Genomic DNA, 57,671 nt, shown 5'->3' on the forward strand with positions numbered 1-57,671 from the left:
TAAGCTTCCAACTTCTCCATAAAGTCAGGAAAGAAATTGTAATAGGCAATCATCCATCCAATGACGTATAAGGTTGAAGCAATAAGGGCCATATATAACGCCATCAAAAAGGCGCTACCAAAGCTAATGATGCCCCCATTGTGTTCGTCCCGATAGTTTTTAACGCCGACAAAGATGAGTGACAACGAAAGCAGCATCGTCGTATAGCCCAATAGCATACTACCCTCAAAAGAGTTTTTAGAATAGCAATAGGCGATGGAGAACGACATAAAGGTGGCTACACATACACCTGACATCAAGCCGTAGCGAAGTATATTCTTTTTCATACTAAGTTTGTTTCAAGTTTCAGTTACAAAATTGAGTTGTAGCCACCGAATTAGGCTCACACTTTAGGGTGATTTTTTTACAATCATCCATATTAACACTAAAGCATTAGGATATCAAGTTCAGTCTCCTTGCCATTTCAACAGCCTGTGTACGTCGCTGCACTTCGAGCTTCTCAAAAATTCTCGATGAATGCGTTTTTATGGTATTTAGTGACAGGAACAGCCGCTCGGCAATTTGCAGGTTACTCAGCCCATCGGCCATTAGCTGCAAAACTTCCAACTCGCGCTTGCTCAGGCGAAGGCGGGCAACTTCAGCTTCATTCAACACGAAATGGTCGGTCTTGACAAAAACCTGTTTCTCTACAATCATAGCATTAGTCTTTTGACGAAACAACTTTTTTGCCAGCCAAATGCCTAATCCAGTAAAAACTATTGCCACTGCCGCAACATACAGCTCGATGGTATGATCAACAACCACTATGCGCCATTCTAGCAACTTCATTAACAACAATAAAATAGCCAGGCATATGCCGTAAAGGAGAAAAGAACGGTTGAGCAGCAGGCCTTTGAATGTCATTAAAATAATAAAATTGTTAATTGAAAATAGAAAAATTAAAGGTAGTTTCAAGAAAGAATCTATACGAGTTTACATTTCGCCCCTATTTCGTTTTCCCATTTCTGCCTGTATATCCGCTAATTTAAAGCTGAGCCTAATTTAACAAAGTGATAATACTACCTCGAAGTTGAACTCATTTTTAAGCTGTTTCTTCGCATAAACATTTTTTTTCTCGCAAACTAAGTCCGGCCTATGATAAGATAAAAACTAGAAGCATCTAAGACAATCCCTAACAAAACTTACAACATCCTTCAAGCTATTAACTTAGAATAAATATGAACCAACATTTTACTTACACTGCTCTTAAAAGTAGCTGTGTACTTGCGCTGGTGTTCCTGGCCTCACAAGCAGGACAAGTCAACGCAGCGGGGTACGGCCATAACACAAACACACCCATTGAAGCATCTGCGAGCATTTTGATGCAGCAGGTCATTACCGGAAAGGTCTTTGATGAACAGAACCAACCGTTACCGGGCGCTTCTGTAAGACAAGCCGGCACCAGCAACGTGGCCATGACGAATGAAAAAGGTGAATTCCGAATAAATGTTGCCTTAGGCAGCAAGCTGGAAATATCTTACATAGGGTATAAGAACAAAACGGTAACAGCCGGCAGCAACGTACTTACCATTACCATGGAAGCAGAAGCAAACAGCCTTGGTGAAGTAATGGTAGTAGGCTACGGCAAACAAGCGAAGAAAGACATCACAGGTGCGGTTACGCAGCTTGATGCCGGGAATTTCAGGGAAGGCGTGGTGGTTTCCGCAGACAATTTGCTGCAGGGCAAAGTTGCCGGTGTCCGGGTAGTAGCGGCCAGCGGCGAGCCCGGCGGTGGTGTAGATGTTACCATCAGGGGCGTTGGCTCGATCCGGAGTGGAAGCACACCACTGTTCGTTGTGGATGGTGTACCCTTGACCAATGACGATGTAAGTCCTACAGGGCAGAACGTAGGCTTTGGAGCATCCAGAGCAAAAAACCCGCTGAATTTCTTGAACACCAGTGACATCGAGTCAATGACCGTGTTAAAAGATGCTTCAGCAGCTGCCATCTACGGTGCGCGCGGATCAAACGGCGTAGTGATCGTAACCACAAAAAAAGGAAAGAGCGGTGAAGGCACTTTCACAGCCGATTCTTACATCGGACTTTCTACTGTAGCCCATAAGCTAGACCTGCTAAATGCAGATCAATACAGAACTGCACTTAAAGATCCGGCATTTGACCACGGTGGCAATACTGACTGGCAGGATGTAATGTTCAGAAGGGCAGTAACCCGAAACAATGCCATGTCCTTTTCCAAACAAACCAGCTCTGGTAACTACTATGCCTCGGCTTCCCAGATGGATCAGGAAGGGATCGTCAAAAACAGCAATTTCAGAAGGACCTCTGCGAGGTTAAATGCCTCAGAATCCTTTCTTGATAATCAGCGGCTGAAAATTGGCATCAACCTTACGGCCAGTGAAACGAAGGATGACGGTGTACCCACTAGTGATGATGGCGGTTCAAATGGGCAGTTGATCATACATACGCTGATGGCAAATCCAACACGAAATGTATTCGACTCTGTTGGCAATTACACCAACTTCAATATGAATGCCCATTACAACCCTGCATATCTGTTAAGTATCTACGAAGATAAGACCCGTACCACCAGGTTGCTGGGCAATACAGATGTTTCCTTCAGGATTCTAAAAGGTCTGGAGTACAAACTAAATCTGGGTATTGACCGGTCCGTAGCGGAACGAAACACCAGCATATACAAAAACCTTACAGACCTTAATCCAAACGGAAGGTATGTGCAGTACAACCTTGATTCTAAAAGCACCCTTTTGGAGCATTATCTCACTTATAACCTGCTGGCAAAAAAACACAAAGTGGAGGTTCTTGGCGGATTCTCTTACCAGAAGTTTGAACGTGGTGGAAACAGCTTTAGCATAGATGGCATTGACCGTGCTAATGGAATAGCACCACAAAATAACCCTGCTTTCTCTGGAACGCAAAGTGGTGTAACTGGCTTTGCACAAATCAATGAATTGCAGTCTTATTTTTCGAGAGTAAATTATTCCTTTGATAACAAATACCTATTAACGGCATCAATACGTGCAGATGGATCAACGAGGTTTGGAGCCAACAATAAATATGGCTACTTCCCCTCTTTCGCATTGGGCTGGAACATTGCCGCGGAAGACTTTCTGAAATCTATCCCTGCCATCAATGAACTTAAATTGAGGGCCAGTTGGGGGGAGACCGGAAACCAGGAAGTACAAAATAAGATTACCCAGGCGAGTTATTCATTATCAGGAGCAGATGGCTACTATCTTTATGACGACCTGGAACTCGTAAACGGTATCTCTGTGGCCAGAACACCGAATCCTGACCTGAAGTGGGAAGTTGTAACACAGTATAATGTTGGTCTGGACTTCGAATTTCTGCAAGGCAAATTATACGGTACTTTAGACTACTTCAATAAGACCACTACGGATGCAATCCTCAATATACCTTCACAAGTACTAAGCCCTACCAATACGGTTTGGGTGAATGTGGATGGTAAGATCATCAACAAGGGACTTGAATTTTTATTGGGTTATCGCTTAATGGATAAGGGGAACTTTAAATGGTCTGCCGATGTGAATGGCGCGACGCTGAAAAATGTCATTAAAGGATTGCCGGTATCGGAGATCCTGTCGGGTACAATCTCCGGACCGGGACAATCGGGTGTAAATGCTAATATCTATAAAAATGGCTATGCAGCAGGTTCATTCTATCTGCTGGAACATATCGGATTTGATGATGAAGGCGAAAATATTTTTAAGGACGTCAACAATGATGGCGTGGTGAACAGCAGTGACCGTCAGATTTTTCAGGGCGCCTTACCGAAATTTACCTTCGGATTGAATAACCAGATGAGTTATAAAGCGTTCGACTTTTCATTTTCCATTATTGGTCAGACTGGAGGCTATTTAGTCAACAATACCGGTCTCAATGCACTAAACATTAATAACCTGGCATCAGACAGAAACGTGGCGACAGGTTATTATGAGTCAGGCGCAAATCCAGCAAATTCACCGCAGCTGTCGACCTTATTCCTGGAGAAATCTGACTTTGTGAGGCTGAACTCTGCCCGGCTGGGGTACAACCTTAAGCTGCCGAGTTTGAAGTGGCTGCAGAACCTCAATCTCTATGTATCGGGTCAGAACTTATTGACCATTACCAATTACACAGGTTACGACCCACTGATCAACAGTCCGAAATCCAATGGCGGGAACCAGTCCCTTGGTATAGACTATTCCAGCTATCCTGCTGCAAAAACATTCATTTTTGGTGCCATCATAAAATTATAATCATGAGAACGAACATAATACATATTGTAAGGAACACCTTGGTCTTATTGGCTTTCCTATCTTTTACGACCAATTGTACGAAATTAGATGAGGTGCCATTGGACGAGGTTGTTGGTGAAAATGCAGCGAGCCCCGAGGGTGCGCTGGCGGCGGCATACGACAGGCTTGGCGACGGCATGTTTGTCGATAATGGTGGCATGCTGGCCATGCAGGAATACACGAGCGATATCGCACTTCTGCCCACCAGGGGGAGTGACTGGGGTGATGGCGGAAAATGGCGTGCAATGCATGAGTTTACCTGGGGCCCCGACAATGCGGTCATCGTAAGCAACTGGGACATGTTAACTAATGGAATCACCAGATCACTAACGGCAATCAAATCAATCGGCGCAAGCAACCTTCCCCAAAAAAGCATGTTCCTTGCAGAAGCAAAGGGCCTACTGGCATTCTACACCTACACTACCCTTGACTTATATGGCCAAGCCCCGTACCGTAACCCGGAAGTTGAAAATTCGCAGTTGGAGATCTTACAAGCTGCTGATGCCATCGATGCATTGATCAAACAGGTGGAAAGCCTCATCCCCGACTTGGCTGAACTTAAACAGCAAGCTACACATACCGGGCGGTTCACGAAAGAAGCAGCTTATGCCCTACTCGCACAGATGTATTTGAACCGTGCAGTTTACAAGGACCGCTACAATGCAACATCAAGCTTCAATTTCAATGAAGCAGCTGTGGACGGAAGCGGAACGGATATGGACAAAGTGATTGCTTATGCTGACCTGTTGATTAACAATGGTAAGTTCAAGTTGGAAAGCAATTACTTCAGGAACTTTTCCCTGGATAACTCAGGCGGCAGCGAGCACATCTTTGCAATCGTACAGAAAATAGACTATATCCGCAATGGCGACAATGACCTGGTTTATGTTACTATGGAGCGGAATCAACGCGCTTCACAGGCAAACCGGGGGACAAACGCATCATGTATTACTCCAGAATTCTATGCTAGTTGGGATGGCAACCATGATGATCCGAGGTTTCAGCGTCACTACCAGTATAGCGACGGTACCTGGTTCATGAATGACGGTACAGATGTAAGCGTACCTGCAAATAGCCTGGTACCAGGCACAAGCTTTCCATGGTTTCATTTCAACCGCGGAATTCAGGTCGGGCAGCAATATGGTCCTAAGCTGACGCCTGCAGGCACACTTGAAATGACAGCCGATAACCGGATCAAAGTATCGAAGCTGTTTATGGAGAAAAGTACGGCTACCCCAATGGACTTTACGCCCGAGCTCAACTTCGACAATCCGACACAATCCGTATTGGCGCAGAATCAGATTAACCGTGGCGCACGTTGCTTTAAGTTTGAGTTTGATCCGGAAGAAGGTAATGGGTCAAGCAGTGTAGATATCCCTTTGTTCCGACTAGGCGGTATTTACACCATGAGAGCGGAAGCTCATCTACGTAAAGGCAATGCTACCGCTGCACTAGCCGATATTAATGCATTACGCACGAGTAGAACCCGTGAAGCGCTATTTGGAAATCTACCTGGTAAAGCACTCAGTGACATAAATGAGACCGTACTGTATAAGGAGATAGGCTTCGAGTTATATTGGGAAATGTGGAGAAGACCGCAAATGATACGCTTCGGTAAATTTGACCTAGCATCACCAGCTTCAGCCAAACCGGCTTCCCAACCTTTTAGAAGAGTATTTCCAATTCCGCAGTCCACCATAGATGTAACTGCTGCCTTTAAGCAGAACGCTGGTTACTAGCACTAGCCTAAAAAGAACCTGATTTTCATCAGGTTCAGTAAAAGAGCCGAAACAAAAAAACCGCCAGTTTCCTGGCGGTTTCACTAATCAAATGGTGATTAGAATAAAGTAAATTCTACGCGTCTGTTTTTCTGACGGCCAGCTTCAGTTTTGTTAGAAGCAATCGGTTGGCTCTCACCGTAACCAGTAGCTTCAACTCTTGATGCATTTACACCTTGAGAAACCAAATATGCTTTAATCGATTCCGCTCTGTCTTTAGAAAGACCCATGTTGTAAGAAGCTGATCCTTTATCATCCGTATGTCCAGCCAGTTTTAGGCTAAAGTTTTTCGATTTTAACAGATCAGCAACGCGGTTAAGTGTTGGATATGATTTTTGACGTATTGTCGCCTTACCAAAATCAAACTCCAGATTGCGAATCGCATCAGCCACTACCTTACGGTCAGCCTCTGTGATAATGATTTTCTCACGTACAACCGGAGCTGGAGCCACCAATGGGCATCCTGCGCCATCAACTACAACACCTGAAGTGGTACCTGGACATTTGTCGAATTTATCAGCAACACCATCGCCATCTTCATCATTGATAACACCAGCAAGATCTGTTCTCAACTGTGCGTTCTCTGCTTTTTGAGCATCAAGATCACTCTTCAACTGATTTGCGGTTGCTTTTGCTGCCAACACTTCATCATAAGTTGCAGCTACTGGATTGTGCCAAGCCAATTGCTTGCCTTTTCCAAGCGCAAACTCCAGACCTGCGTAAGCATAAGAAAATTTATCATTGTTGTTGCTCAGGTAAGCACCATCAAGGTTATCGCCATCAACAAAACTAACGGTCCAGCCCAGGTCGAAATTGATCTTTTCAGATACTCTGAATTTCGCACCAACACCGACAGGAATCACTAACTCGCTAATGGTTTTGTCTGGAGCATAATCAGAAGTTGTTCCATTTCTGGTGATGGTAGGCTTGTAACCTGAAAGTCCCGCACCCGCTGAAACAAATAACTGTAGAGTATTCTCTTTTTGAAACATGTCAATGTTAAACATGTTTACCACCGCATTTAAGCTCGCTGAGTAGGATAAGTCAGTTTCAAAAGCACTTACCGCTCCTGAGTTGGTTACTCCACTATCGTATGGCTCAGAATTATCAGCTTTTAACTTACCCCTAACACCATCTAAACGAAGTGAGAAGTAATTTGTGAATTGTTTTTTCACGTAAACACCATATCCAAAGCTCGACTGCCAGTTTGAAAAGTCGTTCTTTCCACCAAAAGGTGCAATAGGGCTGAGTACTCCAGCATTAACACCGATAGACCAAGTGCTGAATGGTGCTGTAGGAGTTGTTGTTGCAGGCTCTTGAGCTTGTGTCGCTCCGGCCATAAAAATACCTGCAATTAATGCAGGTAAACTTTTTGATAACAGTTGTTTCATATTTTTAGTTCGTGGATAAACGATATTTCCCACTATTACACAATCATTGTACCACAAAGTAAATGCATGAAATAAAAGGAATAAAATCTAGTTCCCACAAGCAATCATTTCTACAGAGCGTTTATTGCAGGCGGAGAAAATAAAAATGAAAGAGCTTGCGAAACCAAAAGGTTGCGCGTATATTTGCAACCGAACAGTTTCGCAATTTACGAATGAGACGAGATATTTTTCAAGCAATAGCAGATCCCACGAGAAGGGCCATAATTGGATTAATTGCGTTACAAGCGATGACACCTAATGCCCTTGCAGACAACTTTAACATCAGCCGGCAAGCGGTCTCAAAACATTTACGCATCCTTACAGAATGCGAGCTAATAACTCAGGAGCATCAAGGCAGAGAGATATACTATTCCCTTGAAGTTGAAAAAATTAAAGAGATTGACGAGTGGCTGAGCCAGTTCAGAGCCATTTGGAAGGCCCAGTTCAACCAACTTGACTCCGTATTATCGACACTTAAACAAAATAAAAGATGAAAAACTTACTATTTGATTTTACCGTTGACAAAGCAACCAAAACGGCAGTGATAACCCGGGAATTCGATGCTGACCTATCATTGGTATGGGATGCCTTTACTAAACCAGAATTGCTCGATCAATGGGTGGCACCTAAACCCTGGTCATCCAGAACAAAGTCTATGGATTTCAGGGTTGGTGGAAGTAGATTTTATGCAATGGTAAGCCCAGAGGGACAAGAGCGCTGGTCTCTTCAGGAATACAGGTCCATTACGCCGAAGACCAATTTCAAGATGTACAACACCTTTGCCGACCAGGATGGAAATCCTGAAATGCAAGGCTCTGACTGGGATTACAATTTTAGCGAAGAAAACGGTATCACTAAAGTGATCATAACGATTTACAATGAATCACTTGCCCGTTTAGAGCGGATGATTGAAATGGGGTTCCAGGAAGGCTTCAAAATGAGCATTGATAACCTGGAAAAATTACTGGACACCTTGTCACAAAGATGATCTAATTGCATTAAAAACCAGCCTGATCACTCAAACCATCAGTTGCTTGATCGAGGATTAACTCTGTATTATCATTGGTGACTTATGGCTTTTGTAATAATATTAATAATAGAGCTTTTGTCATCCATGTACTTATTGCTTAAAAACAATCCTCCCAAGCCTGTCGAAGGGTTAAATACAAGAAATGAGCTAACGCCAGGATCATCACCATCGTGCCCAATGGTACCATTCGTATACAGATTCCATAATATACCCTTATTTCTTTTGGTCAAACTTATTTCTGCCGGTGGATTGCTATTGGAAAACTGCGCTGTAAACATAGTCCGAAAGGATCGTGGTTTCAACACAACTGATTTACCAGAGAGGCCATTGATTACATCCATTAAAAACTTGCTCAGATCCGATGCATTGGTTTTTAATCCACCATCCGGATAAGTCACTGAGTCATATAAAGGAAAATTTACATCAGCATTGTAGTAAAGCTGCGCTAGCCGGCTTAATCTCAGGTCAGCTGTAAACCAAGCTGAATGCTTCATGTGCAAGGGCCGAAATATATGGATTGACGTAAAGTCGTTGTAAGATATGCCTGACTTGAGTTCAATTAAATATGCAATTAATGCACTAGCTATGTTACTATAAGAGAACTTCCTGGCAGAAGCATTATTATGGAAATTCTCAGGGCTATAGTAGCGCCCGTTCTTCGCCAAATAGTTAAAGTAGAATTCACTGAGTGTAGAATCTCGTAGCGTTCGTTTGTAACCCAAGGCTTGCAAAGGCGGCAAATACGCCTGGCTATATGGTCTTAGTTTAAGATGAAACCGATAGGTATTCATATAGACTGAAGGATTATCTATAATCCCTGAAGTATGTGTAGCTAGCTCTCTAACTGTAATGACCTGGTTAGGTTCATATGGATTGATAACCTTAAATGGAAGTAGCTGGTTGATGTCTGTTTCAAGCGTGAAGTAGCCAAACTCAATCGCTTTCATAAGGGCAACGGCCAATACCATTTTACTGACAGACCCAATTTCCTGAGTCGTACGTAGCGTGTAATCTTTATTCTCAGTTATATCAGCCTTTCCGAAGGAATTCTTGTAAATTATACGTTTGGAGTTAACCATCACGACTGCCATTCCTGGCAAATTCTCTTTTGCCATTGCCTGATGCAGTTCTTGATCTATTTGGTTAGCATTGAACTGTGCTGACACCGGAACCGCGTACGATGCAAAACATACGATCAGAAATAAGCAGCGACTAATTGAAGTTTCCATTTTCTTTAAGAATAAAATTGAGCTCAAAACTAACATAGTGACATCTTAGCAAATTGTATAAATGCGAACAACTACGTTTTAGATGGAAGGATATAATGGGTTTGATCGAACTTTGAGGGCAGGCTGTTCATAACTGACCAAAAGGTTTTTGTAAAGTGAGATTGATCTGCATATCCGTACTTGTATGCTAATGTCGTTAACGACAGACGGTCTGTTGGTGCAATGAGCTCGTTTACCACTAATCGGATCTTAAGTATGGCGAATGTATGCTTTGGAGTTAAGCCCACATGCCTGTGGAACTTCTTTTCAATGCCTCGAATTGTGTAGCCTGTAAAGCTTGATAGGTCCCCTATTTTAAAAGGAATAGCAGTGGAATGGGTTTCAAACAGATGAAAACAACTAGCTATGAATTCCGAAGCGGCAGTAGGATACAAATAACATTCAAGTACTTTCAGAATGTGTTGCTTTGTTCCAGTATTGTCTAGATTATTAATATTTAGAAAGGACCGGGCTAATCCTTTATTAATATCCATAATTGTGGAAAACTGATTAGTAAGCTCATGAAATGAACAATCGCTAAGTAAGGAAGCTGCCCAAGGACTAAGCTGGACCATGAATGCCTTAGTGTATGGTAATACCGTGACACTAATCTTTGTTGTGAGCTCCCCAACCATATAGTTGCCAGCAGTCATATGGCTAGCTTTATCAGGAAAGTCTACTATTAAACCATTACCCCATATCAATGCAAGTGTGAAACATGTGTTTGGTAATGCATATTTGGTAGCACCTGGTACTTCGGAAGTTGAGTTATCAAGTATCCAGAACTTACGTACATAAGAACTGAGTCGGCCATCCGGACTCATTTCCACATAATTGAGCATGAGTCAAGATAGTACTTTTCTCGCTAAAATCGCTCTGTAAGCCTGGAATCGATATCCACAGGATAGGGGCAAAATATGGCAGCGGTGATGTCCTAATTGATTCCATAAAAGAGAATATTGAAAACTTCAAACCAGACTACATCATTGTAATTCTTTGGAGCAGCAATCGGCGATTATAAAATACGCCGATTATCATTGACGAAACAGACACAATCGCACGGGTCGCAAAACGGGGCAGAGCGAAATAGTTGGTATGTATTGATGTGCTGGAGCACTGTAGATAAACGGGAAATTTCAAGCCAAACGCTACATTAAACATTTAAAAAGCCAAGCACAACCCTAAGGATCCTTTTTAGGGTATCGTGTACCCAATCCATCATTTCAGCTTTGGAAAAGGTATCATAATCGTGGTCATACGGAGCTTCAAACTCTTCCTGCATCACGTGTTTGTAGTATTCTGAGCTTAATGAATTGATCCGCTTAGTTATTTGCTCAGCAAGAAAGTCGGCTTCTACATTTTCCACCATAGTATTTTGATTATTGTACATTTTGTCATCGTTAAGGTAGTTAGTCGCCGACTTAACAATTATTGAGACCAGGTTTGGCTGTCCACAAAGTGATGGTAAATTTCAATCGACGGATCAGTTCGTCATACGTCAGTATGTCTACGATGTTTTTATATTTTCTTTTAATGACTTCGAAATCTTTTAACTGGTCCTGGGTCAGTGTATCGTCCCGGCCCATGATCAAAAGCCCACCCGGGTTCGTGAGTTTTACTTCAAATCCTAATGGAAGCCCGGTCAATTTTCTTGACAGATATTGTTCTCCATCCGGCCCCCAGCGGTTCAAATAATAAATATATTTCTCAATCTGCATGATGGTACCGGAAAGTTCACGATACGGGATGTGATTGTCCCGGTATCTCCCATGAGTTACGATCATGCTGTCTGTCGGTTTCTTGATCTCGATAATATCGGCATAGCCACCGCTATCGATCAAAAGCAAGTCAACTTGTAAATCAGTATGCCCTTTACGCTTCACAGGGACGCTTTTATAAACATGAATGTATTTTGGATAGATCAAGGTGATCATGGTTAGTATTTCTTCCTGCCATTGATGCTCGGTATACGTTTTTTGATGGGCCAGCATCATTTCTAGTTTATCAAGAATCAGTTGAAATTTATGAACTTCCTGATTTTTGACTAAGGGTGCCAAATCAGAAGGTTTTACTGTCCGCTGCTTATTCAGGTAATTTTCATATTTGGCTCTGTAATCCGGGATGTTGTCGACATAGTCCCTGATAATACCGGAGATAATCGATCCTTCATACAAGTCTTTTTGACGGGTGTTGGGGAATTTGCGAATTAAGTCCCACATGACTGGCTCAGGAATTGCATCTTCGGCATTCCCGCCGATCAGAATGTCACGTTGCATGTACTTCTCCATTCTGGCAAATACAGAAATATTTCTTGCTGATATGAAAAGCTTCGGATCAAATTTGTTGTCCTTGTGCATGAAGACGCTATGGTCAGTTGTGACTTTGCCTGGCTTAATGTGGTAGTAGTCATCAGTCAGATGTCCAAGAACAAATGCGATACTATCCTGGTCAAGTGGCTCATCGTCTTCGTCCGTTTCCATCCATTCATCATTATTCTCAATTGCTTTTTCGATTTTATTTTGCTCAGCTTCATCCAGCAAATCTTTGACTTTGAATAAGAATGTTTTTTTAAGTGCGAATTCGCCATCATCCCGAAGCTTGTCCCTAACCCATCCAGAATTATTGTCGGGGGTATATTTTAGGATCAATAAATCGTCAAATGGATAAATACGGATGGTCATAACTTTTGCCAAATATTTTTTGGTGAACAAACCTAGATAAACGCATTATTAAATGCCGCCAAAGCAGCCGTCTTGTAATGCTTCCGCTCAGCAACTTCCGGACCTCAGGTAGGCTAAGCTATGGCTAGTCTCTGGTAACATAGATGTTAAAAATTTTCCGATCGAATGATATTTTTTTGCCGTCGACTCTTAAACAAGGCTTGATTATCTATGATCTTTGCCAAGGAAAATTTTACCTCAAAAGCAAGGTTGACCTGTGTGCAGTGGTTCATATGCATCTATTTTTCAAATGCACTTTCCAGCCATCCGTCACTAGTAAAGCTGTAAATAAATCTCCCAACTTCAATTGTATTTTCATTAATCTTGCTTAACCGCCCTTTGTTCATGAACAAAAAGTCATCTACGCTACAGTTTTCATTATAATGCGTAATCAACAAGTTATAGAAATTTACGTTTCCGTTCTTTTTAGTATGCAAAGGGATGAACTCATTTCCAATAGCTTTTGGAATACCCAAAATTGCTTTTGCTTGATTGTTTACTTCCTCCATAGTATCAATATCATTAGCGTGATATCGTTGTGCCTCCTCTTTCATTCGAGTTACCATTTTTGGATTAAGGTCATTCAACCATTTAGTTGCAGAATTATCCCATCCCGTAGAAGCAAATGCCTTTAACATTCCTTTGTTAAACTGGAAATACAATCCTAATTGATCAGATTTAAAAACATTTTCACCATCATCTTTTAGCTCAATGACCGATTTGAGAAAACTAAAATCCAGGTTTTGCAAATCAATTCCTTCTTGTAAAATATCTTCTATGGCTAGGCTTGAATATTCAAAATCCCAATCGATCCTTTTTATTTCGCTTCGGACATCTGAGTACGATATTTTCGTTTGAGGACTTTTTGTCAAGACCATGACTAGCTGTTTTGACAGCGATTTAAATCCTAGACAACTGATTTTATCAGAATCAAATGTGTGAACGATCTTTACGTGATTGGCAGCAAACCCTAGACTTTCTATGCAGCTATTTATAGAACCATTACCCGGGATGTCGTTTATATCAATGAGTGTTTCATTGTCACATTTAAAGAAACAAGTCTTACTAGCTTTTTTATTGCCAAGAATATTATTAAACATTGCAGTAGAGCGTTTTTATGAAATTTTTGTTTAGTTGTGCTTTGCTTTTAAAGCTACGACTTTAAATAAGTTTAATCAAGACATGAAGTAGTCATTTGACCCCGGCATTGTTCATTGCGAATGGAATTGCATGTTTACTTGGAGCATATCGATAAAGTAACTTTGCTTATCAGTCTGGCAGAAACTTTGGTTTTAAATACTTAGTCGATCGATTCTGCCTTCAACAGGGAAGAATTTGTCCCAAGAAAAACAATAAGATTAAAAGGAAGCTATCCAAATGGTCGATCATGGACGTACCATAATGTACCGGTAGGTTGGAGAATTCATTTTTGAAAACGAACAAAAAGCAAGAGATCGAGCAGATTACTGCAGCTACCTAAATAACTGTTAGTAATCAGTTACAAGGCAAGTATCATTACAAACACATTGCGTTCGTAAATTAAATTATTGCATCCGACCTTAGATCTATTATCGAATTTTCATCTACCTGTGGGTCTTGGAATAATAAACAAGTACCAGGAGAATCTGTCTCAAAAAAGGAAGGGTTCTCCTTTGGACTAATGATTGACATTGCTTATTGTCAATAGGGTTGGACAATTATTCGAAGTGCTTACCTAGGTAGATAATGAGTTCAATCTAAAGATATTATTAAACACCATGGAGATAACTACGGCTAGGCGCCCAGAACAGAAATTGTTCTTATTAACTATTTGCGGTTGCTGATTGCCATTTTTTAGAGTCCAAGGATGTTTGCTGCTACCTGAATGCTGCAATAAGAACCAATTGATCAATAGAAGAAGAATACCTAATAGTAGGTATTTTAAACCTTTAAGGACTACTGTAACTTCAGCTTCAATAAGTTGAATTCAAAATCAATCTGTCCTCTGATTAATAAACCTCAAACTTTATCCCATGAAAACATTTAGACTTACACAACTAGTGTTTCTTATTCTACTTACCTCCTTTGTAAAAGCTCAGGACCGCGAAAATAAAAGTTTGCCAGCAGTTTCCCCTAAAATATTGTGGTCATTGACAAAAGCCACAGGATGGATTAAAGGGTCCGATGGACAATGGCTGAAAGGATCTAACAAAATACAACGACTTCGATTAAGTTCAGCGGATGTTGCCCGCTTCGAAACGGGGGTCAATATTACAGGACATGACAATTTTAAAGTTATTGAAGCACGCGAAATAAACGTCGAAGGAACTAGCCTTCTATTGATAACTAAAAAATTCATACCCGGAAAATGGGAATACCCCACTACCCAAAATGGGTTCCTTGCTACGCCAGTAATTTCATATGTAGTTATTAAGAAAAATAATGCTGAGTTAAAAACGGGTGAATTTTCCGAACCTGGCTTTGATATTCCCTTGTATTATTGGGGCACAGTTGAAGATTCGCCCAAATATTTGAGCGAAATTGCCGTTGACATCAATAAACAATGTGTTAAATATGATTGGATAAGTTCTTCTAAAGGTACTGACCGCTCCTTAAGTTTTTCTTACAATGAACTTCCAGACAAAACTAACTGTAGATTTATGCTAACCAGCTCCCAAGATGGCTTTAGTGAATCAGAATTTTTATTAAATCCAGCTGGCAGAGGATTTGACTTCAACTATAAGAATCTGAAAGATATATATTTTGAAGTACCAGTTTCATCAATGGCAGTGCTTGTTTCTCTGTTAAAACCAGCTAACGATAAATAAACATTTAATACATGACATGGACGTCACCATTTCGACTTAGGCATTTCCTTGACACTTACAAAGTGAATGTTTTTATTTATATATCCCTCAATCTTATCTCCTTTTGGGGTTAAGTAAGTAGCTTTTGCAAGATTAGAAACCGGGTCAAAGTAAGAAAGTTTCTCGAACATGGCTGGAACAATGGTGTTTCCTTTCACATCTATTAAACCTTGCTTATTAGCTATTTCTATCAAAATATTATCATTAACTATATTCTGATAGTAGGAAAAAGCTTCAAGATTAACCGAATTATTAGATCTGCTGTTTTTAGTACTTTTTATAATCAAAGGGTGAAGGGCCCCGCTACGATCTAATAACATCATACGTCCAGAATTGCGAACAAAGGCTACATTTCCTTGAAAGTCTTTGAATTCATTTTTTTTAGAATCCTTTACAGTATAGAAAATGGAACCAGTTTTATCCATAAAGGCATACGAAAAGTCACTTTTTTCTGCAGGGAATACAACCGATAAACCATTGTGAAAATTACCTGGCTGATTTCTAAACATGAAATCAATCACTGTTTTTCCTTTCTCGTCAATAAAACCCCACTTTATTTCCCCAAAGCTATTCTTTTGCGCAACTGCTGCCAGACCTTCGGAAAATGGTTGTGCCTGGATATAAATATTGTCAATAATCTTTTTACCGAATCTATTGTAGTATCCAAACAAGTCCTTCTTTCCCACACATAACCCGTTAACGAATTCAGCATAAATAACTGGGCCTGTTTGCACTGAAGGCCGGGCTTCAAAAAGTGCTTCCAGTCCACCATTCTCTCCCCTTACATTAGGCATAGCAGGCATTAAATGTTTATCGTAGATGAATACTGGGTCAATTGGGATTTTCCGATTTTGTCTTGAAATGAAGTAATTCCTACTGTCTTGACCTATCACGACAGCATATCCATCATCATCGAACGGAGAAGCCCATCGATATTCGTAATTAATAACCAACTTACCTAGGGTATCTACAAACCCTAATTTATATGATTTTGGATCTTGGACAATGCAGTAATTATTATCAAATCCTTCCACACAACGATCATCTCCGAAGCCTAAATTTGTAAATTTGAATGTCCCATATGGAATAACTTCTCGTCCAAACCTATCAATCATAGTTGATTGTTGCCCTCGGGAAATGATCGCAAAACCACCTTGATAGTTTGATATTTGGTCGGCTTCTAAACGAATATAGTTCAATAGCAATTGAGTAGCATTTTCTTGAGCGATGCCCACCATGCTACTAATAAGGAATAGTATAAAAAGACATTTTACTTTAGTTTTCATAAGCTTACAAGTTGCTTTATTTAAACATTGGATTGGCACATTAGAATTCTTAAAACAAGATTGAGATTAATAAGGTAAATCTACCCCACGCATCTTGCAAAAGTAATAGCTACTTCTAGCTATTCTTAGTCTCTAAAAGAATCAGATAGATTTCGTTTCGTCTCAAAAAAGGAAGCTTAAGCGCTCTCCTGTCATAATTGAGCGGCGTTATATCAATAGCATTATAGTATCCGACCTAAATTGAATGTATTTTCTTTAGTGTTAAGTTACTGTGATATAAGGATATCATGATATGTTTATATCTATATATCCAGCACGATCGGTGCCTTATTCAAAATCAAGATCGAGTCTCATAAAAAGAAGTAATAAGTATTCAATTACAACTAGGAACATAGTATAGCTAAGCCTTTTAAGCGCCAAATTTGCAGATGTAAGATCTTAAGAGACAGATATTAACTCCGTACAATAAGGTTGCTGTACCTCTGCAATTCGCACTTATTCTTAATTAGGACTTCGTTAAAGCTTTATACGGTACAATGCAGAATTATTGGCATCTCCAAAGGCACCAAATATAATGACATTATTATTGTCCTGGCGAACAATGCCTGCAATATTCGTCCCATCCATACCAAGTTTGAACGTTGGGGAAATATTCCCGTTTTTATCAAGGAGCTCTAAATATCTTTCACCTTGAGAAGCTGCCAAGGATTGATTACGACCGACAAGTATTTGATCATTTGAAGTGCCAATCATGGCACTTAAACCACCTGTGTAATTGTTGTTGTCTTTGAAAGCGACATCAATTAATCCGTCTGGATTAAATCTGGCTACTTGATGGTAGGCAGTAACGTTGTCTCTTTCATTCGGTATGAGGAACTTATCAAACAATCCGCCGACTACAATCTTCCCGTCGACCTGTTCAACCATATAGTTAATCGAACCAGCTACATCAATGGCACCTGGTCCAGAAAATATGCATTCTTGAACTTGTGCAAAGCTTTCATCAATTGCCAAATCGGCTGGATTAAACCTAGCAATTGAATTGGTAATTCGTGTCCCAGTAGTTAATCTAAAAGCGCCGGCTAAGTAAATTTTTCCAGACTTCGATTCAATTAAATCGAACAGGGCTGTATGATCATCTTGAATGCGGAAACCATTGTTTCGGTCATATTCACCTGATTCATTTAGACTGAAGAAGTGTGCTTCTCCAAAACCATTAGCAAAAGTGTTTGTGCCGAGAACAGCAATTCTTCCACCAGTTAGTTTTACAAGCTTATTGATTGACGTGATACGGGTAGTTGGAACATAGGACCTGTCTAATGACCCATCTGCATTAAGACGAATAAGGAATTTACTAACTCCATTAACTTTGAACGAGCCAGATATTAAAATTTTCCCTTGGGGAAGAGCAATCATATTTGTATTTGCAGGCAAATTATCTGACCAGGTTTTATCTTTATCGATATCAAACGTTGGATCAATTTCACCGTTCGGTTTCAACTTGTATACCATGAATTTTGTTTCGAACTGCGGACCAAAGCTTCCTATAACAAATATATTTTTGTTGTCATCAACACACGCGGCGAAGGCACTTCCTGTTACGGCCTTAGAAAATGCCGGATCGACTATTCCATTGTTTGTTGGATTGGTAACAACAGAATCTGTACCAGGCGTGATCGGATCTGATGGCTCTGGCACATCTTTCTTACCACATGATGCTATAACAAGGAAACAAAGTCCTGCGATAAATAGGTGTAGGTATTTTCTCATAACATTTCAGAGTATATTGTTGCCAAAAAAAAGACAAGCATTTAGTTCTCAACAATTTAAATTGAATTTAACTTTAAATCTGGAGAGTAATGCAAATAAATGAATCATGGGTAAAATGAGAAATACTGTAAAGTCTATTTGAATAAGACCGCGAAATTTAACGATGTTATGTGGCGACGCGACTCCTAAAAAAGGACATCCAGAGGTGTTAAAGACAGATATCAAACCCTGACTTGCTTTACATTAGAGGAACTTGTTGGAAATAGTCCCATATACCTATAATTCTAATTAGCAGTAACCTTATAGTAAGTTTGTCTCAAAAAACGAAGAAAAACCATATAAGAGACGTTTAAGGAAGCTGGATTGTATATGCCCTGAATGAAGCTTAAATAAGCAGCTAGAAATCATATATTGACTGCTTATTAAGTAATTCAAATATTTTATGGAAAAGCTAATCGAAGTGGCGGAGGATTTAAAGAGCAAGGTCGAGGTATTTCACGAAATCTTGGAAACAAATAGTAATCCCCACTTTCGAGGAACTCAGATATTCTTCTCACCATTGATAAAGAGACCAACCTTCCTTTTTATCGGTATTAATCCTGGAGCGGGTTATTTCAATGATCGTGATCAGAATGTCAAACGATTCTCCCCGTTACAAAACTTTGAATATCTCCACTATAATTATCAACTGGCAACAGAAACAAGGAAAGTGATGAAGTTGGCCGGCTTAACTAAGGAGTTAAAAACAGCAATGAAAATTAATTATTTTTTCTTCGCAACTAAGGATGAAAGTTCGCTGTATAAACTTTTGAACTCACAAAAAGACAAAAAAGTCTATTACCACTCGAGAGTCTGGGTGGAGAGGTTGATTGAGGCTATAGATCCAAAAATCATTATTTGTGAGGGAACGAGCGCATTCCATAGACTTACTGGAGTAAGCGCCCCCACTTCTAACTTGCCAGATGGTGTCTACGCTTCCATACTAAACGGGAGAGACATCGTGGGATATAGTAGGCTTCGCAGTTTCATTCGCAATAAGGAAGGACTTTCAGAGGTATTAAAAGAAAAATTTGGAAACCTGGTTGATTCACATGAGGGGGACTTATCGAAATAGTTCCATGGAACGTATACCTAAATTACCAGTAGCCTATGTACATTTGTCTGAAAAAACGAAGCTTAAACTTTAGGAATTAAGTATTAGCGGCGCTATTATAGTATTTAGACCGTTTTCCTTCTTCTCTTTTAGCTGTAAATTTAAAAAGCATACAAAGCTGCAGCTATTCAGAAAATTCAATATCATCTGTAAAAAGAAGATCTTTGAAAAAATCTTCAAAGATCTCAGTAGAATCTTTTGTGTCCTTGTCAAGCAAAAATATATAATCGTTTTTAAAGATCATCTTAAAGGATGATCTGACAATAATGTCCAAATCCCGACTCAAGATTACCTGATCTTCAGGTTTTAATTTTATGTTATCACCATGTACATAACTAGAACGGACGGAGTAAGCGCTTTTTATTCTTTTATAAGTCTCTTTTTTAGCAATCTTATCACCCTTTAGAAATAAAGCAACACGTTCCGATACCTGATGGGCTAATTCCGAATTGGAGGATGTGAATAGACATTCTAATATCGCGATGTAAAAAGCAATTTTCATTACAACAGTATCATTTCCTCGAACCATTTGCAGAAATAATGCTGCTCGCATCACTCGATTATGTTGATAGGGCACTACATTCAAATTGTTTACCGTTCTTCCATTAATTATTGGTTTTACTGTTGAAATTATCTTTGAGTTTTGTTTAGAGTACTTTTGATATTTACTTACTAGTAACGGCATTAAAGTTAGTCCTTTTATCATCTCCTCCTTAGTAAAACCAATTAAGTCGTGGCTACCCTTACTATCTGAATTAAACAAAGCTGTATGAGATTTTATAACGTTCTTATTAGGGAGTTCAATAAAAACGTTATCAATAAATGCGCTATTGTCTTTTTCGTACCAGAGACAATCAATACTCATTCGAAGGTATTTTGATATAACATTGGCTTTCTCTTCAATAGTATTATCCTCAGCTCCCTTTAGTATGCCTAATTCAGAGATATCATTATTAAAATATATAATATGACTGTTTAGTATGGTTTCAAATTGATTTAACCCAATTCTTGCAATGAAATTAACATTTGTACGCAAATAGTTTTTAATGTCTTCATCATTTGTTAGCATAAAGTCACCAATCATAAAGCTAGTGGCATCAAACAATTTAAAATTATTAATAGGCGCTACCAATAATACTCTCATTCTATAAATGTATGTAATTTCAAAATATCTTAATAGCTATTGAATTGGACATAGAGTACTTTATAAAAAGGAACCTTTAGCTTATTCATGCAAGCCTAAGGACTTTATTCCCCTCCCTTTCAAAACTACTTGGGCACTAGCGGATGAACAAATACTACCGGCGTTTTTATGAGGACTAGATGAGATTCTCAAACCGCCAAACAAATCAAACCACAACGGTGTCTATCAGTGTTATGAAATAATCAATGAAAGAAAATCTCAGAAAAGCAAAAACCGCACAGGACCTGCGCGGTTTCATTAGATTTTAGCTGCGGAGAGTGAGGGATTCGAACCCCCGGAGCTATTACACTCAACAGTTTTCAAGACTGCCGCAATCGACCACTCTGCCAACTCTCCGCCGCAAAAGTACAATTCCAAACCGAACCTACAAACCCGCTCCCACAAATCCAGCTATAAAAAATCCAGGTAAAAACCCATCTCAAAGAAAATCAGCCACTTCTAAAACAAAAAAAGCATAAATAGACAAGAGAATCTTACCACTCCTGTCCATTTATGCTCTCTGCAGCCCCGAAGGGGTTAAAAACCTACCCTTTCGTATCCGGCACGAAGTTCATCGACACAGAATTCACGCAATGCCTGGTGTTCTTCAAGGTAAAACCTTCACCAAGGAAAACGTGACCCAGGTGACCGCCACAGGCGGCACACACGATCTCCGTTCTTGAACCATCCGCATCCTGAATCCGCTTCACTGCACCCTCTATTTCGTCATCAAAACTTGGCCAGCCGCAATACGACTCGAACTTCGTTTCAGAGCGGTACAACGGCGCATTACACCTTTTGCAAGTATACGTACCCTTTTCTTTATTGTTCAGCAGTTCTCCAGTGCCTGGATACTCCGTGCCTTTGTGCACGATTACTGCTTCCTCTTCTTTGGTTAATTTATTCCAGTTACTCATATCTTTTTTCGTAGTTGTTGTGGGTACAGTTGCAGCTTTCGGTTGTTTCTGTGCGCAAGCGGTGATGCTGCTCATCAGCAGGAAACCTGCAAGTGTAAACATTAATTTCTTCAAGGTAGATTTCATATATAAATATACGAAGCAAAAACGTGCCATGGATTTCAGTCGCCGTAATCTTAATGTCAACAAAGCAAGGCTTTAAGCAAACAAAGAAGTCAAAGAGACATGCCATATATTGTCCGGCCGCAAAACCTTAAAAAACAAAAAACGAGACCTGCAGAAGCAAATCTCGTTCGTATTATGCAAGAAGTTCTTAATTACCTTTTCAAAGCTTCTGCCATTGCAGCACCGATCTCAGCAGGGCTTTCCACTACGCGGATGCCACATTCTGCCATGATCTTCATTTTAGCAGCAGCAGTATCATCTGCACCACCTACGATGGCACCAGCATGACCCATTCTACGACCTGCAGGAGCAGTTTGACCAGCGATGAAACCAACTACCGGTTTAGTACCGTTTTCTTTAATCCAACGCGCTGCTTCAGCTTCCATTCCACCACCGATCTCACCAATCATGATGATACCTTCAGTTTCAGGGTCGTTCATTAATAATTCAACAGCTTCTTTAGTTGTTGTTCCGATGATCGGGTCACCACCAATACCGATAGCGGTTGTGATACCTAAACCAGCCTTAACAACCTGATCAACTGCTTCGTAAGTTAAAGTTCCTGATTTAGAAACCACACCTACAGTACCTCTTTTGAAGATAAAACCTGGCATGATACCAATTTTAGCTTCATCAGCAGTAATGATACCTGGACAGTTTGGACCGATCAAACGGCAATCCCTGCCAGAGATATATTCTTTTACCTGAATCATATCCTTTGTTGGGATACCTTCAGTAATACAAACGATAACTTTAATACCAGCCTCTGCAGCTTCCATAATTGCATCAGCCGCAAAAGCAGGAGGTACAAAAATGATTGATACATTAGCACCAGCCTGATCAACAGCATCTTTAACCGTGTTAAAAACTGGCCTGTCTAAGTGAGTTTGTCCGCCTTTACCAGGAGTTACCCCGCCAACAACGTTAGTTCCGTATTCTATCATCTGAGAAGCATGATAAGTACCTTCATTTCCGGTAAAACCCTGAACTATAACTTTTGAATCCTTATTTACTAAAACACTCATGTATCTAATTTTTTTATTGGCAAATCTAAGTTAATTGAGATGGAATGTCAAATGCAATCCATACAATAATTGAAATGCCTGCAATATGGAATTGAAATGAGATAAATGCCCAGGAAAGGCATTTGAAAACGGATTGAAAAAAGAAACGGGGACAAGTCCGAAAACCTGCCCCCGTTAAATTAACGCTCTCGATACAAATGTAGAAAAAAGTTATTTAACCACAAATGTTTTCTAAAAAAAATTGAAAATAGTTCTCCCTTAGCAGCTAACTTACTCTGCTACAACGGTTAATGTTGTTACCTCTTTTTTCACCCTTACCCCGGTTACTTCGAGCATACTCATTACGGATCCTATTACATGGTCATCATCCTGTTTTTCCAGGCTCATATCTACATCATAGCCTTGAGCCGAAAAATAGACAATAATCCCCTTTTCCGTGGTATCCAACTTATTAAACGGTTCTTCTTTCTGAGTATCCGGATTTACCATGGTGCCAACAAGCTTCCCATCCTTCTTTTCGAAGCTCACTTTCATGTTCACATCGCCCTGCGGCGTACCCTTTACCAAGATGTCCCATTTGCCAACAAAAAAATCGGTGTTCGACTGTGCCTTGGCAGCAACAGAAATGATCATCAGAGCGAATACTCCAACAATAAGTGTAGCAAGTTTTTTCATAATCAGATTGTATTTGGTTTGGTTTATTTATTCCAAACTACATAATAATTCTGAATTGCAAGAAAATTATTTGATTCTTAACCCACGGCTTTTAGCCAGTCTTTCAGCCGCTTAAAGATGTCTTTCTTTAAGGGTTTAGGCTTGCCATCGTGCGTAATCCCATGTTCGAAATTGTAGCGCAGTTTTGCTGCATATTCGGCATAGGCGTTATCTTTTTCCAGTTGCTCAATAAAGGGCAGCGCATTATGGTTCAGGCAGGCATTCATAGAGATACTCTGGTACGCACTGCGCTTAACACCTGGCATGTTGTTGTTGATTTCCGGCTGACCGTTTTCCGCAAAATAATCCAGATGGAAAATCTCCTTATCCAGTTTCCGCAGCCTTTTGGTGCCCTTACGTTCATTGCGCCAGGGATGTTCTCCCGGTTTCAACTGATCCATCAGAAACTGCTTGTTCCAAAGTGTCACCTGGTGCGACATCAAAAAACCACTGGTCTTATTATTAACCCTGCTCACTTCGAAGCCGTTGATCGACAAACCGCTGGGCTGGGTACGGAAGACCTCCGAGGAGTTCAGCTTGACCTGCATCCATTTGTTTGACGTGGCTTTGCAGATCAGCGCATTGATGAATTCCAGATCCACGGGTTTATTCAACCACATGTCTTCCTGAAAATATAGGATGTATTCTTCTTCGATCTGCTCCAGCAATAAGCGAAGCCGATCGCTCCACTCCCCTTTTCCCGATCGGATGTTGGTAAAACCAGGAAGATCAACCTCGACCTCCTCTGTAGCGAAATAATAATGCAGGGGGATGTTGAAATCCCAGTTCGACCGGAAGAAGTAGTCAAATCCCTTAAACAGCAATTCGTATCTGTCGCAACTGTGAACCAGTAACGCGACTTTATGGCTGGCCATGCTTTCCATTATTTATGCGAAGATAAACTTTTAGTTTATTGTGTTAGGCGGAATAAATGTTAAAAGATATGTTAAATCATCAGGGTCAAGCAGTTCGGCAGGCTTATCCCCAAGCAACATTTAGCAAGCCCATCGTTAATAGGCCCTTAGATTACCCACTGAAAAGGCATCCAAACGTCCTCTATCCGCCCTTAATCCGGCATTGGCCGGGTCAAGGGCGTTTCGACCCCGGTTAGAGGCCGGGTTGAGGGCGGCTTAACCTAAAATCTGTTCTTTCACATGCTGATTTTCAATCAAGACTTGTACATAGCTTCATGGGAGCAACATTAATAGCACCAATTGACATTAACGCCAACTTGAGAAAAAGCTATGATGGCTTAACGTTCGCCTGGATTTTTGACGAAAAAGCTTATCTTGAGAGGCATTTTAACCTTCTTAAACGCTCCATCTTCATGAAAAAAATATTGCTGGTCTTTATGCTCTGCTGTTGTGCCCTGTCACTTTCAGCACAAGAAAAAACCTATAGGATCTCCGGTACGGTCATTGATAATCCGGAAGCTAAATTTGCATATCTGGTTTCGTTTTACAAAAGTGTTACCAGAACGCCGGTCCTGAATGGCCGCTTTGAGTTCAACCTGAAAAAAGACCGGGAACTCGACATGCGAGCTTTGATGATAAGAAAAGATTCTGTGATGACTTACGACATGTTCATGCAGCAGAAAAGCATTCAGGTCGACGATTCCAGAACCATATTAATTGATAATTTCGAAGTGGCGACAGGGAAAACCGTAGCGCATGCGGTTGTTAAAGGCAGTTCATTGAATAAGGATCTTGATGATATGTTCGCGACCATAAAATCCCATGCCTATGAGCAGTTCTTCGCCGATCATAACGACTCACCGGTATCCCTACTTTTTCTAAAATCCTTGGCTCAGATTGGCGGCGGAAGTTCCATGTTTGCGTCTTACGACTGCAAAAAGTATTACAGCTTGTTGTCCGATCGCTTAAAACAAAGTCCCGAGGGCCTGTTGCTGGCACAAAAAATAAATATGCCCAAATAGTACCGATCTTAATTTCCAGTAAATGACTCCAATTATTGAAACAGAACGACTGTACCTGCGGGAAATCTTACCGGAAGATTCCCCTGGCATGTTCGAGATGGACAGCGATCCAGAGGTTCATCGCTTTCTAGGCCGCAGTCCAGTGAAGACCTTAAACGAATCGCTTCAACACATCCACGATATCAGGCAGCAGTACCAGGATTTCGGTGTCGCCCGACTGGCAATCATCGAGAAGGAGACAGATCACTTTGTAGGTTGGGGAGGACTAAAGTTTATTACCGAGAGCATGAACGGTTTTCAGAACTTCCATGATCTGGGCTACCGCTTCATCAGACGCTACTGGGGAAAGGGCTATGCCAAGGAATCAACAAAAGGCGTGATCAAATATGCTTTCGAGGAACTTCAGCTACCAGTCATTTATGCGATTGCAGATCTGGAACATAGAGCATCAAGGAAGGTATTGGAAAGCAGCGGTTTTAGTTTCGTGAATTCCTTTGAATACGACGGAGATCCGCATGCCTGGTATACACTGCAAAATGCAACTTTGCCTAAATAACTTTAGCTGGGTAAGCCATTAACACTAAAATATGCAATCAAAAAAACAGCTATTTAACTTTGCTCCAACCATTCGCGGGATTATCATCTTCTATTGCATTATCTTTTTTGACTTGGGATTAGTACTTGCAAAGAATCGTAAGTCTCAAAACATCGTCTTCGCGGAAATATCTAATCACCTCTCGAACTTCGCAATTACTTCATTGATGGTCGCGCTACTCGCCTTTATTATGACCCTGCAAGGTGCAGCATTTAAGTTGGTAATCTGGCTTGGAATCATTGCAGTGCTAATGAACTTCATTGTCGAAGTTCTGATTAGTATTCTTAATACACCAGACATTATAGATGCCTATTATGGCTCTGCCGGTGCATTACTAACTGTTGTAGCCATGTATGGATTTTTTAAGGTGGGGATCCAGCAGCCAATAAAGAATTGAACAGAATAGCTCCCGCTAACCTGAAATATATTACTAAACATCAAAATTTCATATGGGCTTAAAAAGCTACTTTACAGACTCAGCAAAAGGTTATATTTTTTCTAATTTATTTGCTTTTGGGAGCATCGGGATTACGAGGCTATTTAATTCCAGTCCAGGTGTCCTGATCTACGCCGAATTTGTTATCGTACCTGTTTTAATGGGAATGATCTGTGCCTGGTACTGGAAAGATCATGATTACAAAACTAAAACGCTGGTTTCCCGTGCCATATTGAACGGGCTTCTTGCGATACTTTTAAGTGTTATTTTCCTTGGTGAGGGGATGATATGCCTGCTCATTGTATCCCCATTAATCTTCGGCTTTCTCCTAACGGGCCTATTCACAGGTAAAGCAATGTTTAAGCGTCGTCGAAAACACCTGAATGTGAGTGTCGTCTCACTATTGGTGGTACTTTTCATTGTAGACTCGGTGTCCGAACACCATTATGAAAGTCTGGTATCGGATGTTATTATTGTTAATGCGCCGCCTGAAAAGGTGTGGGAACATGTCGTGGCTTTCGACAAAATAGAGCAAGAGGAAAACTTCTGGCTATTTAAAGCTGGGATGCCTAGCCCAGTCGCCGCAACTGTTGATGGACACTATGAAGGTGCAGGACGCAAATGTATCTTCAGCAACGGCTACGTATTTGACGAGATCATGGTAACCTACAAACCAGCAAAAGAATTAACCTTTGACATCATCAAACAGCCAAAAGATCCGGAAATTATGGGACATATCGATATTCAACGTGGCCAGTTTCTCTTACAAGATAATGGTGACGGAACGACTACGCTCGTTGGTAACAGCTGGTACAGGCTCTATGTATTTCCAATCTGGTATTATGATCTATGGGCAGAGCGCATCACCCGGAATGTTCATTTGCGTGTAATGCAGCATATCAAACTTCTTAGTGAAAGCAAATAACGTATTTGAATTCGTTGTGCAGAACCTGGGATTCTTAAAACACATTCCAGGATTGCCGCACATTTTTGATGGCTACCTAAGGTTGTGGACCTACTGCCGTCATGCGGACCTATTGGACTATTTTGATCATTTGGAAGATGAATTCCTGAGCTGGGATAACACCAGCGTAAGCATACATAAATATGGTGGATTGCAGTTTAACGTTGGTGACCGGGAGGTTGGACATCTGCATAGCAATGGCTTACTAGATGTAGCGTTGAATAGACAGGTCAAGGAGATGTTGAGCGTGGAGGGTAGAGTGAATGATCATCACCTATTCAAGAAGTCAGGTTGGATCAGTTTCTATATGCGTTCCCACGATGATGAAGCCTACGCAATCAAATTGCTACAGTTGGGTTATGCTTTGAAAAATCGAACAGTCAGCAGTTAGTGGCCGGCGCTTACGAATTACTTATCGACCGGTCCAGGTGCACATAGCCCCCATCCACATAGATCAGTTGACCGGTGGTATGGCTAGACCTGTCTGACAACAGGAATATTGCCGTATTCGCAATCTCTTCAGCTGTGGTCATGCGATGCCCTAAAGGAATCTTGCTGGTTATGGATTGCAGTTTCTCCTCGGGGTTCGGCAGGGTATTGATCCAGATCTGGTACAGTGGTGTAAAACACTCCGCTACGATCACTGCATTCACCCGGATACCGTAGGGCAATAGCTCTACCGCCCATTCGCGTGTCAGTGCGTTCCTGGCACCATTTGCCGCAGCATAGGCCGAAGTACCGCCCTGTCCGGTGTCTGCCACCTTTGAACTGATGTTCACAATGGCGCCTTTGGACGCTTTCAAAGCTGGCAATGCTTCTTGTGCCATCAGGTAATAATGAATCACATTTTTATGTAGGCTGTCTACAAAGCCCTGATAGCTGCCATGCTCCAGCCCTACCCCATCATTTGCACCGGCATTGTTGATCAAGCCATCAATCCTTTCAAAACGCTCCAGCACCTGCTGTATGGCACTGGAACACTGTGCAGGATCGCTCAGCTCAGCTTCCACTTGCATGGCGTTGTAGCCCACCTTTTGCAGCTCGTCCAGGAGTACCAGATTGTCAGCAGCTTTTCGGCCCACGATCACCGGGATTGCACCTTCTGCAGCCAGTGCTTTTACAATACCTGCGCCAATGCCCTTTGCACCGCCGGTTACGATTACGACTTTATCTTTCAGGTTCAGTTCCATATTTTCTTGATGCTAATATTGGTTTAACGCATGTTGATGTTGTAGAAGCGGATGGCATTCTTTGCCCAGAAAAGCTCACGCTCCGCTGCTGTAAAGTTTGCTGTATAGTTTTCCAGTATCTCCATTACCTCGCCAAAGGTTGCGGCAAGGCGGCACACCGGCCAGTCAGAGCCATACAAGACCCGCTCAATGCCGAAGCAGTCGAAGATGGTGTCAATGTAAGGCTTGAGGTCTTCGAATTTCCAGCGGGTCAGATCGGCTTCGGTAACCATACCGGATACCTTGCAGTAGACGTTTTCATGGGCGGCGAGCGCCTTGATGTCTGCCACCCAATCTTCAAATTGCCGCAGCCGGATGTTCGGCTTGCCGAGGTGGTTCAGTACAAAACGCTGACCGGGAAAGGCGGCGACCAGCGCTTCGGCATATTTCAGCTGATCGGGTAAGACCAGCAGATCAAAGGTGTATCCGTAAGCTTGTAACTTCGCAATGCCCGCCTGAAAGTCCGGCCGCAGCATCAGCGAGCGGTCTGGATCGCTCTGCAACATCGAACGGAAGCCCTTCAACTTGGGGTATTGCTGATAAGCGCGCAGCTGCGCTTCCAGATCAGGCGCCTGCATATCCACCCAGCCGACCACCGCCTTGATGAAAGGATGCTTTTCTGCATTCTCCAGCTGGAAGCGGTTCTCCTCCGGGCTCTGATCCGATTGCACCACCACCGTTCCCTGGAAATCATAATGCTCCAGTATCGGCTGCAGGTGTTCCGGCAAAAAGTCCTCCTGCAGGATCGCCATATCGTTATTGATCCAGGCGTCCCTTACCGGATTGTATTGCCAGAAATGCTGATGTGCATCAATCTTCAACATCAATTTTTATGCTTTAGTATATGCTTTCACGTGTTGCTTAGAAACACCCAGATTGTCAATACCAAGTTCCACGACATCGCCAGGCTTCAGGTAGATCGGTGGTTTGAAACCCAGCCCCACACCAGCCGGTGTACCTGTAGAAATCACATCACCGGGAAGCAGGGTCATGAACTGGCTCACATAAGACACCACATTCGGTACGTTGAAAATGAAGTCGCTGGTGTTCCCGTCCTGCATGGTTTCGCCGTTTACCTTAAGCCATAGGCGCAGTTTATCTACGTCACCGACTTCGTCCGGGGTAGCCAGGAAGGGCCCCATCGGCGCAAAGGTATCGCAGCCCTTACCTTTATCCCAGGTACCGCCTCTTTCGATCTGGAACTCCCGTTCGGAAACATCGTTGTGCAGTGCATACCCGGCTACATAGTCCAGCGCTTCGGATTCTTCGACATACGATGCTTTTTTACCGATCACAACGGCTAATTCTACTTCCCAGTCTGTCTTTAGGGAGTTTTTAGGAATGATGATGTCGTCATTCGGACCGACCATAGCGGTGGTTGACTTCATGAAGATGATCGGCTCTGCAGGGATATTTGCATTGGTTTCCCGGGCATGATCCACATAGTTCAGTCCGATACATACGATTTTCGAAGGTCTGGCAATTGGTGAACCCAGTCGCTCGTCCTTGTTGATCTGCTCCAGCTTACCTTCATTGTCTTTAAGGAATTGCGCCAATTGCTCCAGCCCGTCATTCACAAAAAATGCTTCATTGTAGTCCAGGCCCATGGCTGAGGTATCGTACCAGTTCTCGCCGATGATTACACCTGTTTTCTCGCTGCCTTCAGCGCCCCATCTGATTAATTTCATAGTGTTTATGCTTTAAATACCGCAGCAGGAATATCCTGCCAGCAGCATTTGGGTTTTCTGTTTTAGGTTGATATTTAGTTGTTCAGTTTTACAAAGCCGCCATCCAGTGGATAGTCGTTGCCGGTAATGAAACCTGCTTCGTCTGCGCAAAGGAAAAGTGCCAGGTTCGCCACTTCGGCTGGCTCGCCCATGCGGCCGATCGGCTGGCTTTTGGATAGTTTCTCAAATACTTCGCTTTCCTTGCCGGGATAGTTCTTCGCAATGAAGCCATCCACAAATGGCGTGTGTACCCTTGCCGGGGAGATGCTGTTGCAACGGATGTTGTGTGCAAGGTAGTCTCGGGCCACGGAGAGTGTCATGGCATAGATCGCACCTTTGCTCATGGAATACGCAAAGCGGTCTGTGATCCCCACCAGGGCCGCAATAGAGGCGATGTTCAGGATCACGCCTTTGCCCTTTTGCTTCATCAAAGGAATTGCCGCATGCAGGCAGTTGTAAGCCCCCCGCACATTCACGTCAAATACCCTGGTAAAATCTTCTTCTGTGGTGGATTCTGCAGTACCCACATGAGCGATACCGGCATTGTTCACCAGGATGTCTACTTCGCCGATCTTGTTGAATACCTCCAGTACCTGTTCTTGCACCGCAACATTGCAGCTGTGTCCTACAGCAACACCTGCTTCGCCGATCTCCGCGATGGTTGTTCCGGCAGCATCTTCATTTAATTCGATGATATGCACGGTTGCACCTTGCTTTGCAAATAGGGTCGCAATGGCTTTTCCAATGCCGCTTCCGCCGCCGGTAATTACGGCCGATTTTCCTTCTAAACTATACATGTTGTTTGATTTGTATTTTGATAGCCTTTTTCAAGGTGATAAGTTTTAATGACGTTTTTATCTATAAGGATACACCTCTTTTCCAGGGGATGAAATCGTCCTGGTTCAGCAGTACCGCCTTGGGAATAATCTCGCCACTTGCTGCTTTAATGCAATATTCCAGGATCTCTTCGCCCATTTGTTGAATGGTCTTTTCTGCACGGATAACCGGACCGGTATCAATATCAATGATATCGCCCATCCGGTCTGCAAGTGCCGTGTTCGTCGCCACCTTGATCACCGGGCAAACGGGGTTTCCCGTTGGGGTACCCAGTCCTGTGGTGAACAGGATCAGCGTTGCACCACTGGCAGCTTTCCCTGTTGTAGCCTCCACATCATTGCCGGGCGTACAAACCAGGCTGAGTCCTGGCAGTTTTGCAGGTTCGGTATAATCGAGCACATCCACTACCGGTGAAGTGCCACCCTTCTTTGCTGCACCGGTACTTTTAATGGCATCCGTGATCAGGCCATCCTTAATGTTCCCAGGTGAGGGATTCATGTAAAAACCCGAGCCTACGGCATGGGCCTGGGCATCATATTCCCGCATCAGGCGGATGAACTTGTTTGCGGTGGCTTCGTCTACACAACGGTCGATCAGGTTCTGCTCTGCACCACACAACTCCGGGAATTCCGCCAGCAGCACTTTAGCGCCTAGGGCGACCAGCATATCAGCTGCATAACCAACGGCAGGGTTTGCAGAGATCCCGCTGAAGCCATCACTGCCACCACATTTCACGCCGACACACAAAGCGCTTAGTGGCGCAGGTTGGCGCTCCTGCTGATTGATCTCCTGCAGGCCTTTGAACGTGTGTAGAATCGCTTCCTTGATCAGTCGCTCTTCACTTTTGCTCTGCTGCTGTTCAAAGATCAGCACTGGCTTATCGAAGTTCGGATTGCGGCGCTTCAGGTCCGCCAGGAAACCGGAGGTTTGCAGGTGCTGACAACCGAGGCTCAGCACAGTAATACCGCCCACATTCGGATGATCGGCATAGGCGGCCAGTAAATTGCTCAGCAGCTCCGCATCTTGCCGCGTGCCACCACAGCCGCCCTGATGATTCAGGAACTTGATGCCATCAACGTTTTTGAAGACCCTGTTCTTGGAAGGATGTGCCAGGGGCTGCAGGTCCAGCAGGTGATCATCCAAGGGTGTTCCTGCTTCATAAGCCTCCAGCAGTTGCCTGCTGAAGGAACGGTATTTGTCGGTAACGGTGTACCCTAAAGTATTATGGAGCGATTCTTTGATCACGTCCAGGTTCCGGTTCTCACAGAAAACGGTTGGGATAAACAGCCAGTAATTGGCGGTCCCTACACGTCCATCATTACGGGCATAACCGTTGAAGGTACGGTGTTCAAACGCGGAAACATCCGGCGCCTGCCACTGGTAATCTACCTCCCGGTAAGCATAATCCTGCGAGGCATGCCTGGTGTTCTCCGTGCTCATCAATCCTCCTTTTGGAATAAAACAGATGGCTTTACCGACGAGTACGCCGTACATGATCACTTCATCGCCCGGCAGCATATCCTGCATAAAGATCTTGTGTTTGGCCGGTACATCTTCCTGTACCACCAGCACCTGGCCCTCAAACTCCAGTGTTGTGCCTTCGGCTAAATCCGACAGGGCAACAAGCACATTGTCTTTAGGATCTATTTTAAGGTAATTCATAGCTTTACAATTCAAATATCTTGTTCATCAGCATCCATTTTTCTCCAGGCTTCACCCCTGGTAAAGCCTGCTGGTAGTTCCACATCAGCCTTTCCCAGTCCTGCACCTTTTCGTTTGCTGCATCCATCGCTGCTTTGCGCTCCGGACTGTAGCTGTCATCCACTTCCATGAGCATCATCAGCCGGTTGGCATAGCGGTAGATCTCCAGTTTGGTAATGCCGGCATCCTTAATGCTGGCGACGATCTCCGGCCAGATCTGGCGGTGGTATTCTTCATAGGCTTTGATCAATGCCGGATCGTCCTTAAGATCCAACGCGAAACAGTATTTATTCATATTAAACGACAGGTTTTACTTTATGGCCCTTCAATCCGTAAAAGAACACGATCAAAAAGCAGAATAATGGAATGATGTAGGCTATAGCGGTTGAATACTGATCGGCAAGCAGGCCCATAAGCACGGGCACAATGGCGCCACCAACGATGGACATGATCAGGAAGGAGGATGCTTTTTTGGTATGTTTCCCCAGATCCTTGATGCTTAAAGCGAAGATGGTCGGGAACATGATGGACATGAAAAAGAAAAGGCCCAGTAGCGCGTAAACCGAAAGCCAATGCTGCTGACTGATCACGACGACACTAAGGACCACGTTGATCAGTGCGTAGATCGCAAGCAATCTGCTCGCGGGAATGACCCGCATCAGGCTGGTGCCAACGAACCTGCCAACAGTGAATAGTATGAGTCCGATGGACAGGAATTTAGCTGCCGCTGCATTGTTGATATCCACGCCGCTTTCGGTGCAGTAGTTAATGAACAAGGCGGCGATGCCTACCTGTGCGGCCACATAAAAGAACTGGGTCACTAGTCCGAAGGTGAAGTTACTATGGCTGAACAAGGGTCTTTCGTTCAACTCCGCCGAACTGACGATCTCGGTTTCCTTGATCTCCGGCAAAGTGGTACGCATGAAAATACCCGCAACAACCAGCACCAGGATGCCGATGATCACATAGATCATCTTCACCGAATCCAGGTTATTGCTATCCGTTGTTGTGTTTTCGCCGAAGAAAAGGTAAGAGGCAATTACAGGGCCGAGGAAAGAACCTACCCCATTGAAACATTGGGAAAGGTTGAGCCTGGTGGTTGCGGTTTCCGGATCGCCAAGTACGGTGACATAGGGGTTTGCCGCGGTTTCCAGACATGCCAGTCCGGAGGCCAGGATAAACAGGGCCAGCAGGAAAAGGTTAAAGCTGGACGCTTCAGATGCCGGGTAGAACACGAAGGCGCCAAAGGCATACAGCAGGAGCCCAAGGATAATGCCCCGCTTGTATCCGTAGCGGTTCATGAACAGGCCTGCAGGTAGCGCAACGATGAAGTATGCGCCAAAATATGCGGCCTGTAATAAGGTAGAGCGACTTTTCGTGATGTTTAAGGTTTCCTGGAAATGTTTATTTAACACGTCCAGCAGTCCATAAGCAAAGCCCCACAGAAAAAACAAAGAGGTGATCATCACCAGGGGCAACAGGTATTTGGTTTTAGTCATTGGTTTATATTTGGTTGGTTTTGTTTTTTCCGTGTGCTATTTCATGCTTTCAATTTAATGATTATTGCATTGTTTAGTGGTTCTTAGTGCATCAGCCATTCGGAAGGCAGGTCAACTGGTGCCGAGCCATTCAGGCTGTATTTCAGCTTCAGCGTGTAACCGCCGCCACCTTCCACGAAGTCGAGGGCTATAGGCTGCAAGCCTTTCTTCAAAGCTGCCTGTCCGCTTTTCTCCATCGGTGGGTGCCAGCCATCGTTGTTCACCGTTTCCAGTGGCCCGACTTTCAGGATACCACCGTCATCACAAGTTAAGTAAAAACTATAAACCCCGTCTTGCGGAATGTTCAGGTAACCGCTAAACTTTACACCGAACGAGTCTGCAGTGGCTTCCTTCGGCACTTCAACTTTGGTTACGGTGTAGGTCGCTGCCGGTTGCCCCTTCATCAGCGTTGCACTTTTATAGGCTCCGGGGTAGTACGCGCATTGCAAGCCAGGTTTAACACTCCCAACCTGGGCTGCTGCTGCCAAAGGCTGTTTACTGTATTCCAGTTTGTAGATGTCCCCGCGGATACCGGTTTTGCTGAAGGCTGCGAGTTGAACCTTCAGGTTTTCCCTGATGACCAGTGGCTTGTTCAGTTCAGTGGACTTTTCTGTTGGCTGGCTTCCATCTGTGGTGTACCGCAGCGTGAGTGTTGGCATTGGTTTCCTGGGGTTCAAAGTGGTTACGTCTGTGAAGACATTCTTCTCCACCAAACCTTCAATATCTGGTAAACGGTAATTCACCTTTAGGGCTTCCAGTCGCGGGAAGTGTTGCGTTAAACGTTCCTGGTAGCTTTTGTAGAGTTCCTTGTTCGTCCACAAGCGCTCCGCCAGGGCGGTCATTCGAGGGTAGATCATGTATTCCGCACGGTTTTCCGAGGGGATCTTTTCCGCCCAGGTGTTCGCCTGTGCGCCGATGATGCCTTTTGCTTCCGCAGCAGTTAAACCCTTAGGTATTGGATTGAAGTGGTACACATTGTACACGGAGGTATGGTCTGGATCGGCGTCAAAGTACAGCGGGTTGCCTGGCGACATGATCACCTTATTGCCATTCTTCGCTGCTTTCACTGGTGCATTTGGCACCCAGGAGCGCCAGTACATCACCATGGCGGTGGAGCTGATCCCGTCTTCCAGGATCTCATCCCATCCGATCAGCTGGCGACCTTTCGAGTTGAAATACTTCTCCATGTGATTGATGAAATAGCTTTGCAGTTCGGCGGAGGTCTTCAGTCCGTGTCTGGCCATAAATTCCTTGCAGACAGGTGATTTCTCCCAGCTGCTGCGATCCACTTCGTCGCCACCAACATGGATGTACTTGCTTGGAAAGATGTCGATGATCTCGGAGAAGATGTCCTCTGCGAATTTGAATACATCGTCAGAGCAAGGGCTGATCGGCGTGGTGAATACTTCATTCCACTTGTTCTCCCCTGCACCAACCAGAAATGGGTAGCTGTTGATGGCCGCCATCATGTGGCCCGGCATATCGACTTCGGGAATGATGGTAATGTGTTTTGCTGCCGCATAGGCAACCAGTTCTTTCAATTCTTTTTGGGTGTAGAATCCGCCGTATTGTTGCTTTCCCTTCCTGTTCACGATAAATCTCGGATCAATAACGAAGTCTGGGTTCTCTTTGGAGCGTTCGATACACAGGGAGTCCTGGTTATTAAAGCTTCGCCATGCACCTTCTTCGGTGAGTTTAGGATACTTCTTGATCTCCACGCGCCAGCCCTGGTCGTCGGTCAGGTGCAAATGGAACTTGTTGAATTTGTATAAGGCCATCAGGTCGATAAACTTATGCAGGTAATCCATGGAGAAGAAGTGCCGGGAGACATCCAGGTGCATGCCACGCCAGTCATAGGCCGGCTGGTCGGCAATTTTAAGGACAGGGATGTTCAGGCTTTTAGCGAATCCTGCTTTACCTTCATTTGCAGGTAACAGCTGTCTGATGGTTTGCACCGCACGAAACATGCCCGCGGGTTCCTTGGCTTTCAGCAGCACTTCATTAGCGGTAACCTCCACTTTGTACGCTTCAGGAGCACTGATCTGCGGATCAAACTGTAAACGGAACAAGCTTTTGCCAGTTTTGGAATTGCCAAGCGCTTTACCCAGGTACTGCGCCAAAAGTGCATTCAGCTGTGCCGCTTCATTTGCAAAGCGCTTATCTTCTGTACGGATGCTGCTGGAAAGGCTCAGGGTAAAATTACCCGTACCCATGCTTAGTGCTGTAGGGTACGGGATTAGGGCTATTTCTGTTTGTTCTTGAGCATGTAAAGGGCTGGTGATGGTGCTGCCAGCCAGGGCTATGGCTAATAAAAATCGAAGTTTAATGCGCTTCAATGGGGTATAATTCATTCTTTATATTAAGTGGTGTAGATAATTGAATGGCTTAAGGTAATTGATTTAGTACGATAATTTCGAATTTCCTAATTTGCCAATTGAATACGGATAAATGGTTGTGTATTCTCTTCAAGAATATGTACAAAACAAACATGATACATGGCTAGAAAAATAAGTGAACAGTTGAAGCATGATCCGTCGGATGCACAGCAACAGTTTAAAGACGTGAATATCAAGCTTTTCTGTTGCAGATACTGGATTTTAGACGAGTGGGAATGTAATGATCTGAGTGTACCTTTCTGGCGCATCTACCACAATGCGGTGTCCGGTTCAACCATCACCTACTCGGGTCAGCGTTTCGCCCTGAATGAAAACGTCATACTGATCATTCCGCCGAATACCGCTTTTGCCAGCCGGCTGAAACACCGGCATAACAATGAGGATGAGTCCATCAAAGGCAGGAAGTTCCGTGCTGATGATGATACGGCCAGGCTGCAGGCGCTGCAACAAGTGGATCACCTGTTCATTCACTTTTCCCTGGGGTATCCGCTCGACCTTGCGAATACAGGAATTATTCAGTTAAACCTGAATGAAACCACACGCACACTGCTGGACAGCATAAAGGCGGCCTGTATTGCGGATTCGATCACCAACTACCAGGAAGGACTGCGGGCGAAGATGCTGATCTCCCACTGCCTGATGCAGCTGCCGGAAACGGCCTGGGCTTCGGGTAATACGGATTACCGGATCCTGAAAGCAATTAAGTACATTGAGCAGCACTTTCATACCAGGCTGTGCAATGAAGTGCTGGCAACGCAGGCCAATATGGCGACGAACTCCTTCGCGCGCTTGTTTAAAAACTGCACCGGCATGCCGATGCAGCAGTATATTCTGAGGCTGAAAGTACAGGCTGCATGTAACCTGCTGCACCACTCACAAAAATCCTTTGATGAGATTTCTTATGAATGCGGCTTTTCCGACAGGCACCATTTCTCCAAGATCTTCAAGAAGGTGTTAAAGATGAATCCTTCAAGTTACAAGCGTCAGCTGATGTTAAATTAACGATCGGGTTTTTTAGCGTCCAGGGTTAAGACTAATTATCTTTATGCGGCTCTGGCCATTTGATGTTCGAATGATATAGCCTATTTTTTAGATCGATGAGATATTCTTATTTTCGGTAACTAAATGACTATCTAAATTAAACGCCTCATATGAAATCAAGGACCTACCTTGTGCTTTTCTATTTGTCAATTTTACTCACGACATTTTACGCTTGCAGCCAGAGTAATGAACCCCAGAAGTATATAGGTACAGCTTTGGATCCTCATGCTGGCGCCTCTCCTATTGACACAACAAAATTCAATGCAGAATATCTTCATTATAGCACTGTGAAAATTAATGGTGTTTTGCCCCTGGAGAGCAAATATGAGCAGTTTTTGGAGGAATTTGGTAAGCCGGACAGTGTTGTAAATAACCCCGAGTACGACTGTCAGGTTTATCCCGAGCCTTATCAATACGTGTATCTAAAAGGAAGTATGTTCTACTTGGTTAATGATAGCGCCAGGTTCCAGTGTATAGACTTTCGCAAGCAGCCTGACCTTGAACTTAAAACACCTGCAATCACGCTAAATGGCGAGACCACACTTGAGGATATGCAGAAATTATTTCCGAAATCAGTACGCAAAATCAGAAGTATTGAAGATCCAAGCAGCCCCCATTTAAGATTTGTGGATCTTGGTGCATCTGCACCGATAACTGATGAATGGTGGATTCTCTCTTTTGATGGAAACAAGCTGGTCATGGTAGAATTATATTCTCCTTGTTGATTTATTGCTTCTTTTTTACCAGCAGTACATGCTCGTGTTCGAGTAGCAGGTACCCCATTTCATAGCAGAAATAATAACAGGCATTTTTCTCAGTCTTATAGATGCTAGTGAAACACTGGAAATCGAAGCCTTGAGCCAGCAATTCTTTCCGGCTTACCTTGGCTTTCCCCTCGGGGTTTAATGCTAAAAGGATCTTACGGTTGCGTTTCAGCCTAAGGTTGATCTGTTTAACGTAATCTGCTTCGCTGCTGCTGAATTTAGCATGATAGGTACTTCTGCAGGCATCGTCACAAAACTTCTTGTCCGTACGACCAGCAACAGGCAGGCTGCAATTCAAACATAACTTCTTTTCCATGAAAGGCAGTATATGCAAAATGCTGCCTGGAGTGGTAATGTTTTTATTAACGGTAGTCTTGTTCCATATGGAACTTCCCTTCTAAGCGGATGTCTCTGGAACTTGCACCAACCATTACTTTAAAACTGCCTTTTTCCACCACAGGTTTCATCGAAGCATCATAGAGCATCAGATCTTCCTTTGTAAGCGTAAACTCAACCCGTCTACTTTCCCCTGCTTTAAGTTTTATTCGCTCGAAAGCTTTTAGCTGCTTTAGAGGCACTACCGTGGATGCCTTTTCATCGTGGAGGTAGAGTTGAACAACCTCATCACCAGGTACTGCGCTCGTATTGCTGACTTCAACACTAACTTCTACCAATGGGGTTTTCGCTGAGCTAGCACCTTGTCCTTTCATACCTTGCTCCAGGGATTGAATTTGCAAATTCTTGTAAGCGAAGCTGCTGTAACTTAAACCATGTCCAAAGCCGTAAAGCGCATCTGCAGGACCTTCTACATAGGCATGTTTCTGTTGATTCCTGTCGTTATAATACACTGGCAGCTGCCCCACGTGTCGTGGTATGGATATCGGCAATCGGCCGGCAGGATTGTAATCACCAAAAAGCACATCCGCAATGGCGTGCCCACCTTCCTGGCCCGGGTACCAGGCATAGATGATCGCATTCAGGTTTTCGGCAGGCCAGTTCATGTTTAAAGGGCGCCCGCCAATGAACACCAGGACCACCGGCTTTCCTGTTGCCGCCACAGCCTTAAGCAGCTCCAGTTGTTTGCCCAGCAGATCGAGTGATTGGCGGTCAAAGCCTTCCCCACTTTCCATGTCACTCAGCTGTTCAGATTTGCCAGAACTCACGGTGGCAGCGCCGGTGCTGATGTATTCCGTCTTGAAATCACGTGCACTGGAGCCACCCAATACCAGCACCGCTACATCGGATGCCTCAGCAGCCTTCACCGCAGCGGTAATATCCACATCGCTGGTGTCACGGATATCGCAGCCTTTCACGTAATTTACTTTCACGTTTGCCGGCAATTTCGCTTTGATACCCTCCAATGGAGTGACAATGTTATCCTCCGCCTGCGGCGCGGTATAATCGCCAAGCTGATTGTATATATTATTAGCATTCGGACCTATTACGGCGATAGATTTGATCTGCTTGCTGAGTGGCAGGGTCTGCTTTTCATTTTTCAGCAGGATCATCGATTCCTGTGCAACTTGTCGTGCGACTGCAATAGCAGCCTGGTTACGCACCTGTTTTTTCGCTTGACCTGGATCTACATAGGGGTTTTCAAATAGCCCCATCTGGAACTTCAACTTCAGCACCCGCTTAACCGCTTCATCAAGCCGGCCCTTTTCTACGGCATTGCTTTTTATGGATTCTCCCAGCTTTGCATATGCCGTGCCGCCAAGGTCATTATCCACACCCGCATGAAGTGCGAGTGTGGCAGCTTCTGCTAAAGAGCCAGCAATGCCGTGGTTACCTGCAAGTCCATTCACACTCCCCAGATCGGACACCACGAAGCCTTTGAAACCCCATTGCTCCCGCAGGATATCTTTCAACAGGAATGGATTTGCGGTACAGGGTACCCCATCAATGGCATTGTAGGCGGTCATGATGGATAATGCACCGGCTTCTACGGCAGCCTTAAAGGGCGGCAAATAGCTCTGATACAACTCCCGCAGGCCCACACTTACCGGTCCGCCATTGTGCCCGCCCTCCGGTACGCCATAGGCCGTGAAGTGCTTTAGTGTAGAGATCACGTTTACTCCGCTGCCGATGTTACTGCCCTGAAAGCCTTTTACCATAGCAGCACCCATCATGCTGTTCAGGAAGGGATCTTCGCCATAGGTTTCTTCCACCCGCGACCACCTTGGCTCTCTGGCCAGGTCTAGCACCGGCCCGTAGCCAATGTGCCCGCCTTGTAGCCGTGCTTCCCGGGAAATTGTTTCTGCCATCCTGCCGATCAGCTTTGGATTCCAGGTGCTGCCCTGCCCAATGGCCGTCGGGAACACGGTGGTACCAATGGCCATATGCCCATGCGGACATTCTTCCGCGATGAAAATCGGGATGCCCAAACGGGAATGCTCCAGGTTATATTTCTGCAACATGTTTGTCGCCTGTGCCGCGGTAAAAGGGTTTAGTCCTGTGGCCAGGGTTTTCTGCGTCCATGGATCCGCCCGCAAGGTTGCCCAAAGATTACCAACCTTATGCTCGGCCAACGCCTTTTTGAACTTCTCCGAAACGCTGATCTTGTCGCCGGACTTATCGTACATCTCCCAACCCAGATGCGTCACCAGCTGCCCTAGTTTTTCCTCCACGGTCATCCTGCCGATCAGGTCCTCTACCCGCGCATCAACAGGCGCCTTCGCATCTTTATACAAAGGCTTTTGCTGCGCAGCAGACCAGCAGGGCAAAAGATTAACGACAGTGAATAGGATCAGGGGAGCAAGGCGGGTTCGGGTGTTCATAAGATAGGTTTTATTCGAAGTACTTATTGCTAATTCAATTTATTGGAGATGGAAGCGCGCTTAAAGCATAAAGATGCCAACAAGCAGCACCACATAGTTGCAGGATTGACTACTTTGCCTGGTAGGAAAATGCGAGGGCGCCAAAAAGATCAGGGTTATTCTTCAATGACTCGGGTAATTGAACCCTTACCACCTCATCTTTTAGCGTCCATTTAACTGCTTTGCCGGTATTCAATAGTGTTACAACACTGCCTTTCGCAGGCGGGTTGCCTTTCCAGCTGATCATTTTCCCAGGCTTACCAGAAGCATCCAGGCAGTGAATAGCATATTTCATGTGCCCATCCTTGCTTTGGCTGAACCAGGTGTTTCCATCCACATAATCTTTGGTGATGCGTGTGCCATAAATAGCCTTACCGTTAACCTTTAACCAGCGACCGATCTCTTCCAGTCTGGAAACGGCTACGGCCGGCAGTAATCCGTCGGGCTGAGGTCCCACGCCCAAAAGCAAACTTCCACCTTTCGCCACCACTTCTGCCATTGCTTTGATCACCGCTGATGCCGGTTTATACTGGTCGTTCTTTACAAATCCCCAGGCATTGCCCAAAGTCAGGCAGCTTTCCCAGGGATGGTCCAGCTGTTTCTCCGGGATCTTCTGCTATGGTGTTTGGTAATTTTCATAAGGACCATGCACGGTGCGATCTACCATCAGTAAACCAGGCTGCTTGGCTCTGGCCATCTGGGCGATCTTCGGCATATCGATCTGCTGGTCCCATTCGGGGATGGCAGCACCCCAGCTGCGCACCTCGTCGTTTACGGTTTCCAGCGGACGCACCCAACCGCCATCAAGCCACAGGATATCAATGGAGCCATAATCGCTCATCAGCTCCGAAAGCTGGTTGTGCGTGAAGGTTTTAAATTGATTCCAGCGCCATGGGTGTTTACGGATATCGTAATTGGTGTTGCGGTCCGGGGTCGCGTATTTGGACCACCAGAAGTATTGGGAATGCCAGTCCGGCTTGGAGAAATAGGCACCGATCATGAAGTCGCGCTTGCGGAAAGCATCGAAAACGTGTTTGGCAACATCCTTCCGCGGGTTCGTCGCAAAAGGTCCTTTGGCAATGCTGAAATCAGATTGTTTGGTATCGAACATGGCAAAGCCGTCATGATGTTTGGTCGTAAACACCATATACCTCATGCCGGCATCTTTACCGGCTTTCGCCCATTGTTCCGGATCAAACTTCAGCGGATTAAATTCCTTACTTAATCCCCAGTACCACTTCTTGTAATCCTCATACGCTATGGTACTGTCACGCTCGATCCAGGGTTCTGAGCAAAGCTCCCAGGACTCAATGATACCCGGAACAGCATACAATCCCCAGTGGATCAGCATGCCGAACTTCTGGTCCTGCCATTGATCCAGCTTCTGGCGGACTTCAGGTTCTTTTGGCCATTCGTAAGTGCTGCTTTGCTGATGCACACCGTTCTGTGCCTGCGCCTTGCCATATGCTGAGAGTGCTAAGAGTAAGAGTAGGTAGGTTCTAATCCGCATGGAGCTGTTTTGGTTGTTGATGTATGATTTATTTTAAGGCTGATGAATCTATTTCCGGATCCCGAGCTCGGCAACTGTAATGCCTTTACCATCCAGACTACGTTTCCCGACAAAGCGGATGTAACGCGCTTGTACCTTTTCCTTCAAACTGATCACCTGTTCTATCGGATTTGCCCGAATGTTGGAGAACTCGCCTGAAGCAACCTCCCTGTAAGTTTTACCATCTTCACTTACATAGAAGCTAAACTGATCCGCAACGCCATCTACCTTTTTGTCCTGTCTCGGCAAATAGGTGAATGCAGAAATCCCGACAGGGAAACCAAGGTCAATATCAATACTGGCAGGCTTAAATTCAGTAGTACTTTCCGCAGTCCAGAGGGTAACAGGATTACCGTCTATGGCGTTTTGAGCCTGATCACCTGCAGCAGGAGCAATTATTTTCCAACCGCTTTTACTTACCTCAGCAGCGTTTGTAACCGGCGCTGAAGCCATCTCCTTAGACTTTGGTTCCATATACAGACCGAAATCGCTCAGGGCAATGCTCACTGGAGATTTGCTGATGGTTAACCGCAGTTGTGTTGCTTTCACAGGTTCCGCTAAACGGATCAAACGGTTCGCCCCAATGCTTGTTGCTGCACCAATCTTCTCCCATTTATTATTCCGCATGGCTTCGACTTCCACAGCTTCAATGCGCTGTCCGAGTTTTATATTTTCTCTCAGGCGGATCACGTTAAAGGTCCGCTCTTCCGGCAGCACCATGGTCAATGTCGGCGTATGTACCGCATCATCGGTGCTCCAGTAAGAATAGCGATCCTCATCCAGCAGATTTGCAGGGCCGAACCTGGCGGCACCTTTTGCCCGGATGTTCGATGCTTTAAGCGTTGCACCTTTTGCCAGGTTGGTTTTAAAGGTTTCACGCACTAAGTCGCCAAAGCCTTTTAAGGCATTCACATCGGTATCATCCAGCAGCCCATCGCGGTTTGGAGATAAACCAAGATCCAGGTTTGCACCACGGCCAACGCTCTTGTAGTACAGGTCCATTAAGACAGCAGGCGATTTCACCTGATGGTTCTGGCTGGCGTGGTAAAACCATCCCGGACGCAGGGAGACATCCGCCTCTGCAGGCATCCAATATTTACCATTTCTTGTGCCTTCAATACCTCTGAGGTGCTGCACATAGCCATTTGCTGGGGTTTTGCCTGCATCTGGTGCCAGCGGCGTATAAGTTGCCCAGCTGGTTTCCCCCGCATGTCCTTCCTCGTTACCCACCCAACGTACATCCGGCCCTACGTCTCCGAAGATTACCGCAGCGGGCTGCATCTTCCTGGTAATGGCCCAGGTATTCGGCCAGTCATAATAGGTGGTCCGGTCGATCTTGCGGGTTTCATTCGCCCCGCCATAATAGCCATCGCCACCATTGGCACCGTCATGCCAGGAGATGAACAGCTTTCCGTAGTTGCTGTACACTTCACGGAGCTGCTCACGATATAGCTCCAGGTATTTCGGTGTGCCGTAATGTGGACTGTTGCGGTCCCATGGAGAAACGTAAACCCCCAGCTTCATGCCCAGCGCATCACAAGCTTCACGATATTCCTGCAGCATATCACCTTTACCATCCTTCCAGGGGGTATTGCTGATGTTGTGTTCTGTGGTCTTCGTGGGCCAGATGCATAGACCGTCATGGTGCTTGGCAACCACAACCACACCTTTGAATCCTGCGGATTTGGCTGCCGCCACGATCTGTTTTGCATCAAACTTCACCGGATTCAAAATCTTGGGATCTTCATCCCCAAAACCCCATTCCTTGTCTGTATAGGTGTCTACACCGAAGTGAATCAGTGCATACATCTCCATTTCGTGCCATTCCAACTGTGCAGGTGTCGGTAAAGCACCGTAGGGTTTGGGTGGCGACTGGCTGAAGCCAAGTAGACTAGACATGCATAGCAGCGAGGATACGCAGAGGGATTTTGAAAATGTGGTTCTTTTCATGCTTAGGTTATTAACTGATATCTTCTTCAGCCTGCTCAATCCTGATGGGTTGTATGGCAAGCTGATATTTATCTTCATCAAATTCTTTTTCACTTTTGGCAATCACAATTGTGGCGATGCCATTACCGATCATGTTGGTGATGGCCCGCGCTTCAGACATAAAGCGATCTACGCCAAGCAGAATAGCGATATGTTCTACCGGCATAATCTTCAGTGCCGTTAATGTAGAGGCCAGTACAATAAAGCCGCTGCCCGTTACGCCTGCAGCACCTTTAGAGGTTACCATCAGCACCGCCAGAATGGTTAACTGCTGACCAAGATCTAAGGGCACATGGAAAACCTGTGCCAGGAAGATCACGGCCATGGACAGGTAAATCGCTGTTCCATCCAGATTAAAGGAGTACCCTGTCGGGATAACCAGTCCTACGACCGACTTCTTACAGCCAATGGCTTCCATTTTTTGCATCATGCTAGGCAGCACAGATTCTGAAGACGAGGTTCCAAGTACGATCAGGATTTCCTGGCGGATGAACTTCAGGTAGCTCCATAAGGAGAATTTATAATAACGGCAGATGCCATTTAGGACCACAAAGATGAAAAGGAAGCAGGTCAGGTACACGGAGCCCATCAGCTTGGCCATAGGCAAGAGCGTATGCAGACCGTAAGTACCCACACTATAGGCCATGCCCCCGAAAGCACCAATCGGTGCGAGGCGCATCACGATCTTCATGATGTTAAAGAATACTTTAGAGACTTTGTCCAGGCCCCTCAACACAGAAGCCCCTTCAGCGCCCATCTTGTTCAGCCCATAGCCGAAAAGGATGGCAAAGAAAAGGATCTGCAGGATATCACCGTTGGTAAATGATTCGAAGATGTTTTTGGGAATGATATGGAAGAAGAACTCCGTCCAGTCGATACTTTCACCCTGTTCTGTGTAGGATTTGATCTTGGAGACATCACCGTCCGCAGCCGGGACACCTACACCAGGTTTCAGTAAATTGGCCACAACCAGTCCGATGGCGATGGCCAGTGTGGAAACGATCTCAAAGTACAGCAGTGCTTTTCCACCGACACGGCCAACCTTTTTCATATCGCCCATATGGGCAATACCTAAAACAATGGTCAGGAACACGATTGGTGCGATCAGCATGGTGATCAGGTTGATGAAGCCCTGACTGATCAGCTTAGCCTGCGCTGCGAAGCCAGGAACAAAAGTACCCACCAGAATACCGAGGGTAATTGCAAAAAGGACCTGGAAAGTTAGATTCGCAGCAATTTTCTTCATTTGCCGATATTACGAATTTTGACGCATTTAGCCGCAAGGCCTAAGTACCTGATTCGTTACGTAAGCGAATGTTTTTATGAGAAAGGCAGCTTGCTGACAGCTAATTGAACATTGAATAAGCTGGAGGCTAAGTTGCGATGCCGCCCGAATAAAACTGCAGGTCGTACAATCGCTTGTAATAACCTTCAAACTTAAGCAGCTCCTGGTGTGTACCTTTTTCCTTGATCTCGCCCTTATCGAGCACAATGATCAGGTCTGCTTTTTGAATGGTAGACAGACGGTGTGCGATTACAATTGCGGTACGACCACTCATCAGGTTATCAATGGCATGCTGGATCAGCAGCTCAGTTTCGGTATCTACAGAAGAGGTGGCCTCATCCAGCACGAGGATAGATGGATTGTACACCAAGGCACGAATGAAAGAGATAAGCTGCGCTTGTCCTGCGGACAAGGTAGAGCCACGCTCCATCACATTGTACTGGTATCCGCCCGGGAGTCGCTGGATAAAATCGTGCGCACCCACTTTCTTTGCTGCATCCACCACTTCTTCCATGGTGATTTCCGGATTGTTCAGTGTGATGTTATTGAATATGGTATCTGAAAACAGGAAGACATCCTGAAGTACCGTTGCAATGTTACTCCTCAGGTAGTCCAGATCATACTTGTGAATATTCACGCCGTCAACCAGCACCTCTCCTTTCTGAATCTCGTAGAAGCGGTTCAGGATGTTTATGGTGGACGATTTACCGGCTCCTGTGGCACCGACCAGTGCTACGGTCTGCCCTGCTTTCACCTCAAAGCTCAGGTCTTTCAACACATACTGCTCATCGTTGTAGGCAAACCATACGTTTTTAAACGCGATCTGCCCCTCCATCGTCACCGGTTTATAGGTGCCTGTGTTGCTGGTCAGCTCATCGGTATCCAGCACTTTGAACACGCGCTCGGCACCCACCATTCCCATCTGCAGGGTATTAAACTTATCGGCAAGCTCTCGTATCGGCCGGAACAACATGCTGATATACAACAGGAACTCCGTGATGGTACCCGGCGTTACATCCATGGGTTTCTCCAGAATACTCTTGGCGCCATACCAAACCAATAATCCCATCGACATCGCGGATATGATCTCCACCACTGGAAAAAAGATGGAATAATACCAGTTGGAGCGGATGTTCGCATCGCGATAACGGGAGTTAATTTTCTTAAACTTCCGGTATTCCTGTTCCTCACGCGCGAAATACTGGATGATGGAAATGCCGGTGATGTGCTCCTGCAGGTAGGTATTCAGGTTGGACACCTCGGTACGGATCTCCTGGAAAGCTGATTTGATGGCTTTTTGAAAAATGGTTGTAGCTACAATCAGCAAAGGCAATGGCAGTAGCACAATGATGGTCAGCGCTACATCCCGGTATAACATGACGGCAATGATCACGATCACCATCAGCACGTCGCCGATGATCACGATCAGTCCTTCAGAAAATATATCAGCAATGGTCTCCAGATCGGAAACCGTACGGGTGATCAGCTGCCCGATTGGCGTGCGATCAAAGAACTTCAGCCGCAGTTTAGTGATGTGGTTAAAGACAGCGACGCGGAGATCTTTAATGGCCGACTGTCCCAGCGTATTTGTCAGTAACGTGTGGCTGTACTGAATCACACTTTGCAGCACCAATAACACGATCATCAGTATGGTCATGTTCAACAAGCCTTGATAATCACCTTTAAGGATATGCTCGTCCAGTGTATATTTAATCAGGAAGGGTCTTACCGGCGCCACCAGTGCCAATAGGATTGTCAGAATAACGGAATAGATGAAAATGTTCTTGTAAGGTTTTACATATTGAAAAACCCTTTTTAACAAGTTTATATTAATTACGTCACCTGTGATTTTCGACATTTTACTTTACAAAAGGGTAAGTCACACGAACCAGGTACAGGCCACAGGCCGGCACCGATTGTCCCGCATTACTCCGGTTTTTACTATTTATAATATCTGCAATGGCCTCCACTGAAATTTCTTTCTTACCAACGCGGATCAGCGTGCCAACAATTGCCCGAACCATATTCCGCAGGAAGCGATCCGCTTCAATACGGAAAACCAGGCCATCCTCCGCCCATTCAAACCTTGCCATGCTGATCTTGCAGTTGTTGGTGAAAGTTTGGGTGTTCGACTTACTAAAACACGAGAAGTCGGTATATTGTTGAATGATTTCCGCAGCCTTATTCATCGCTTCCAGGTCAAGGTCGCCTTTGAACAACCAGGAACGGTTCAGTTTAAAAGGATCCTTATGGAAGTGCAGGTAGTATTTATAAGCACGTGATGTAGCATGAAAGCGGGCATGTGCATCAGGCGCCACGGGAAAGATCCGCTTAATGGCAATGTCGTATGGCAGCAGGGCATTGATGCTTCCGACATACTGATTCAGCTTTTCGGCATCTACATCCTGCAGGTCCACATGCGCAAAAAACTGCGTAGCATGAACACCCGTGTCGGTACGCCCACATCCAAGCGAGCTAACAGGCTGCCGGAAGAAGGTTGTAAGCGCCTTATCCAGACATTCCTGCACACTTAATGCATTCGGCTGAATCTGCCAGCCATGATACGCCGTACCATTGTAAGCCAGTTCTATGAAAAAACGATTTGAAGTCACTCCTGCAAAAGTAGTTGTTTAAGGGTTTAAACATCGTGTTTTTTGAAGTGCGATTATTTACCTTATGTAAATTCTCCTAAGCATTTCTATTTTCTTCGTCAGGACGCAGCACTACACAAACGTCATCTCCTTTTATCCGCTTTTCATATAAAAATGTATTTTTGATCAAAAAACAGAACCTGATGATACAAAGAATACAAACCATATGGTTTTTCCTGGCTGCCTTGAGCATATCCCTACTGTTGATGACCCCTATTGTGAGCAAAGTGGTTAATGATTCGGAATACTGGATTAATGCCATCGGACTCTATCAGCAGACGAATGGTAAAACGGTGATTGATCTATTTATCCCGGTGGCCATCCTAACCATCCTGAGTGCAGTGCTTTTATTGTTCACGATATTTAGCTTCCGTGACCGTAAGAAGCAAAAGAACTTTGCGCTGATCAGCCTGATCTTTATCTTAATTTTGTCAGTTTTGACCTATATCTATGTAGCTAAGATGCCCGGCGGACTGGAAGGTGTAAGCTACGAACTCGGTGCTTTCCTTCCTTTAATTTCGATCATATTCATCGGTTTAGGCGTTCGAGGCGTCAATAATGACGAGAAGCTGATCAAATCAGCCGACAGGCTCCGCTAACAAATACACCTAAACAGCTGATTTTTAAACCCGTATAACACCACAGCCGATCCTTGATCGGCTGTTTTTATTTACTTCGCTATCAATGAAATACGGATTAAAAACCTTACCTTTGCGGCTTAATTAAAAAAGTTAAAATGAATAACCCATTCAAATTATTGGGGATAAGTGATGACGTTGTTAATGCTGTAACGGATTTAGGTTTCGAAAATCCAACACCTATTCAGGAGCAAGCTATTCCTGTATTGTTAGAGGGCAGTAACGACTTTGTTGGTTTGGCCCAAACAGGAACAGGAAAGACAGCCGCATTTGGATTGCCGCTGATTGAGCTTATCGACTTTAAGCTCAACAAGCCTCAGGCATTAATTTTATGCCCTACAAGAGAGCTTTGTTTGCAGATTGCGAGCGACATCAAGAATTACTCAAAAAACATCTCTGGTGCTAGCGTGGTTGCCGTTTACGGTGGCGCGAACATTATGCAGCAATTGCGTGAGATTAGAAACGGTGTACAAATTGTTGTGGCTACACCGGGCCGTATGTTAGACATCATCGGCCGTAAAGCAATAGACTTCTCCAGCGTGAAGTATGTTGTATTAGACGAAGCCGATGAAATGTTAAACATGGGCTTCCAGGAAGACATTAACGAAATTTTGTCTACAACACCTGACGATAAAAAAACATGGTTGTTTTCTGCTACTATGCCTCCTGAGGTTAGAAGAATAGCGAGAAACTACATGGACAACCCTACGGAATTAACCATGGGTACCAAAAACACTGGTAACGTAAATATCGAGCACGAGTACTATCAGGTTCGTGCAAGAGATAAATATGCTGCCCTTAAACGTATCGTAGATTTTAACCCTGAAATCTTTGCAGTTGTTTTCTGTAAAACTAAACTGGATACCCAGGATGTTGCAGAGCACCTGATTAAAGATGGTTACAATGCAGATGCTTTACACGGTGACCTTTCTCAACAACAACGTGATAAGGTAATGCAACGTTTCCGCGACCGTAACATGCAGTTGTTAATTGCTACTGATGTTGCAGCGCGTGGTATCGACGTAAACAATGTAACGCACGTAATCAACTACTCTTTACCTGATGAGATCGAAAGCTACACACACCGTAGCGGTCGTACCGGTAGAGCTGGTAAAACCGGTATCTCTATCTGTATCATCAACTCTAAAGAGATTGGCAAAATTCGTCAGATCGAAAGAATCATTGGTAAACAATTTACCAAAGCTGAACTTCCTACAGGCTTTGATGTTTGTGAGAAACAACTTTTCTCCCTGATCCACAAAGTACAGAACGTAGAAGTTAACGAAAGCCAGATCGATCAGTACATCCCTAGAATTATGGATGAGTTTGCTGAGTTGAGCAAAGAAGATGTGATCAAACGTTTTGCTTCCCTGGAGTTTAACCGCTTCTTGGAATACTACAAAAATGCACCTGATCTTAATGCAGCAGCAGATGAGCGTGGTGTACGTGGCGAAAGAGGCGAGCGTGGCGAACGTGGTTCAAGAAGCAGCGAAGGTTACACCCGTCTGTTCATTAACCTTGGTTCAGTAGATGATTTCACCCGTGGCGACTTGTTATCCTTCGTTTGTAATAACGGTAAGATCAGCGGTAAGAACGTTGGTAAAATTGACCTTAAAGGTGTTTACTCTTTCTTCGAAGTTGAAAACGAAGCTGTTGACTCCCTATTCAATAACTTTAAAGGTATTGAATTCAACAACCGTGGCGTAAGGATTGAAAAATCTGGTGACGCTCCGGTGAGCAGCGACAGAGGCGAACGCAGAAGCGGTGGTTACGGTGGCGGTGGTCGTCGTGATGGCGGTGAACGCAGAAGCTATGGCGGTGGCGGCAGACGTGAAGGCGGTAACAGCGGTGGTGGTTTCAGAGATTTCTCTGGCCGTAGCCGTGATGACAAAGCTGGAAGCGGAAGACGTGATGGCGGTGGCGATAGAAGACGTAGATCTTAATCAAAACATATAAATAAAAAAAGGGGGATCATTGATCCGCCTTTTTTTATGCACATACTTTTCAACAGTATGTTTGGAAGTGTCTAGAAGTTTAGCGCCAGTCTGGTAAATACGTACCTTCCAAGGAAACCAAACTGCGGTGCCTGATTTGGATACAGAATACCGGAAGTCCCCTGGCTGCTTAACAACAGCTGTGCTGGGTAAACATCAAACACGTTGTTTGCACCAACGGTAAGCTTCAAGTTTTTGGTTAGGTTATAACCAGCCCCCAGATCCGTTACTACGCGGCCTGGCAAGGTTTGGCGGTTAGCCTCCACGTTGGTCGGTTGCTGGATCTCTCCAAAGTAAACGTTCCTTACAAATGCATTCCATTTGTTCCAGGAGTAATCCAAACTCAGGTTGGTTTTAATTCTTGGCGTAACACGCTCAATTAAAATTCGGCTTGCCTGATCCAGGTAGGTACTCTCTTTACCAACCAACAGCGGTGAAGCGTGTACATCACCTACGATCTCGGTCTTGGTGAATGTATTTGCAAGATCTGCCCTGAAAATACCATTACCCAGCGGTGTACTGTAACTGAATACCGCATCAATACCCATAGTTCTGGTATCAACGGCATTGGCGAAGAACCTCGCAGTAGTCGCATTGGCTAAACGCAATAGATCATAAAGCTCTCTATCCTGTGGTGTGGCATCCGGCGCATTGCTTCCGCTAAACTGACCAGTATAAATCACTCGGTCGTTGATGTTTACCAGGTAACCATCCACTGTGATCTTGAACTTACCCAGGTTGCTGGTGAAACCAAGGCTATAACTATCTGAGGTTTCCTCTTTCAACTTTGGAATACCCAAAAGCTGTGCTACACGGCTGTCGTTCGCGAAAGTACCAGACTCCACAAAGGCACCGTCAATAAACACGGTTGAAGTAGAGTTAAAATAACGCTGGTGTAAAGATGGTGCTCTGAAACCGGTGTTCACTGCACCACGCAATAAGAATGCATCAGAAAACTTGTATCGGGCAGCCAGCTTTCCATTCAAGGTAGAACCAAAGTCCGAATAGTTCTCAAACCGCACCGCTCCATCTACCAGGAATTTGTCGGTAACATTGACCTCAACATCTGCATAACCTGCTATAGAAGTACGCGTTTCGTTGGTTAAGTTATCTGCACTGATGCCTGGGAACCCCTGTGCACCACCAGCATAAGGTGATCCGTTTGCCGCAAAGCGGGTTGGAATATTACCTGTTGGCGAGGGAATATAAACCGGGTTCTCCGGTGTTCCTGCATTGATGGCATTACCATAATTCACATAGGAAGCTTCTTCCCCCGGATTGATCTTGTACTTCTCAAAACGATTTTCAAAACCAAAAGCAACGTTGATACCACTTAATGGGCCTTCAAAAAATCTCGAGAAGTCCAGGTTGGTAGTGTTCTGTGTAAAGTCATAACCGCCAGACTCGAATGATGTTGGAGACGAGTTCAGCATAGAGGCATTCAGTGTATTCCGGGTCGCAAATTCCACCGCATTGCGGCCAAAGCTATTACTGAAGTCTGCTTTCCACTCGCCTAAATTACCGCGGATACCCACTGCAAAAGACTGATCCAGGTTATTGGTGTTAATTTCGGGAAGGAAACCATTCGGGTAAATGGTTGCATTGTTCTGTGTAAGTTGACGTGGGGTACGGTAAAATGCAGTAGAGGTACCATTACGGTAGTTCAGACCACCGAATGCATAGATCTCCGCTTCTTCCGCTACCGGAATAATACTGTTGAAAAATAAGGAACCACCACGGTTTTTGGACTGACCGATATTCGGCACGAAGTCGCCACGGTCAAGGCCTCTTCTTACCAACTCCTCATCGGTGATATCCACACCTGTTGGATTAGGATATAACTCCGGATTGTTAAAATCCGTGAAGATCACACCACGGTAAGGTGTTGTTCTGGAAGCAAAATCACGAAAATCGAAGGAACCTGAAAGGTTCAGAAAACCGCCTTTATCATTTAGTGCAACACCATAGTTAACGTTGGCCTGTACGGTTTCTCCATCCAGTCCGTCGGAATGTTTGCCCGCAAAACCACCACCGGATACGCTGGCATTAAGTTTATTCACATCAGAATTCAGGATGATGTTGATAACGCCCGCGATCGCGTCGGACCCGTACTGTGCAGATGCACCATCACGCAGTATCTCAATTCTTTTTATTGCAGCGGTTGGAATGGCATTTAAATCCGTACCTACGGAACCTTTACCCAAACTTCCGTTGATGTTGATTACGGAAGTGGTATGTCTTCTTTTTCCGTTGATCAGCACTAACACCTGATCTGGACCAAGACCACGCAGGGATGCAGGGTCGATGTGATCCGTTGCATCGGTTAAGCTCATCACGTTAGAAGTAAAGGAAGGGGCCACGAAATTCAGGATCTGGTTTACCGATACCTGCGCCACATTCGCGGTCAGTTTCTGAATATCCACCACATCCACCGGAACCGGAGTATCCATGCGCGAGCGTGGTGCACTACGGGAACCCAGTACCACCACATTTTCGAGGTTATTTCCACCGGCATTGATCAGGTCAAAGTCCAGCTGCTTCAGTTCCTCAGCAGCAACGGTAACGCTTTTTTGTTGGGTCTGGTAGCCGATGTAACTTACGGTTACCTGATAGGTACCTGGAGCGGGTAGTTTGATTTCATATCTGCCATTCGCATCTGTTCCAATGCGTAGCTGTTGCCCGACTACGGAAACCGTAGCACCGGTAATGGTCTGACTACTGTCGCGGACTTCCCCGCGGATCACTTGCGCCTGGGCCGACAAGCCCACACTGCAGCAGAGTAGAATGAACAGGTAAAGTTTAATTTTCATATAAAATAAGCTAAGTAAAACCTATCTCTGGTATCCACCAGAAATGTGCGCAAATATAGCTATTTGCAATTTTATCCTACTGAACGAGTAGTCTATTTTATACTCAAATGACCTGCGGTAAACACCTGAACTTCAATGTGGTGTTTAGCTTAGCTGCTCCGTAAGCAGCGCCATCTCCATTTGCGGCGCATGTTTTTCATACAACACCGCATATACGGCACGACTGATGGGCATGTCCACTTTATACTTCTTATTGATCACGTGCATACAGCTTGCCGCATAATAACCTTCAGCGATCATGTTCATCTCCAGTTGTGCGGATTTAACGGTATAGCCTTTGCCGATCATGTTTCCGAAGGTACGGTTGCGGCTAAATTGAGAGTAGGCCGTTACCAGCAGATCGCCCAGATATGCGGACTCCTTAATATCCCTGCTGATTGGGTGAACCGCATTTACGAAACGGTTGATCTCTCTGATGGCATTGGAGATTAGTACCGCCTGGAAATTGTCGCCATACCCTACCCCATGGCAGATGCCACTGGCAACAGCATAAATATTTTTCAACACTGCAGCATATTCAGTTCCGAAGATATCATCGGAGACATTGGTTTTCAGATAACGGGTATTTAACAGCGAAGCGAAGTAAGTCGCAGCCTCAACATCAATCGAAGCGATGGTAATGTAGGATAACTTCTCCAGGGCAACTTCTTCTGCATGGCAAGGTCCGCTGATCACCAAAATATCTTCTAAAGGCACTTCGAATTTCTCGTGCAGAAACTCTGCTATGATCTGATTCTCATCCGGTACGATACCTTTGATCGCGGATATGATCTTTTTGCCTTTAAAATCTTCGGGCTTTACATCTTTCAGCGTATCCTTAAGGAAAGCTGCAGGCACATTCAGGATGATGTAGTTTGCAGCATGGATAATTTCGCAGATGTTATCGGAGATGTTTGTGGAAGGAATATTCACTTCCGCAGCACTCAGGTAGTTCGGATTGTGATGATATTTCTTGATGTGTTCGATAGCATCCGTGTTTCGCATCCACCAAAAGATCTCTTTTTCTTTGATATTATTTGAGAGCATTTTAATGATAGCCGTAGCCCAGCTACCCCCACCAATCATAGCAACTTTTGCCAACATAGTCTGTAAATAAAAAATCCCGGTTCTTTTTAAAACCGGGACAATTTACTCAAATATTATGATTAGGGGCTTCTTACTTTTTGCCTGGTGCAGCAAAGAGCTGATCTTTAGTGGTCTTTTCTACCTTCATTCCATCTTTCAAACGGTTCTGAATTGCAGAATACGGACCGCTCACCACTTCTGTTCCTGCTTTAAGGCCAGACTTCACAATGATGAACTGGTCGTTCTGAATGCCAGTGCTTACCTCCACTTGTTTAACGGCACCATTCTCAAACGCGAATACATATTGCTTAATGGTTTTATCTTCCAGTTTCGACTTCTGTTTATCTGCTGAGCCTTCTGCAGCAGGTGGTGCGTCTTTAACTTCAGCACCTGCTCCGGCTTTGCTCTTATCTCCGGTATATACTGCCTGGATCGGAACGGATAGCCCTTTAACAGATTCACTCATGATGTCTACTGTCGCCGACAAGCCCGGGCGGAATGGCGAAGGCAAATCTTTGGCACCACCTTTAACATCGGTATAAGACTCCGCAAGAATTCTGATCTTCACTACAAAGTTGGTTACCTGGTCTACAGAAGTTGTGGTTGTACCCACATCTTTAGAAGAACTTGCAATCTCGGTAACAATACCTTTGAACTTACGGTCTGCAAAAGCATCGACCTCAATCATTGCACTGTCCCCGACGTTTACACGGTTGATGTCGTTCTCATTTACATCCACGTTTACTTCCATGGAGTTCAGGTTAGAGATACGCATGATCTCCGTACCTGCAAATTGTGCAGTACCAAGAATACGGTCGCCCAGCTCTACGGACAATTTAGAGATCACACCATCAACTGGTGCGTAGATCGTTGCTTTCGCCAAGTTGGCACTAGCCTCCTGTACGTTTGCTCCAGACTGCTCCAAGCCAAACCTCGCACCTACCAGGTTTTGTTTTGCCGCTTCCAGGTTGGTTTGTGCGGTCAGGAATGCCGCCTTAGCAGAATCAAATTCCGCCTGCGAAATCACTTTTTTCTTGTATAGCTCCACATTACGTTTGTATGTTGCTTCAGCGTTTACGAAGTTGGCTTGTGTTTGCTTCAGTTGTTGCTCAGATGCCGCTACTGCAGCTTTTTGTGAGCTATAAGATGCACGAGCGCGGTCATAACCAGATTTCAACACGTCCGGACGAACCTTACATAACAGCTGACCTTTTTTAACGATGTCACCTTCTTTAACCAGTAGTTCCGTTACCTCTCCAGAAACCTCCGAGCTTAACTTCACCTCAGTTTCAGGCTGTATTTTACCACTCGCCGTTACGGTTTCTACAACCGTGCGGTCGGCAGCTTTGTCAACGGTAATCTGCTCGATCTTCTCTCCTCCGATTACACCGGTAACTTTCAGTATAAGCAGCAAGACTATCAATCCTCCAACTGCAATAAGTATGTGTTTTAATTTCATTTTGTTCGTTTGTTTGCTGTTTTAAAAATGGCTTTTATATGCTGATTAAGGATTAAAAAGTGATTTCTTTGCCAAGATAAAAATCTATGACTTTAGAACGGAATAGCAGGTCGTATTTTGCCTGAATGAAGTCAATCTCTGCACGATTTCGGTTAGTTCTTGCGGTGTTATAGTCCAGCGAGTTTACAAGGCCTACATTATAGCGTTCCTCAATAACCATAAAGGCATCATTTTGGGCATTGAAGGTTTTCTCGGTTGAACCATAGCGGGCATCTGCTGCGCGCAAGTCGGCAACCGCCTGTGCGATAACTTTGTTCAGGTTGTTTTTTTCCAGCTGTTCCTGGTTGATAAAGCCCTGGTACTGGATCTTCGCACGCTTAACATTTGATTTTGCGGTTAATCCGTTGAATATCGGGATCTGTAAGCTTAAACCTACAAACTGGTTAAAACGTTGATTGATCTGATCCGAAAAGGGTTGGTTGTCATCATCATCAAACACGTAAGAATAAGATGAACCAAGTCCTGCATTAAGCGATAAGGTCGGATACTGGAACCCTTTGGCCACTTTTACGCCAACTTCTGCCGCTTGG

At 44.4% G+C, this 57,671-nt stretch carries 48 protein-coding genes, 1 tRNA gene and 1 pseudogene (2 of these 50 running past the window's edge); 15 read left to right on the top strand and 35 right to left on the bottom strand.

The features are described from left to right. Window positions 1-326 carry the 5' portion of a DUF4199 domain-containing protein gene (locus ACTHQF_RS01035; protein WP_440427956.1) on the bottom strand. 199 nt of this gene lie to the left of the window's left edge, so 326 of the gene's 525 nt are visible here — the first part of the coding sequence; it begins with the start codon at window positions 324-326; its stop codon lies off the left edge, out of view. Window positions 327-432: 106 nt separating this feature from the next. Next, entirely contained in the window at window positions 433-903 is a 471-nt protein-coding gene (locus ACTHQF_RS01040; protein WP_440427958.1) for a response regulator transcription factor, read from the bottom strand. 314 nt (window positions 904-1,217) lie between these two features. Here ACTHQF_RS01040 and ACTHQF_RS01045 point away from each other — a divergent pair, with 314 nt between their 5' ends. Together ACTHQF_RS01045 and ACTHQF_RS01050 are read left to right on the top strand one after the other, a co-directional pair. After that, the gene (locus ACTHQF_RS01045) at window positions 1,218-4,277 is read left to right on the top strand and encodes a SusC/RagA family TonB-linked outer membrane protein (RefSeq protein WP_440427960.1); all 3,060 of its coding nucleotides are present in this window, start codon (window positions 1,218-1,220) and stop codon (window positions 4,275-4,277) included. A gap of 2 nt (window positions 4,278-4,279) precedes the next feature. Continuing rightward, a complete protein-coding gene (locus ACTHQF_RS01050; protein ID WP_440427962.1) occupies window positions 4,280-6,055 on the top strand; it encodes a RagB/SusD family nutrient uptake outer membrane protein in 1,776 nt (591 codons plus the stop codon). Window positions 6,056-6,153: 98 nt separating this feature from the next. Here the strand turns inward: ACTHQF_RS01050 and ACTHQF_RS01055 are convergent, their stop codons facing one another. Then, window positions 6,154-7,485 carry a DUF6089 family protein gene (locus ACTHQF_RS01055; protein ID WP_440427964.1) on the bottom strand — a complete coding sequence of 444 codons (1,332 nt, stop codon included), beginning with the start codon at window positions 7,483-7,485 and terminating at the stop codon, window positions 6,154-6,156. Window positions 7,486-7,697: 212 nt separating this feature from the next. Between ACTHQF_RS01055 and ACTHQF_RS01060 the strand changes: the two genes are divergently transcribed. Both ACTHQF_RS01060 and ACTHQF_RS01065 read left to right on the top strand, forming a co-directional pair. After that, window positions 7,698-8,018 (top strand): ArsR/SmtB family transcription factor, encoded by a 321-nt coding sequence (locus tag ACTHQF_RS01060; protein ID WP_440427965.1) that lies wholly within the window; start codon window positions 7,698-7,700, stop codon window positions 8,016-8,018. After that, a complete protein-coding gene (locus ACTHQF_RS01065) occupies window positions 8,015-8,512 on the top strand; it encodes an SRPBCC family protein (RefSeq protein ID WP_440427967.1) in 498 nt (165 codons plus the stop codon). Before ACTHQF_RS01060 ends, ACTHQF_RS01065 begins: the two co-directional genes overlap by 4 nt. 71 nt (window positions 8,513-8,583) lie before the next feature. Here the strand turns inward: ACTHQF_RS01065 and ACTHQF_RS01070 are convergent, their stop codons facing one another. The 5 genes from ACTHQF_RS01070 to ACTHQF_RS01090 form a co-directional block, all read right to left on the bottom strand. Further along, window positions 8,584-9,783, bottom strand: coding sequence for a serine hydrolase domain-containing protein (locus ACTHQF_RS01070; protein WP_440427969.1), 1,200 nt, complete (start codon window positions 9,781-9,783; stop codon window positions 8,584-8,586). A 71-nt stretch (window positions 9,784-9,854) separates the two neighbouring features. Then, the gene (locus tag ACTHQF_RS01075) at window positions 9,855-10,646 is read right to left on the bottom strand and encodes a helix-turn-helix domain-containing protein (protein ID WP_440427971.1); all 792 of its coding nucleotides are present in this window, start codon (window positions 10,644-10,646) and stop codon (window positions 9,855-9,857) included. 329 nt (window positions 10,647-10,975) lie between these two features. After that, complete coding sequence (locus ACTHQF_RS01080) at window positions 10,976-11,212, bottom strand: hypothetical protein (protein ID WP_440427973.1); 237 nt, start codon at window positions 11,210-11,212, stop codon at window positions 10,976-10,978. 31 nt (window positions 11,213-11,243) lie between these two features. Further along, complete coding sequence (locus ACTHQF_RS01085) at window positions 11,244-12,503, bottom strand: Shedu immune nuclease family protein (protein ID WP_440427975.1); 1,260 nt, start codon at window positions 12,501-12,503, stop codon at window positions 11,244-11,246. Window positions 12,504-12,781: 278 nt separating this feature from the next. Continuing rightward, window positions 12,782-13,642 carry a hypothetical protein gene (locus tag ACTHQF_RS01090; protein WP_440427977.1) on the bottom strand — a complete coding sequence of 287 codons (861 nt, stop codon included), beginning with the start codon at window positions 13,640-13,642 and terminating at the stop codon, window positions 12,782-12,784. Between the two features lie 912 nt (window positions 13,643-14,554). Here ACTHQF_RS01090 and ACTHQF_RS01095 point away from each other — a divergent pair. Further along, window positions 14,555-15,349 (top strand): hypothetical protein, encoded by a 795-nt coding sequence (locus tag ACTHQF_RS01095; RefSeq protein WP_440427979.1) that lies wholly within the window; start codon window positions 14,555-14,557, stop codon window positions 15,347-15,349. 23 nt (window positions 15,350-15,372) lie between these two features. Here the strand turns inward: ACTHQF_RS01095 and ACTHQF_RS01100 are convergent, their stop codons facing one another. Together ACTHQF_RS01100 and ACTHQF_RS01105 are read right to left on the bottom strand one after the other, a co-directional pair. Then, window positions 15,373-16,674, bottom strand: coding sequence for a WG repeat-containing protein (locus ACTHQF_RS01100; RefSeq protein WP_440427981.1), 1,302 nt, complete (start codon window positions 16,672-16,674; stop codon window positions 15,373-15,375). A 516-nt stretch (window positions 16,675-17,190) separates the two neighbouring features. Then, window positions 17,191-18,444, bottom strand: a complete 1,254-nt coding sequence (locus tag ACTHQF_RS01105) for a delta-60 repeat domain-containing protein (RefSeq protein WP_440427983.1) — start codon at window positions 18,442-18,444, stop codon at window positions 17,191-17,193. A 442-nt stretch (window positions 18,445-18,886) separates the two neighbouring features. Between ACTHQF_RS01105 and ACTHQF_RS01110 the strand changes: the two genes are divergently transcribed. After that, window positions 18,887-19,558, top strand: coding sequence for a hypothetical protein (locus ACTHQF_RS01110; protein WP_440427985.1), 672 nt, complete (start codon window positions 18,887-18,889; stop codon window positions 19,556-19,558). A gap of 163 nt (window positions 19,559-19,721) precedes the next feature. On the opposite strand, the gene ACTHQF_RS01115 is transcribed toward ACTHQF_RS01110, so the two are convergent. From ACTHQF_RS01115 to ACTHQF_RS01140, 6 genes are all read right to left on the bottom strand, one after another. Then, on the bottom strand, window positions 19,722-20,741 hold the full coding sequence (locus ACTHQF_RS01115) for a hypothetical protein (RefSeq protein ID WP_440427986.1): 1,020 nt from the start codon (window positions 20,739-20,741) through the stop codon (window positions 19,722-19,724). A gap of 311 nt (window positions 20,742-21,052) precedes the next feature. After that, window positions 21,053-21,137: transfer RNA gene (locus tag ACTHQF_RS01120), tRNA-Ser, on the bottom strand. Window positions 21,138-21,325: 188 nt separating this feature from the next. Further along, window positions 21,326-21,823, bottom strand: coding sequence for a methionine-R-sulfoxide reductase (locus ACTHQF_RS01125; RefSeq protein WP_440427988.1), 498 nt, complete (start codon window positions 21,821-21,823; stop codon window positions 21,326-21,328). 191 nt (window positions 21,824-22,014) lie between these two features. After that, a complete protein-coding gene (gene sucD, locus ACTHQF_RS01130; RefSeq protein ID WP_440427990.1) occupies window positions 22,015-22,887 on the bottom strand; it encodes a succinate--CoA ligase subunit alpha in 873 nt (290 codons plus the stop codon). 270 nt (window positions 22,888-23,157) lie between these two features. Further along, window positions 23,158-23,562 carry a hypothetical protein gene (locus ACTHQF_RS01135; RefSeq protein ID WP_440427992.1) on the bottom strand — a complete coding sequence of 135 codons (405 nt, stop codon included), beginning with the start codon at window positions 23,560-23,562 and terminating at the stop codon, window positions 23,158-23,160. A gap of 77 nt (window positions 23,563-23,639) precedes the next feature. Then, a complete protein-coding gene (locus ACTHQF_RS01140) occupies window positions 23,640-24,485 on the bottom strand; it encodes a hypothetical protein (RefSeq protein WP_440427994.1) in 846 nt (281 codons plus the stop codon). Window positions 24,486-24,928: 443 nt separating this feature from the next. Between ACTHQF_RS01140 and ACTHQF_RS01145 the strand changes: the two genes are divergently transcribed. The 5 genes from ACTHQF_RS01145 (at window position 24,929) to ACTHQF_RS01165 (ending at window position 27,923) form a co-directional block, all read left to right on the top strand. Next, window positions 24,929-25,537 carry a DUF4369 domain-containing protein gene (locus tag ACTHQF_RS01145; protein WP_440427996.1) on the top strand — a complete coding sequence of 203 codons (609 nt, stop codon included), beginning with the start codon at window positions 24,929-24,931 and terminating at the stop codon, window positions 25,535-25,537. Between the two features lie 22 nt (window positions 25,538-25,559). Continuing rightward, window positions 25,560-26,093, top strand: a complete 534-nt coding sequence (locus ACTHQF_RS01150) for a GNAT family N-acetyltransferase (protein ID WP_440427998.1) — start codon at window positions 25,560-25,562, stop codon at window positions 26,091-26,093. Window positions 26,094-26,124: 31 nt separating this feature from the next. Further along, window positions 26,125-26,529, top strand: coding sequence for a hypothetical protein (locus tag ACTHQF_RS01155; protein ID WP_440428000.1), 405 nt, complete (start codon window positions 26,125-26,127; stop codon window positions 26,527-26,529). 199 nt (window positions 26,530-26,728) lie between these two features. Next, window positions 26,729-27,493: an SRPBCC family protein gene (locus ACTHQF_RS01160; RefSeq protein ID WP_440428001.1), complete on the top strand. Its 765-nt coding sequence runs from the start codon at window positions 26,729-26,731 to the stop codon at window positions 27,491-27,493. Continuing rightward, window positions 27,480-27,923 (top strand): luciferase domain-containing protein, encoded by a 444-nt coding sequence (locus ACTHQF_RS01165; RefSeq protein ID WP_440428003.1) that lies wholly within the window; start codon window positions 27,480-27,482, stop codon window positions 27,921-27,923. Before ACTHQF_RS01160 ends, ACTHQF_RS01165 begins: the two co-directional genes overlap by 14 nt. Before the next feature lie 10 nt (window positions 27,924-27,933). Here ACTHQF_RS01165 and ACTHQF_RS01170 read toward each other — a convergent pair whose 3' ends face one another. The 8 genes from ACTHQF_RS01170 to ACTHQF_RS01205 all read right to left on the bottom strand — a co-directional run bounded on the left by ACTHQF_RS01170 (window position 27,934) and on the right by ACTHQF_RS01205 (window position 36,915). Continuing rightward, the gene (locus ACTHQF_RS01170; RefSeq protein WP_440428005.1) at window positions 27,934-28,722 is read right to left on the bottom strand and encodes an SDR family oxidoreductase; all 789 of its coding nucleotides are present in this window, start codon (window positions 28,720-28,722) and stop codon (window positions 27,934-27,936) included. Between the two features lie 23 nt (window positions 28,723-28,745). After that, entirely contained in the window at window positions 28,746-29,585 is an 840-nt protein-coding gene (locus ACTHQF_RS01175) for an amidohydrolase family protein (RefSeq protein ID WP_440428007.1), read from the bottom strand. Between the two features lie 6 nt (window positions 29,586-29,591). Then, a complete protein-coding gene (locus ACTHQF_RS01180) occupies window positions 29,592-30,449 on the bottom strand; it encodes a fumarylacetoacetate hydrolase family protein (RefSeq protein WP_440428009.1) in 858 nt (285 codons plus the stop codon). Window positions 30,450-30,523: 74 nt separating this feature from the next. Beyond that, on the bottom strand, window positions 30,524-31,285 hold the full coding sequence (locus ACTHQF_RS01185) for an SDR family NAD(P)-dependent oxidoreductase (RefSeq protein WP_440428010.1): 762 nt from the start codon (window positions 31,283-31,285) through the stop codon (window positions 30,524-30,526). 61 nt (window positions 31,286-31,346) lie between these two features. Continuing rightward, window positions 31,347-32,987: a UxaA family hydrolase gene (locus ACTHQF_RS01190; RefSeq protein WP_440428012.1), complete on the bottom strand. Its 1,641-nt coding sequence runs from the start codon at window positions 32,985-32,987 to the stop codon at window positions 31,347-31,349. 4 nt (window positions 32,988-32,991) lie between these two features. After that, window positions 32,992-33,321, bottom strand: a complete 330-nt coding sequence (locus ACTHQF_RS01195) for an L-rhamnose mutarotase (RefSeq protein ID WP_440428014.1) — start codon at window positions 33,319-33,321, stop codon at window positions 32,992-32,994. A 1-nt stretch (window position 33,322) separates the two neighbouring features. Continuing rightward, window positions 33,323-34,525 carry an L-fucose:H+ symporter permease gene (fucP, locus tag ACTHQF_RS01200; protein ID WP_440428016.1) on the bottom strand — a complete coding sequence of 401 codons (1,203 nt, stop codon included), beginning with the start codon at window positions 34,523-34,525 and terminating at the stop codon, window positions 33,323-33,325. Window positions 34,526-34,608: 83 nt separating this feature from the next. Continuing rightward, the gene (locus ACTHQF_RS01205) at window positions 34,609-36,915 is read right to left on the bottom strand and encodes a family 20 glycosylhydrolase (RefSeq protein ID WP_440428018.1); all 2,307 of its coding nucleotides are present in this window, start codon (window positions 36,913-36,915) and stop codon (window positions 34,609-34,611) included. A 144-nt stretch (window positions 36,916-37,059) separates the two neighbouring features. Between ACTHQF_RS01205 and ACTHQF_RS01210 the strand changes: the two genes are divergently transcribed. After that, complete coding sequence (locus ACTHQF_RS01210; RefSeq protein WP_440428020.1) at window positions 37,060-37,962, top strand: helix-turn-helix domain-containing protein; 903 nt, start codon at window positions 37,060-37,062, stop codon at window positions 37,960-37,962. 149 nt (window positions 37,963-38,111) lie between these two features. Next, a complete protein-coding gene (locus ACTHQF_RS01215) occupies window positions 38,112-38,726 on the top strand; it encodes a hypothetical protein (protein ID WP_440428022.1) in 615 nt (204 codons plus the stop codon). Window position 38,727: 1 nt separating this feature from the next. Here ACTHQF_RS01215 and ACTHQF_RS01220 read toward each other — a convergent pair whose 3' ends face one another. From ACTHQF_RS01220 to truA, 7 genes and pseudogenes are all read right to left on the bottom strand, one after another. Further along, entirely contained in the window at window positions 38,728-39,081 is a 354-nt protein-coding gene (locus ACTHQF_RS01220; RefSeq protein ID WP_440428023.1) for a hypothetical protein, read from the bottom strand. Window positions 39,082-39,127: 46 nt separating this feature from the next. Next, window positions 39,128-41,542, bottom strand: a complete 2,415-nt coding sequence (locus tag ACTHQF_RS01225; protein WP_440428024.1) for a glycoside hydrolase family 3 N-terminal domain-containing protein — start codon at window positions 41,540-41,542, stop codon at window positions 39,128-39,130. Window positions 41,543-41,651: 109 nt separating this feature from the next. Next, window positions 41,652-43,091, bottom strand: a pseudogene (locus ACTHQF_RS01230) (alpha-L-fucosidase). A 48-nt stretch (window positions 43,092-43,139) separates the two neighbouring features. Next, on the bottom strand, window positions 43,140-45,080 hold the full coding sequence (locus ACTHQF_RS01235) for an alpha-L-fucosidase (protein WP_440428026.1): 1,941 nt from the start codon (window positions 45,078-45,080) through the stop codon (window positions 43,140-43,142). A 10-nt stretch (window positions 45,081-45,090) separates the two neighbouring features. Beyond that, window positions 45,091-46,365: a dicarboxylate/amino acid:cation symporter gene (locus ACTHQF_RS01240; RefSeq protein ID WP_440428028.1), complete on the bottom strand. Its 1,275-nt coding sequence runs from the start codon at window positions 46,363-46,365 to the stop codon at window positions 45,091-45,093. Window positions 46,366-46,492: 127 nt separating this feature from the next. Next, window positions 46,493-48,262, bottom strand: coding sequence for an ABC transporter ATP-binding protein (locus ACTHQF_RS01245; protein ID WP_440428030.1), 1,770 nt, complete (start codon window positions 48,260-48,262; stop codon window positions 46,493-46,495). A gap of 1 nt (window position 48,263) precedes the next feature. After that, window positions 48,264-49,016: a tRNA pseudouridine(38-40) synthase TruA gene (gene truA / locus ACTHQF_RS01250; RefSeq protein WP_440428032.1), complete on the bottom strand. Its 753-nt coding sequence runs from the start codon at window positions 49,014-49,016 to the stop codon at window positions 48,264-48,266. A gap of 182 nt (window positions 49,017-49,198) precedes the next feature. Here truA and ACTHQF_RS01255 point away from each other — a divergent pair, with 182 nt between their 5' ends. Both ACTHQF_RS01255 and ACTHQF_RS01260 read left to right on the top strand, forming a co-directional pair. Further along, on the top strand, window positions 49,199-49,654 hold the full coding sequence (locus ACTHQF_RS01255) for a DUF4293 domain-containing protein (protein ID WP_440428034.1): 456 nt from the start codon (window positions 49,199-49,201) through the stop codon (window positions 49,652-49,654). Window positions 49,655-49,791: 137 nt separating this feature from the next. After that, window positions 49,792-51,636 carry a DEAD/DEAH box helicase gene (locus tag ACTHQF_RS01260; RefSeq protein ID WP_440428036.1) on the top strand — a complete coding sequence of 615 codons (1,845 nt, stop codon included), beginning with the start codon at window positions 49,792-49,794 and terminating at the stop codon, window positions 51,634-51,636. Window positions 51,637-51,719: 83 nt separating this feature from the next. Here the strand turns inward: ACTHQF_RS01260 and ACTHQF_RS01265 are convergent, their stop codons facing one another. The 4 genes from ACTHQF_RS01265 to ACTHQF_RS01280 form a co-directional block, all read right to left on the bottom strand. Then, window positions 51,720-54,497, bottom strand: a complete 2,778-nt coding sequence (locus ACTHQF_RS01265; protein ID WP_440428037.1) for a TonB-dependent receptor — start codon at window positions 54,495-54,497, stop codon at window positions 51,720-51,722. Between the two features lie 144 nt (window positions 54,498-54,641). After that, entirely contained in the window at window positions 54,642-55,640 is a 999-nt protein-coding gene (locus ACTHQF_RS01270; protein WP_440428038.1) for an NAD(P)H-dependent glycerol-3-phosphate dehydrogenase, read from the bottom strand. A gap of 73 nt (window positions 55,641-55,713) precedes the next feature. Next, window positions 55,714-57,081: an efflux RND transporter periplasmic adaptor subunit gene (locus tag ACTHQF_RS01275; RefSeq protein WP_440428039.1), complete on the bottom strand. Its 1,368-nt coding sequence runs from the start codon at window positions 57,079-57,081 to the stop codon at window positions 55,714-55,716. Between the two features lie 52 nt (window positions 57,082-57,133). Further along, window positions 57,134-57,671, bottom strand: the 3' portion of a protein-coding gene (locus ACTHQF_RS01280; RefSeq protein WP_440428040.1) for a TolC family protein. The gene runs 830 nt beyond the window's last position; 538 of the gene's 1,368 nt are visible here — the last part of the coding sequence; the start codon falls outside the window, past its right edge; its stop codon occupies window positions 57,134-57,136.

Source organism: Pedobacter sp. SAFR-022, from assembly GCF_051965375.1.
GTDB lineage: Bacteria > Bacteroidota > Bacteroidia > Sphingobacteriales > Sphingobacteriaceae > Pedobacter.

What these genes read in the sequence shown, in the direction of transcription:
- ACTHQF_RS01050 (WP_440427962.1), top strand. Translation starts at nt 4,280, where the DNA reads ATGAGAACGAACATAATACATATTGTAAGGAACACCTTGGTCTTATTG.
- ACTHQF_RS01185 (WP_440428010.1), bottom strand. Translation starts at nt 31,285, where the DNA reads ATGTATAGTTTAGAAGGAAAATCGGCCGTAATTACCGGCGGCGGAAGC.
- ACTHQF_RS01255 (WP_440428034.1), top strand. Translation starts at nt 49,199, where the DNA reads ATGATACAAAGAATACAAACCATATGGTTTTTCCTGGCTGCCTTGAGC.
- ACTHQF_RS01170 (WP_440428005.1), bottom strand. Translation starts at nt 28,722, where the DNA reads ATGGAACTGAACCTGAAAGATAAAGTCGTAATCGTAACCGGCGGTGCA.
- ACTHQF_RS01065 (WP_440427967.1), top strand. Translation starts at nt 8,015, where the DNA reads ATGAAAAACTTACTATTTGATTTTACCGTTGACAAAGCAACCAAAACG.
- ACTHQF_RS01100 (WP_440427981.1), bottom strand. Translation starts at nt 16,674, where the DNA reads ATGAAAACTAAAGTAAAATGTCTTTTTATACTATTCCTTATTAGTAGC.
- ACTHQF_RS01045 (WP_440427960.1), top strand. Translation starts at nt 1,218, where the DNA reads ATGAACCAACATTTTACTTACACTGCTCTTAAAAGTAGCTGTGTACTT.
- ACTHQF_RS01175 (WP_440428007.1), bottom strand. Translation starts at nt 29,585, where the DNA reads ATGTTGAAGATTGATGCACATCAGCATTTCTGGCAATACAATCCGGTA.
- ACTHQF_RS01215 (WP_440428022.1), top strand. Translation starts at nt 38,112, where the DNA reads ATGAAATCAAGGACCTACCTTGTGCTTTTCTATTTGTCAATTTTACTC.
- ACTHQF_RS01205 (WP_440428018.1), bottom strand. Translation starts at nt 36,915, where the DNA reads ATGAATTATACCCCATTGAAGCGCATTAAACTTCGATTTTTATTAGCC.
- ACTHQF_RS01095 (WP_440427979.1), top strand. Translation starts at nt 14,555, where the DNA reads ATGAAAACATTTAGACTTACACAACTAGTGTTTCTTATTCTACTTACC.
- ACTHQF_RS01180 (WP_440428009.1), bottom strand. Translation starts at nt 30,449, where the DNA reads ATGAAATTAATCAGATGGGGCGCTGAAGGCAGCGAGAAAACAGGTGTA.
- ACTHQF_RS01265 (WP_440428037.1), bottom strand. Translation starts at nt 54,497, where the DNA reads ATGAAAATTAAACTTTACCTGTTCATTCTACTCTGCTGCAGTGTGGGC.
- ACTHQF_RS01195 (WP_440428014.1), bottom strand. Translation starts at nt 33,321, where the DNA reads ATGAATAAATACTGTTTCGCGTTGGATCTTAAGGACGATCCGGCATTG.
- ACTHQF_RS01075 (WP_440427971.1), bottom strand. Translation starts at nt 10,646, where the DNA reads ATGAGTCCGGATGGCCGACTCAGTTCTTATGTACGTAAGTTCTGGATA.
- ACTHQF_RS01260 (WP_440428036.1), top strand. Translation starts at nt 49,792, where the DNA reads ATGAATAACCCATTCAAATTATTGGGGATAAGTGATGACGTTGTTAAT.
- ACTHQF_RS01190 (WP_440428012.1), bottom strand. Translation starts at nt 32,987, where the DNA reads ATGAATTACCTTAAAATAGATCCTAAAGACAATGTGCTTGTTGCCCTG.
- ACTHQF_RS01145 (WP_440427996.1), top strand. Translation starts at nt 24,929, where the DNA reads ATGAAAAAAATATTGCTGGTCTTTATGCTCTGCTGTTGTGCCCTGTCA.
- ACTHQF_RS01155 (WP_440428000.1), top strand. Translation starts at nt 26,125, where the DNA reads ATGCAATCAAAAAAACAGCTATTTAACTTTGCTCCAACCATTCGCGGG.
- ACTHQF_RS01150 (WP_440427998.1), top strand. Translation starts at nt 25,560, where the DNA reads ATGACTCCAATTATTGAAACAGAACGACTGTACCTGCGGGAAATCTTA.
- ACTHQF_RS01225 (WP_440428024.1), bottom strand. Translation starts at nt 41,542, where the DNA reads ATGAACACCCGAACCCGCCTTGCTCCCCTGATCCTATTCACTGTCGTT.
- ACTHQF_RS01125 (WP_440427988.1), bottom strand. Translation starts at nt 21,823, where the DNA reads ATGAAATCTACCTTGAAGAAATTAATGTTTACACTTGCAGGTTTCCTG.
- ACTHQF_RS01270 (WP_440428038.1), bottom strand. Translation starts at nt 55,640, where the DNA reads ATGTTGGCAAAAGTTGCTATGATTGGTGGGGGTAGCTGGGCTACGGCT.
- ACTHQF_RS01085 (WP_440427975.1), bottom strand. Translation starts at nt 12,503, where the DNA reads ATGACCATCCGTATTTATCCATTTGACGATTTATTGATCCTAAAATAT.
- ACTHQF_RS01105 (WP_440427983.1), bottom strand. Translation starts at nt 18,444, where the DNA reads ATGAGAAAATACCTACACCTATTTATCGCAGGACTTTGTTTCCTTGTT.
- ACTHQF_RS01070 (WP_440427969.1), bottom strand. Translation starts at nt 9,783, where the DNA reads ATGGAAACTTCAATTAGTCGCTGCTTATTTCTGATCGTATGTTTTGCA.
- ACTHQF_RS01090 (WP_440427977.1), bottom strand. Translation starts at nt 13,642, where the DNA reads ATGTTTAATAATATTCTTGGCAATAAAAAAGCTAGTAAGACTTGTTTC.
- ACTHQF_RS01040 (WP_440427958.1), bottom strand. Translation starts at nt 903, where the DNA reads ATGACATTCAAAGGCCTGCTGCTCAACCGTTCTTTTCTCCTTTACGGC.
- ACTHQF_RS01115 (WP_440427986.1), bottom strand. Translation starts at nt 20,741, where the DNA reads ATGAGAGTATTATTGGTAGCGCCTATTAATAATTTTAAATTGTTTGAT.
- ACTHQF_RS01240 (WP_440428028.1), bottom strand. Translation starts at nt 46,365, where the DNA reads ATGAAGAAAATTGCTGCGAATCTAACTTTCCAGGTCCTTTTTGCAATT.
- ACTHQF_RS01275 (WP_440428039.1), bottom strand. Translation starts at nt 57,081, where the DNA reads ATGAAATTAAAACACATACTTATTGCAGTTGGAGGATTGATAGTCTTG.
- ACTHQF_RS01110 (WP_440427985.1), top strand. Translation starts at nt 18,887, where the DNA reads ATGGAAAAGCTAATCGAAGTGGCGGAGGATTTAAAGAGCAAGGTCGAG.
- ACTHQF_RS01210 (WP_440428020.1), top strand. Translation starts at nt 37,060, where the DNA reads ATGGCTAGAAAAATAAGTGAACAGTTGAAGCATGATCCGTCGGATGCA.
- ACTHQF_RS01140 (WP_440427994.1), bottom strand. Translation starts at nt 24,485, where the DNA reads ATGGAAAGCATGGCCAGCCATAAAGTCGCGTTACTGGTTCACAGTTGC.
- ACTHQF_RS01160 (WP_440428001.1), top strand. Translation starts at nt 26,729, where the DNA reads ATGGGAATGATCTGTGCCTGGTACTGGAAAGATCATGATTACAAAACT.
- ACTHQF_RS01220 (WP_440428023.1), bottom strand. Translation starts at nt 39,081, where the DNA reads ATGGAAAAGAAGTTATGTTTGAATTGCAGCCTGCCTGTTGCTGGTCGT.
- ACTHQF_RS01055 (WP_440427964.1), bottom strand. Translation starts at nt 7,485, where the DNA reads ATGAAACAACTGTTATCAAAAAGTTTACCTGCATTAATTGCAGGTATT.
- ACTHQF_RS01245 (WP_440428030.1), bottom strand. Translation starts at nt 48,262, where the DNA reads ATGTCGAAAATCACAGGTGACGTAATTAATATAAACTTGTTAAAAAGG.
- sucD (WP_440427990.1), bottom strand. Translation starts at nt 22,887, where the DNA reads ATGAGTGTTTTAGTAAATAAGGATTCAAAAGTTATAGTTCAGGGTTTT.
- ACTHQF_RS01235 (WP_440428026.1), bottom strand. Translation starts at nt 45,080, where the DNA reads ATGAAAAGAACCACATTTTCAAAATCCCTCTGCGTATCCTCGCTGCTA.
- ACTHQF_RS01060 (WP_440427965.1), top strand. Translation starts at nt 7,698, where the DNA reads ATGAGACGAGATATTTTTCAAGCAATAGCAGATCCCACGAGAAGGGCC.
- fucP (WP_440428016.1), bottom strand. Translation starts at nt 34,525, where the DNA reads ATGACTAAAACCAAATACCTGTTGCCCCTGGTGATGATCACCTCTTTG.
- ACTHQF_RS01080 (WP_440427973.1), bottom strand. Translation starts at nt 11,212, where the DNA reads ATGTACAATAATCAAAATACTATGGTGGAAAATGTAGAAGCCGACTTT.
- ACTHQF_RS01135 (WP_440427992.1), bottom strand. Translation starts at nt 23,562, where the DNA reads ATGAAAAAACTTGCTACACTTATTGTTGGAGTATTCGCTCTGATGATC.